Consider the following 56849-nt stretch of genomic DNA (forward strand, 5'->3'; position numbering starts at 1 on the left):
ATCTTCTCGACGGCCGCATGCGCGGCGGGACGGCCGATCGCGCCCGCGAGCCGGATCGACAGCGCTTCGGCGGCGACGAGGCCCCGCAGCGCGTCGATGTTGGCGCGCATGCGGGCCGTGTCCACCGTGAGGTCGGCAAAGGCATCGTTCAGCGCCCGCAGCGCGCCGTGGGCGGACAGGAACAGCGTGGGCCACTCGGCCAGTTCCGCCTGCCAGTTGCCGAGGCCGCGCTCGTGCTGCTGGCCCATGGCGGCGAGGAGCGTCGCGGCATGCTGCGGCGTGCGCGTGGCGGCGGCCAGCGCGATCATCGACGACACCGGGTTGCGCTTGTGCGGCATCGCCGACGAGCCGCCGCGCCCGCCGCCCGACGGTTCCGCCAGTTCTCCCACTTCGCCCTGCGCCATCAGCGCGAGGTCCGCCGCGATCTTGCCGAGGCTGCCGGTCAGCAGCGCGACCTCCAGGCCGAGCCGTACCCATTCGTCGCGCTGTGTGTGCCATGTCGCGGCCGGCGTCTTCAGGTCCAGCGCCTGCGCCATGCGGTGCGCGACGGCGGGACCGCGTTCGCCCATCACGGCCAGCGTGCCGACGGCGCCGCCCAGCTGCAGCTGCAGGGCGTCGCCCGCCGCCGCGCGCAGGCGCGCGCGGGCGCGCACGAGCGGCGCGAGCCCGCCCGCGCCCGTGAAGCCGAAGCCCGTCACCTGCGCGGGCTGCAGCAGCGTGCGCGCCAGCACGGGCGTCGCCAGGTGCGATTCGCCCAGCGCCAGCAGGCGGCGGCACAGCGCGGCGAGATCGGCGTCGAGCAGGCGCAGCGCGGTGCGCGTGACGAGCACCATGGCGCTGTCCTGCACGTCCTGGCTCGTGCTGCCCCAGTGGACGAGGGTCGACGCGTCCCTGTCCGTCCCGGCCACGAGGCGCGTCAGTTCCTTCACGAGCGGCACGGCCAGGGTGCCGGAGCGGCGGCCGGCCGTGACGAGGGCCGGGATGTCGAAGCGGTCCGCGCGGCACGCGGCGGCGATGGCTTGCGCGGCGGGGCGGGGCAGCAGGCCTTCGTCGGCCTGCGCGGCGGCCAGCGCCGCTTCGAAGTCGAGCATCGCCTGGATGAGGGCCGCGTCGTCGAACGCGGCGATCATATCCGGGGTGCTCAGCAGGGTGTCGAAGAGTGAAACGGCCATCGGTCTCCTCATGTTGGCCAGGTAAGTCGATACGTCGTCCCCGCGAAGGCGGGGACCCAATTGTGCTCGCTGCACGGCGGCGCATGCAAACCTGGGGCCCGGCAGTGCCGGGAACGACGGTTTCAGGGCGGCGGATTCGTCAAGCGTAGTCGAAGAACACCGTCTCTTTGTCGGTCTGCATCCAGATATCCCACCGATACGTGCCGTCGCCGTCCTTGCGCGCGATGAGCGTGCCGCGCCGTTCGGCCGGCACCTGCGCCAGGATAGCCGATTCCGCCAGCGTCGCGTCGTCTTCGAGGAACACGGCCGTGAACTGGTGCTTCGTGAGTCCGCGCGCGAACACGGTCACGTACGCGACCGGTTCGCCGGCCGGGCGCTCCGGCACCGACAGGCGCAGGCTGAATTCGCCCGCCGTGCCCGTCGGCGTGCGGCGGAAGCCCGGGATCTCCTGCGTGCTTTCCACGGCCGCGGCTTCCGGCAGCCACGCTTCGATCTGCGCGTCGTCGATCGGATTGCCGTCGCCGTCGTACAGGACGCCGTGCAGCACGATGGTCGGCGCGCTCGTCTCCAGGCGCCCGGCGGCGCAGAAGTCCACCGCCCACTGCCAGCCTTCGTGCGAGAACGGGCCGATGGTCTGCGAGGTCGTGATTTTGTAAGCGCTGTTGCTCATTGTGGTTCCTTTCAGAGTTCAAACGGCGTGGCGCCGCGGCCGCGCAGGACGATGTCGAATTCGTAGCCCAGCATCTCGTCGCCCACCGTGTGGTCGAGCGAGAAGCGCGACACCAGGCGCTGGCGCGCCGCGTCGTCGGGGATGCTGTTGAAGATCGGGTCGTACGGGAACAGCGGGTCGTTCGGGAAGTACATCTGCGTCACGAGGCGCTGGGCGTACACGTTGCCGAACAGCGAGAAGTGGATGTGCGCGGGGCGCCACGCCTTGTCGTGGTTCTTCCACGGGTACGGACCGGGTTTGATCGAGACGAACCGGTAGCGGCCGTCGTCGTCCGTCATCATCTTGCCGAAGCCGACGAAGTTCGGGTCGAGCGGCGCGTCGTGGTTGTCGCGCTGGTGCCAGTAGCGGCCCGCCGAATTGGCCTGCCACACCTCGATCAGCGAATTGCGCACCGGTTTGCCGTCCTCGTCGACGACGCGTCCCGTCACGACGATCTTTTCGCCCAGCGGGGCTTTCCCACCGCGGCGCGTCAGGTCGGCGTCGTGCGGCAGCAGGATGCGCGGGGCAGGGGCGATGTTGCGGCTGGTGGCGACCGGCGCATCGATGCGCAGCGCCGGCTGCCGCGGGCCGCGCTTGACGGTCGATTTATACGCGGGATGGATGAGCTCCGGCCACACGCCGGGTTGCACGTCGTCGAATTTCACGTTGTCTCCTGATGTCGGAAGGTTGTGCGAGCCGATCCATCGTAAAAAAACGACCGTCGCCCGACAAGACGGCCACGTCGTCCGGCTTCCGCTATTCGCACGCTTTGTGCGATAATCGCACAAATCCTTGAATTTCTATACGATGGACCAGCAACCCGCCAAACGCGACATGGTCGCGGGCCTCGACAAGGGCCTGCAAGTGATCGAGGCGTTCGACCAGGAGCGCTCGCGCCTGACGATCGCCGAGGTGGCCGAACGCACGGGCCTCACGCGCGCGGCCGCGCGGCGCTATCTGCTCACGCTGACCGCGCTGGGCTATATGCGGCACGAGAACAAGCAGTTCACGCTGACGCCCAAGATCCTGCGCCTCGGCCAGTCCTACCTGCATTCGGCGCGGCTGCCGCGCATCGCGCAACCGCTGCTGTACCGGCTCGCGTACGCGCTGGGCGAGGCGGCGTCCGTCGGGGTGCTGGACCACGATGATCTCGTGTGCGTGGCGGCTGTCAGCGCGGGCCAGCTGATTTCGGCGACCTTGCAGCCGGGCACGCGCGTGCCGGCGTACTGCACGGCGAACGGGCGCATGCTGCTCGCGAGCCTGCCCGAGGATCAGGCCGGGCGCTTCCTCGCGCGCGCGACGCCGGAGCCCATCACGTCGCACACGATCGTCGACCGCGCGCGGCTGGTCGAGGAGATCGCGCGGGCGCGCGAGCGGGGCTATGCGGTCGTCGACCAGGAACTGGAACTGGGCCTGCGCACGATCGCGGTGCCCGTCAGGAACTTCCGCGGCGACGTCGTGGCCGCAATGAACATCAGCGTGCACGCGGGCCGCATGAGCGTGGCGCAGATGGTCGAGCGCTGCCTGCCGACCCTCATCCAGTACCAGGTCGAGCTCAACGCCTTGCTCTAGCCGGCGCGCCGTTCGCGGTATGCCTTCGGCGTCATCCCCGCGTGCCGCTTGAAGGCGCGGCTGAAGTACGCGGGGTCCTGGAACCCCAGTTCGTAGGCGATGCTGGCCACGCTCGACGGCGCATAGGTCAGCTTGCGGCAGGCTTCCAGCATCAGGCGGTCCTGCACGATGTCGAACGCGGATTTGCCCGCCAGCTTCAGGCACAGGCGGTTCAGGCGGACGGGCGTCACGCGCAGCAGGTCGGCGTAGTGCGCGACTGGGGCGCCATCCTTGTAGTGCTGCTCGACGGCCGCGCGGAATGCCGCGAACAGGCGGAACTCGCCGTGCCCGGACATGCTCGCCGCACTCTGTTCCGCATGCGTGCGCGCCAGCAGCAACAGCACGCTGCGCGCCAGCCACTCCAGCATCAGCGCATTGCCATGCTGCGGCCAAGCCGCTTCCTCGACCATGTTGCGCAGCAGCGCCTCGATGCGCGCGCGCGGCTGGCGCGCCAGCGCGAGCGACAAGGGTTCCACGAACAGCGGCGCGAACAATTCGCCGTGGTGGTCCGGCGTGGCGAACAGCACGTTCTGGTCCACGGTCAGCACATAGCCCTGCGCCCCTTCCGCGAAGTCGAAGCCATGCACGACGGACGGGTGCACCGTGATCGCGACGGGTCCTTTACGTTCCCACACCGCTTCGTCGATCGCGGCGCGCACGCTCCCCTTCAGTAGAAAAAGTACCTGGAACAGGCCGGGGTGCGTATGGCGCTCGATGTGCCAGTCGTGCAGGCGGCTGCGCGTCTCGATCAGTTCGACGTGTACGGCTTCCGCGGGCGTCTGCTCGCCGTACAGGGCGAAGCGGGGAAATGTCGCCATGTCAAAAAAGTACAAGGAATCGATAACTTCATCCATTCTAAACGCGGCTGCGCGCCACTAGCATGGACGTCGACAAGAATTTTTTACAAGGAGACGAATATGCGTACCCAGGTCGCCATCATCGGCGCCGGCCCGGCCGGACTGTTGCTCTCTCACCTGCTGCACCTGCAGGGCATCGAATCGGTCGTGCTCGAAACCCGTACCCGCGACGAGATCGAATCGACGATCCGCGCCGGCGTGCTGGAGCAGGGCACGATGGACATCCTCAACGAGACGGGCGTCGGCGCCCGCATGCGCGCGGAGGGCGCGCTGCACCACGGCTTCGAACTCGCGTTCGACGGCCGCCGCCACCGCATCGACCTGACCGAATTGACGGGCAAGGCGATCACCGTCTACGCCCAGCACGAAGTCATCAAGGACCTCGTCGCCGCCCGCCTTGAGGCCGGCGCGCAGATGCTCTTCGGCGTGCGCGACGTGGCGCCGCACGGCGTCGACACGGACCGGCCGTACGTCACGTTCACGCGCGACGGGACGGAAGAACGCATCGAGGCCGATTTCATCGCCGGCTGCGACGGCTTCCACGGCGTGACGCGTCCCGCGCTGCCGCAGGACGGCCGCAACGATTACCAGCGCGTGTATCCGTTCGGCTGGTTCGGCATCCTCGTCGAGGCGCCGCCGTCGGCCCCGGAACTGATCTATGCGCGCCACGAGCGGGGCTTCGCCCTCGTCAGCACGCGCTCGCCGACGGTCCAGCGCATGTACTTCCAGTGCGACCCGAAGGACAACGTCGACAACTGGTCGGACGACCGCATCTGGGCCGAGCTGCATGCGCGCCTGGAAAACCGCGACGGCTGGCAGGTCACGGAAGGGAAGATCTTCCAGAAGAACATCGTCGCGATGCGCAGCTTCGTCTCGACGCCGATGCAGTCGGGCCGGTTGTTCCTGGCCGGCGACGCCGCCCACATCGTGCCGCCGACGGGCGCCAAGGGCATGAACCTCGCCGTGTCCGACGTGCGCCTGCTGGCGGCCGGCCTGGACGCGTTCTACCGCCGGGGCAGCACCGGACTGCTCGACCGGTACACGGACGACGCGCTGAAACGCATCTGGCGCGCCGAATACTTCTCGTGGTGGATGACCAGCATGCTGCACACGTTCGCGGACGCGTCGCCGTTCCAGCGCGAGGTGCAGCGCGCGGAGCTCGAGAACGTCGTGAACTCGCGCGCGCTGGCGACGGCGCTGGCGGAGAACTACGTAGGCGCGTTCTGACGACTAAGGCACCAGCTTCGACGCCCGCACCCACCGGGTGAAATGCTCGATCCGGATGCCGGCGCCGGTGCCCGTCGTGCGCATGCCGAAGCCGTAGTCGCCGGCGCCGTGGATAATCGGGGTGGAATGGCGCATCTCGTCGCCCTGTCGTTGGCGTCAGGCGCGTCTTGCGTGCGCGCGCAGCAGGGCGGTGAAATCGGCGAAGTTGAGTTGCGGGTCGAGCGAATGCGCCATGCGGATCTCGCGGCCCCCGACCGTGCGCGTGGTGAAGGGCGTCGCGGCGGGATCGAACGCCGTCGCGGTAACGAGGGGACTGTCGCCGAACGTCAGCGTTCCGCCGAGGCGCACGAACGGCGGCAGGTGGCGGTACTGGTCGACGAGCCAGCGCGCGAGCGGCGACACCGGCGCGACCTCGGCATTCAGGATCGCGACCGATACCTGGAAGCGCCGGTATTCCTCGGCGGGGATCTGCAGGACCGGAATCCGTGTTTCCTCGAGCACGAAGCGGGCCGCGGCGACGTCGGTCGCCAGGTTGTATTCGGCGCCGTCGTCCCCGGCAGCCGTCCCGCCGATCCACACGAGGCGCATCCGTCCCGCGATCGCCGGCTGCAGGCGCAGCGCGGCCGCCACGTTCGTCAGCGGACCGCCGCACGCGAGGACGAGCGGCAGCGGATCGTCGCGCAGGGCCGCGTCGACGATCGCCTGCGCGGCGCCGTCCGCCACGACCGGCGGACGCAGGCCGGGCCCGGCCAGCCGCAGCAGCGCGCGTGCGCGCCGCGCCCCGTCCTGCGCCGTGCGCTCCGGATCGAGACCGGCCATGCGCGCCAGCCTGGGGTCCAGCGCGGACGCCGTCACGAGCACGGTGCGCGTCGCCGGTGCCAGCAACTGGTGCGCCAGCGCGACGAGGCCGTCCGGATCGCCGGCGAAGTCGTTGTCGACGATGACGCGGGCCAGAGGACGCTGGACGATGCCCGGCCGGCCCAGGGCCCGCGCGAGCGGGAGGGCCGCGAGGCAGCCCAGCAGGTGGCGCCGCTTCACTGGCGCACCTTCAGCGTGACGGGCCCGATCAGGCCGGACGGCCGCAGCGGCGCGTCGGCCTTGTACGTGGGCGCGGTCGTGAACGTGACCTTCGTGGCGCCCGGTTGCGCGTCGCCGATCAGGCGGTTCACCCACAGGTTGGCGACGCGGACCTCGACCGTGTTGGCGCCGGCCGCGACGAGGTTGCCCACGTCGACTTCGTACGGCGGCTTCCACGCAATGCCCGCGGGCTTGCCGTTGACGAGGACTTGCGCGACGTCGCCGACCTGCCCCAGGTCGAGCTTGAGCGGCGCGCCCGGCGTCACCCCAGCCGGCAGCGTGAAGGTGTGCGTATAGACCGACGTCCCCGAGAAGTACCTGACTTGCGGATCGGCGCTGGCGGCGAGCGACCCGGTCGTGCCGTGCGTGACCGCGGCCGGCGCCGCGAGGCCGTCGAAGCGGATCGCCCAGTCCCCGGCCAGCGTGGCGGCCTCGGACCACGACGGGGTCTTGACGGTGACGGCCGGCGCGGCGGCTGGCCGGCGGAACACGACGAACACGGAATCGTTCGCGCCCAGCGCCAGCGGCACGACGGTCGCGCCCCGGTCCGTACGGTAGCTCGCGGGTTCCGTACGGCCCGTGTCCGCATGCCAGAATTCGGCCGCCTTGCCGCGCACGTTGAAGCGGGCTTCCGTGTTCACGGTCTTGCCGGAACGGTTGGTGACGAAGTACACGTCGCCGTCGGCCAGCTTGCGGTGGACGAACAGCAGCGGCGTATCGGTGCCCCGGACGCTGAAGTCCGGCTTCCGGCCGGCCTGCGCCAGCGCGGCTTCCACGTCGCGGCCGGCAACGACGCGGCCCTTGCCGACGCGGGTGACGGGCGCGCCGCTCCACATCTGCCTGACGAGCGACGCGAACGCGGCCGGATCGTCGGCCAGGCCGGGCGTGACGACGGGCGCGGTGCCGACGATCGTCGCGCCCTGCGCCGCCAGCGCGTGCAGCCGGCGCAGCGTGGCGACGGTCATGCGCGCGCTCGACCCGCCCAGGTACAGCACGCGGTAGCGCGCGCCGCTGGCCGACACGAGGTCGCCGTCCTTCACCGACAGCCGCTGCACCAGGGCGTCCGCGTTGACGAAGTCGTAGGCGTAGCGGCGCGGTGCGTCCGCCGGCTGGCCGTGCTTGTACAGTGCGACGAGCGGTGCTTCCTCGCCGTAGAAATAGGCGACGTCCGCGTAGAAACGGCCCTGCTGCAGCATCCAGCTGCTGCGCGCCATGTAGTCGACCCATGGCCGCGCCATGCCGGCCCACGTTTCGTTGCGGTTGAAATACTGGCCGAAGATGGCCAGCGACACGCCGGGCTTCCGGTCGTCGCCCAGCGGCTGGTGCACCGACGTGTGGATGACCGGGAGATTCACGCCGCTGGCGAATTCCATGTCGATCATCGGGCGCAGGTCGCTCGGCGCGAACGCCCACGGCGCCATCGCGCTCGTCATGGATTCCGCGGCGACGAGGTTCTGGCCGTAGATGTGCGACACGGACGCGGCGCCGCGCATGTCGGCGACCGCGGTCGGGTTGGGGCCGAACTCGGGGCGGTACGTCCACATCGCGGCCATCGGGACGTTCGCGTGGCTGCGCATCGCCATGTCGTCGCCCAGCGTGACGCGCGCGCTTTCCAGCGCTTCGCCGTACACCTTCAGGCCGTGTTCGCGCGCGACGGCCGCCACGGTGCCATAGTGTTCGCCGGCCATCAGGTCGGCGAGGGTGCGGCGCCAGTCGTACAGGAAGGCGTCGGTGCGGGCGCGGGTGCCGATGACGACGCCCGTCAGCGCCGGCAGCCACGGGCGCGCGTCGTAGCCGCGCAGGCGCTGGAACTGTTCCAGCAGGCGCGGCGTCCAGTTCGACGATCCGACTTCGATCGAGTCCGTCACGATGGCGCGCACGCCTTGCGCGCCGACGAGGTCCTTGCCGGCCGCCTGCTCGTACTTTGCCAGATAGGTGTCCAGGTAGCGTCGCACCGCGTCGCCGTCGTACTTGTCGACCTCGAGGCCCGTCGCTTCCTTCGTGGCCGGGTGGTTTTCGGTCCCCGTGAGCGACCACGCGAGGCGCACGATCTTCCAGGTCCCGGGCGGCGGCGTCCAGTCCAGCGTGCCGTCGGCGCGCACCTTGCCGGTGAGGTCGACGATGGCGGCCGGATCGACGCCGGCCTCGCGCGGGTCGAGACCCGCGTCCAGCGCGAAATAGTCGTCGGCCGTCGCGAAGCCGGCCTTGGTCTCGAACTGGTTGACCTTCGGCTCGCCCGACAGGACCAGTTGCGCGAGGCGCAGTCCCTTCGCCTGGCCGATCGCGCCGAACGGCCCCGTGTCGGCGCCCGCCACGGGCATGAACTGGGGATTCGGCACGGGCGGCTTTGCGCTGACCACGACGCGGAAGCGGGCCGCCGTCACGGGCGCGAACCCGGCGCTGGCGGGCACCCCGGCCAGCGCCAGGTCCGCGACCTTGCGCCAGCTCGTCCCGTCGGCGCTCGCTTCCAGCGCGGCCTGGTACGCCGAGCCCTCGAACATCGATCCCGCGCCCGGCGCGAAGATCGTGGCGGAGCGGATGGTCTGGGGTGTCGGATAGTCCAACGTGACGACGACCGGGCGGTCGGCCGTGGGCGCCGCGAGTTCGGCCGCCGCCTCTTCGGTCGCCGCCGCCAGCTTGCGCGCGTCGAGGGCCAGGTCGCCGGCGCGGATGGCAGGGAGCGGGAGTGCGGCCGCGTCGACCGGATACGCATAGACGGCGATGTCGCCGCCCGTGCGCGCGAGCGCCTCGGGGCTCGGCCGCTGGCCCATGATGTCGGGCTGGACGAACAGGTCCTGGAACGGTCCCGTCGTGCGCGGCGCGGCGGGCAGGGGCAATGCCGGCGGCTTGCCGCCGTCGACGGTCATCTCGCTCCATACCAGCTTCTTCATGCCGTCCTCCGGCCGTACCCACGGGCCGCCCGTCTCGCTCCAGCCGGGCGACGCGGCGATGCCGAACTCCAGGCCATGGCGTTCCGCCTCCTGCGCGGCGAAGCGGAACGCGTCCGCCCATTCGGGACTCATGTACGGCAGGCGCTTCGGCACCAGTTGGGGCGTCATCATCTCGGCGTCGAAGTTCTGCAGGCCGCCGAGGCCCGACTTCGCCATCCAGTCGATGTCCTTGGCGATGCCGTCCTTGGCGATGTTCCCGTTCAGCCAGTGCCACCACACGCGGGGGCGGGCGCTTTGCGGGGGATTGTCGAAGCCGGATGCGACCGGGTCGGCGGCCGCCCATGCGGGTGCGGACAGGCAGGCGAGGGCGGCGGCGATGGCGATCAGGCGCAGGGGTTGAATGTGTGCGGACATGGCGTGGTTCGTCGTGGGTCTTCCATCAATGGGAACGCGGGGCGCCCCCCCCCCCGGCCCGCCCCCCCCGGGGCAAAACGGCGCGAAAACCAAAGAACCCCGCCCCCCCCCCCCCCCGCGGGTCATCATGCGGTCAGAAACGGTAGTCCAGCGTCACGCCGACGCGGCGGAACGAATTCTCGCCGAGGCTGTAGGCGAAGCCGGAGCCCGCGCCCTTGCCGGGCAGCGGGTAGATGATGGCGTTCGGCACGCGCTTGTCGCCCAGGTTGCGGTCGTACACCTCGATGCCCCATTTGTCGTCAGGGGAACGCAGCGCGACGCGCAGCGACGCGGTGGAATGGCCGCCGTACGCGCATTCGGCGTCGAGCGAATTGCAGAGCCGCACGCGGCTCTTGTAGACGATGTCGCCGCCCAGCTTGAGTTCATAGTCGCCCGGCAGCGTCCAGCTGTAGTCGCCGTTCAGCGTCGCCTTGTTGCGCGGCGAGTACAGCAGGCGCTGGCCGCCGACGTTGGTGTTGTCGAACGTGAAACCGCCCGGGTACGCGGTGTCGAGGATCATCGCGACCGAGAGACCCAGCTGCAGTTCCGGCAGCGGACGCGCGCGGATGTCGGCCTCGACACCCTTGCTCGTCACGCTCGGCACGTTCAGCGGGATGCAGGAGAGAGCGCCGACGGCCGTCAGGGTGCAGTTCTGCTCCTGGAAATCCTTGATCTTCGTGTGGAACGCGGCCACGTCCACGTCCAGGCGGCGGTTCAGGAACGACATCTTCGAGCCCACTTCGACGCTGGTCGGCAGTTCGGGCCTGACGATGTTGCCGGCGAAGCTGCCGGGCGCCGTCGCGACGTTGATCGGGGTGTCGTTGTCGACCTGCGGGCCCTTGTAGCCGCGGCTCAGGGTCGCATACAGGTTGGCGGTCTTCGACAGCGCGTGCTGCAGGCCGATCTTGCCGGACACGTTCGATTGCTGCGCGCTGCCGCTGGCCGCCTTGACCGTGGCCGGCAACGTGAAGCCGTCGAACGCCACGACGCTGGACTGGGACTCGTCCGCCTTGACGGTGTCGCGGGTGAAGCGCAGGCCGGCGATGATGCCGGTGGCGTCGGTCACGTGGTAGGTCGCCTGGCCGAACAGGGCCTTCGTGGTCAGGCGCGCGTGCTGGACCGCGTCGGTCGCGATCGAGCGCGGCACGGGCGGCGACGGCAGGAAGGTGCTCGGCAGGATCGCCGTCGTGGAATCCTTGAAGTTGTTCGAATCGGCGTAGAACAGGCCGCCGACATATTCGAGCTGCCGCTTGCCCGGCGACGCGATGCGCAACTCCTGCGAGAACTGGCGGGCATCCTGGTGCGGGGTGAAGTTGTAGACCTTGTCGTAAGTGTTCGACATGCCGATGTTCACGCTGTCCGGGCCCTGCTTGCGCGTGCGGTAGGCGGTGATCGACGTCAGCGTGTCGCCGCTGCCCAGGGTCCAGTCGACCTGGCCGGACAGGCCGCGTACCCGGGTGTGCTGGATTTCCGCGCCGTCCGGGCAGACCTGGTTGTTGGTCTTCGAGACCGTCACGCCGCACGATGCGAATTCCGCGGCCGGGTGGTGGTCGCCCGCCGTGTTGGTGGCGTAGGCCACCGACGGCGCGAAGAACACGGCGTTCTCGTTGCGCTGGTTCGACGCGTCCGCGATCAGGTTGACCGCCACGTCGCGGTTCGGCTTGAGCAGGTAGCGCAGGCGCGCGCCGCCGTTGGTCGTGACGCTGTCCTTGTCCGTGAGGACGTTGTGGTAGACGCCCTTGTTACGCTCGCCGACCGCGGAGATGCGCAGCGCCGAGATGTCGTTCAGCGGGACGTTGCCGGTGGCGCGCAGGGCTTCGCCATGCTTGCCCTTGAACTCGAACTGCACGCTGCCGCCATGGTCGCCGATGATCGGCTCCTGGGTCGACATGTTGAGGACGCCGGCCGACGCGTTCTTGCCGAACAGCGTGCCCTGCGGGCCGCGCAGCACTTCGACGCGTGCCAGGTCGAACATCAGGCCGCTGGCGGTGGCGCCCTGCGGTACGCCGTCGACGACGACGCCCACCGAGCTCTCGGCCGATTGCGTGAACACGGCGGTGCCGATGCCGCGGATCGACGCGCTGCCGCCCGCGCCGCCGGTCGACTGGTCGCCGAATTCGAGCGATGCGGCCGTCTTGGCGAGGTCGCCGATGTCCTTGACGCCGGCGCGCTCCAGCTGCGCGGCGTTGACGACCGTAATGGCAACGGGGACTTCCTTGATGCTCTGGCTGCGCTTTTGCGCGGTGACGACGACGGTCTCGATGCCTTTCTCGATCTTCGCCGCGGCTACCGGGCTGGCGCCGCTGTCGCCGGTCTGGGCGTGGGCCGGGTTCCAGATCGCGGCCAGGCTCATGGACAGGATGGTCAGCGAACCGATCGCCGACGGAGTACGGGGTGCGTGCATGTTGTCTCCTAGTGTGGCCAGTCGATGCCGGCCATGTTGTATTCAGGCGAATCGAGTATAGGTACGGTCCTCGGCCATTCCAAAGCCGTATTCCGTGATACCTGCTATCGACGTTGGCGGGTGATGATCAAATGGCTGATCGATCGGATTCGCTGATACGTCCTATCGAAACTCTGGTCTTCGGGATGCCCGCGCGCGCTGCTATCGTTTTCATACAAAAAAAGCGAGGAGACATCCCATGCACACTTCCCCCGAGGCGGGCCGCGGCCGCGCCGCGCTCATGCTGTGCCATTTCGCTGGCATGGTCGACCTGGTCGCGCTGCCCGTGTGGGTCGGCACGCTCGCCCAGCATCACGGTTTCGATCTTGAACACGCGGGCATGATCGTCACGGCGTTCCTGCTGGGCGCGGTCGGCGCGAGCCTCGTGGCGGCGCCGCTGTATATAAGGTTGCCGCGCGCCGCCTGCGCATTCGGCGGCTACGCCATCGCGGCGCTGGCCTTTCTCGCCGCGTCGCGGGTGGCCGGTTTCGGCGCGCTCGCCGCGCTGCACCTCGTCGCCGGCATCGCGACGGGCACCGCCTTGTCGGTCACGCACGGCACCATCGGCCGCAGCGCCAATCCGCACCGGCTGTTCGCCATGGCCGGGACGGCGCTGGGCATCGGTGCGGTGATCTTCTATGCCGCCGTGCCACCCGCCGTCGCCGCGCATGGCGGGCCGGCACTGTTCCTCGTGTTCGCCGGCCTGATGGGCGCGGCGGCGCTGGCGTGTGCTTTCGGTTTTCCGAATGTTGCGACCGGCGGTCGTGCGCCGTTGGCGGCGCCGCTGCCCCGCGCGGCCTGGTGCGCGATCCTCGGCGTGGGCTGCCTGGCGCTGAACCAGGCGCTCACGTTCAGCATGCTGGACCGCATCGGCGTACTGCGCGGCTTCGGGCAGGACAAGGTGAACGGCGTGCTCGTCGTGTGCGGCCTCGTCAACCTGCTGCCGGCCGCCGTCGCCGGCATGCTGCAGAAGCGCCTCAATCCCGTGCGGGTGGCCATCGTCGCCGCGCCGCTGCAGGCCGCGCTGGCGCTCGTCGTCACGCTGTCCGCCGACTTCCTGCCGTATGCGCTGGCCGGCGCCATCTACCCCGCCGTGCTGATCTTCACCCACACCTTCCTGTTCGGGCTGATCGCCCGGCTGGACCCGAGCGGCCGCGCGCTCGCATCGACGCCCGCGATGATGATGACCGGTTCCGCGATCGGCCCCGCGCTGGCCGGCTCGGTCGCGATGCGTGCCGGTTTCGGCGGACAGGCGCTGCTCGCGGTGCTGGTCGGTACCGCCGCCACACTGTGCTTCGCCCTCGTCGCGCGCCGCGCCCACCCATCACTGAAGGAGGCAACTTGAACCCAACCGCCCAACTGAACCTGGCCCGCGCGAACGCGATCCTCGAAGCCGCCGTCGCGGCCGCGCGTGCCGACGGCCTGCCGCCGGTGGCCGTCGCCGTGCTCGACGCATCCGGCCACCTGGTCGCCGCGCAACGTGAAGACGGTGCCACACCGCTGCGCGTCGACATCGCCATCGGCAAGGCCTACGCGGCCGCCGGCATGGGCGTCGCCAGCCGCGTGCTGCACCAGCGCGCGCAGGACAACCCCGTGTTCTTCAACGCGCTCGCATCGTCCAGCCAGGGCCGCTTTATTCCGCAGGCCGGCGCCGTCGCGATCCGCGCCGCGGACGGCACCTTGCTGGGTGCAGTCGGCGCGAGCGGCGGGACCGGTGCGCAGGACGAGGCGATCTGCGCGACGGGCGTGAACGCGGCGGGACTGGTGGCCGCATGAGGGAAACGCATACCCCAGGCTGCGCGTGCGGGATCGACGTGCACGCCCACGCAATTCCGCACGACCTGCCGCGCTACGTGGGCAACCGCCTGCCGCCCGACTGGCCGTCGATGGCGCCGGCGCATGCGTGCCACCGCCACGTCGTCATCCAGGGCAGCGTGTACCGCACCGTGTCCGAGCGCGCGTGGAGCGCCAGCCGCCGCATCGAGGATATGGAGACGATGGGGCTCGCCGTGCAGGCCATCTCGCCGATGCCGGAACTGCTGTCGTACTGGATGGAGCCGCACGCCGCGGCCCAGCTGCTGCGCTACATGAACGAACAGATCGCGAACATGGCCGCGCTGTCCGGCGGACGCCTCGTCGGCATGGGCGCCGTGCCGCTGCAAGACCTCGACCTCGCGCTGGCGGAACTGGACCACGTCGCCGACAAGCTCGGTTTCAAGGCCATCGAAGTGGGCAGCAATATCAACGGCAAGGCGATCGGCAGCCCGGAATTCGAGCCGTTCTTCGCCGCGTGCGCGGAGAAGGGCGTCGCCGTGTTCGTGCATGCGTTGAAACCGGCCGGCGCCGACCGCCTCGTCGGCCCGGACAAGCTGCTGCCCGCGCTCGCGTATCCGACCGACGTGGGCCTGGCCGCCGCTTCCGTGCTGACCTCGAACCTGATCGGCCGGCATCCGGATTTGAAAATCGTGTTCAGCCACGGCGGCGGCACGCTCGCGTCGCTGCTGCCGCGCCTCGAACAGGCACGCCAGGTGTTTCCCGCGCTACGCGACACGATGCCGGAGAGCCCGTCGGACCAGGCGCGCCGGTTGTTCTACGACACGCTCGTGTTCGATGCGCCCACGCTGCGCCACCTGCTCGACCGCTTCGGCGCCTCGCAACTGATGATCGGCACGGATTACCCGTTCGCTTTCCACGACGCGCGCCCCTTCGACAGCATCGCCGCGGCCGTGGTCGATGCGGACGTGCGCGCCCAACTCGTCACCCATAACGCGGCCCGTTTCCTCGGGCTTTAACAAGGAGTCAACATGCCCGCATCCCCCGCCGGCCAGCTGCGCAGCATCGCCATCGGCGTCACCGACCTCGATGCCGCCGAGCGCTTTTACAACGATACGTGGCATTTGCAGACCGTTGCGAAGACCGCGGATGCCGTCTACCTTCGCGGTGCCGGCCCGTTCCACCACATCCTCGCGCTGCACCGCGGCGACAAGCCCGATGTCCGCAACGTGACGTTCAGCGTGGCGGCGCGCGCCGATCTCGATGCCATCGCGGCGCGCACGCCGGCGGCGGGCGGCAGCGTGCTGTCCGGACCTGCCGACGTCGACGAGCCGGGCGGCGGCACGGCCGTCATGATCGCGGACCCGCAGGGGCGCATCCTGCGCTTCGTGCACGGCGACGAGCGCCAGGCGGCGAACACGCACGCCGACGCTCCGAGCCGCATCACGCACGTCGTGTTCAACAGCGCGGACGTGGCCGCGGCCCAGCGCTTTTACGAAGAGGCGCTCGGGTTCCGGCTGTCCGACCGCACGAAGATCATGGCCTTCATGCGCTGCAACAGCGACCACCACAGCATCGCGCTCGCGGACAGCAATGCGGACACGCTGAACCACATCGCTTTCGTCATGCCGGACCTGGACGCCGTCATGCGCGGCGCCGGCCGCATGCGCGACGCCGGCTGGCCCATCGAATGGGGCGTCGGCCGCCATGGCCCGGGCAACAACGTCTTTGCCTACTTCGTCGGCCCGGACGATTTCGTCATCGAATACACGGCCGACGTGCTGCAGGTCGACGACTCGTACAAAGTCGGCGGGCCGTCCGACTGGCAATGGCCGCCGGGCCGCTTCGACCAGTGGGGCGTGTCGCAGCCGCCGTCGGACCGCATCAAGCAGGCGCAGAGAACCATCCGTTTCATCGAACAATAAGGAGCAGCAGTGAAATTCGTCACCTACCGCAGCGGTACCGAGACCCGCCTGGCCGTCGTCGACGGCGACCAGATCGTCGATATCAACCGCGCCGTGCCGGAGGTCCCGGCCGACGTACGCGCCGCGCTCGCGGACGGCGTGGACCTCGTCGCCGCCGGCCTCCGCGCGCTCGATTCGACCGCCGAGCGCCAGCCGCTGGCCGACGCCGCGCTGGCGCCCGTCGTGCCGGAACCCGGCAAGACGGTCTGCCTCGGCCTGAACTACTACGACCACGCCGCCGAGAGCGGCCGCGAGAAGCCCGTGTACCCGTGGTTCTTCCTGCGCGGGACGACATCGCTGCTGGCGCATGGCGAAGCGTCGCCGCGCCCGCGCGTGTCGGAAAAATTCGACTACGAGGCCGAGCTGGCCGTCGTCATCGGCAAGCGCGCCCGCCATGTCAGACGCGAGGATGCGCTGGATTATGTGTTCGGCTATGCGTGCTTCAACGACATCTCCGTGCGCGATTATCAAAAGCGCACGCCGCAGTGGACCATCGGGAAGAACTTCGACCGCACGGGCGCGCTGGGTCCCGTGCTCGTCTCCGCCGACGAACTGCCGGCCGGCGGCGTGGGCCTGTCGATCCAGTCGCGCCTGAACGGCCAGGTCATGCAGGATGCGAACACGAAGGACATGATCTGGGACGTGGCCGAGACCATCGCGCTGCTGACCGAGTGCCTCACGCTGGAGCCGGGCGACGTGATCGCGATGGGCACGCCGGCCGGCGTCGGCCAGTCGCGCACGCCGCCAGTGTGGATGAAGGCGGGCGACACGATCGAGGTCGAGATCGAGGGCGTGGGCCTGCTCGTCAACACGATCGAGGACGAGCAGCCATGAACGGCGAGTATGACGTCGTCGTCGTCGGTTTCGGCCCGTCCGGCGCCGTCGCGGCCGCGTTGCTGGGCCAGGCCGGCGTGCGCACGCTCGTCGTGGACCGCAGCATTGACGTCTATCCGAAGCCGCGCGCCATCGCCCTCGACCACGAGATCATGCGCGTGTTCCAGAATCTCGGCCTCGCGGATGCCGTGTCGCCGCACTGCGAGCCGTTCACGCCGTCCGAGTACTACGGCGTCGACGGGCGCCTGATCAAGCGTCTCGCCACCGTGGAACCGCCGTACCCGCTGGGGCACACGCCGTCGATGGTGTTCACGCAGCCGCCCGTGGAAGCGGCGCTGCGCCGCCACGTGCAGGCGCTGCCCGCCGTCGACGTCGTGCTGGGCCGGCGCTTCACCGGCGTCGAGCAGGATGCGATTGGTGCCACCGTGCACTTCGACGAGGGCTCGGTGCGCGCCCGCTACGTGATCGGCTGCGACGGCGCCTCGAGCTCCGTGCGCGACGCCATCGGCATCAGGCTGGAAGATCTCGAGTTCGACGAACCGTGGCTGGTCGTCGACGTGCAGGTCAACGAGAGGGGCCTCGCCAAGCTGCCGTCGACCAGCGTGCAGTATTGCGAACCGGCGCGGCCGTGCACGTACGTGATCGGACCGGGCAACCACCGCCGCTGGGAAATCTCGCTGCTGCCGGGCGAGGATCCCGCATACATGGCGACGGAGGAGGGCGCGTGGAGCGTGCTGCAACGGTGGATCGGCCCGGACGACGCGACCCTGTGGCGCCAGGCCAGCTACCGCTTCCATGCGCTGGTGGCGCGCGAGTGGCGCGCGGGCCGCGTGTTCATCGCGGGCGACGCCGCGCACCAGCAGCCGCCATTCCTGGGACAGGGCATGTGCCAGGGGATTCGCGACGTCGTCAACCTCGCGTGGAAACTGCGCGCGGTGCTGGGCGGCGACGCGCCGGACAGCCTGCTCGACACCTACACGGTGGAGCGCCGCGAACACGTGCGCCGGCTCACCACGCGCATCAAGGAGATCGGCGCCGTCATCTGCGAACGCGATCCCGTCCGTGCGCAGGCTCGCGACGCGGCCCTGATCGACGCGGCCGGCGGCACCATACGCACCGTGCCGCGCCAGGACATCATCCCGCCGCTGATGGAAGGTCTGCTGGCGTCCGGCGGATACATCGGCTCGGGCACGGGCACGCTGTTCCCGCAGCCGCGCGTGAACGGACCCGCCGGGCCGGCGCTGCTTGACGAGCTGGCGGGCACCGGCTGGCGCATCGTGACCGACTTGCGCACCGCGCAGCTGCCGCCTGGCCTGCTCGCGCTGGCGGAGCGCGTCGGCATGTTGATCAGCATTCCGTCCGACACCGCCGGCTTTTCGAGCGGGCCGCACCGCATGCAGGCGGATGAACTGGACGGCGTGTTGGCGCGCTGGTTCGCGCGCCACGGCTGCCATGCGGCCGTCGTCCGGCCGGACCACTACGTGTACGGTGTCGCGAGCGACGGTGCGGGACTGTACGACCTCGTCGCCGGACTCACGAATACCTTGCAATAAACCATAACAAAGGAGACAACATGAATCACGATGCACGCCGCCGTACTCTGCTTGGACTGGGCACGGCACTCGCCGGCGCCGCGCTGCTACCTTCGGTCGCAAGCGCAGCCACCGCGCGGGGAACGTTCCCCAAAGGCTTCCTGTGGGGCGCCGCCATCGCGGGCCACCAGGCGGAAGGCGACAACATCGCGAGCGACGCATGGCTGCTGGAAAACATCCAGCCGACGGAGTTCAAGGAGCCGTCGGGTTCCGCCGTGGATCACTACCGCCTGTACGACCAGGACATCGCGACCTTGGCAAGCCTTGGCCTGAACACGTTCCGCTTCTCGATCGAGTGGGCGCGCGTGGAGCCCGTCGAGGGGATGTTCTCGCTGGCCGCGCTGGAGCATTACCGCGACGTGCTGCAATCTTGCCGCAGGCACAAGGTGAAGGCAATGGTCAGCTTCAACCACTTCGTCACGCCCGCATGGTTCGCGGCGCGCGGCGGCTGGGAGGCGGACGGTTCGGCGCAGCTGTACGCCCGCTATTGCGACAAGGTCGCGCGCCACCTGGGTGACCTGATCGACATTGCGACCACGTTCAACGAGCCGAACCTGCCGCGCCTGTTGTTCGGCATTCCCGGACCGCTGTCCGGCATGGCCGACAACCCGCGCATGAAGGAAATGCTGGCGAAGGCCGGCCAGCTGGCGGGCACGGGTAAATGGTCGTCGTGGATCTTCGGCGATTTCGCGAAGATCGAAGCCGGGCTGTTGAAGGGCCATGCGGCGGGTTACCAGGCCATCAAGGCCGTGTGCCCGCAACTGCCCGTCGGCTTCTCGATCGCCATCGCTGACGACCAGGCAGTCGACGGCGGCGAGGCGATGCGCGACCGCAAGCGCGCCATCGCCTACGAGCCGTGGTTCAGGGCGATCGCGGAGCACGGCGATTTCATCGGCGTGCAGACCTATACGCGCGAATTGATCGGGCCCGACGGCGTGCGGCCGCCGCCGAAGGATGCGACGTTCACGTCGGCGCACATGGAGTACTACCCGCAGGCGCTGGAGGCGACGATCCGCTACACGGCGCAGCAAGTGAAGGTGCCCATCTATGTGACCGAAAACGGCATGTCGACGGACGACGACACGCAGCGCATCGCCTACATCCGCACGGCCGTGGGTGGGGTCGCGAACTGTCTCAAGGACGGCATTCCCGTCAAGAGCTACATCCACTGGTCGCTGCTCGACAACTTCGAGTGGATCTTCGGCTACGGCCCGCACTATGGCCTGATCGGCGTCGACCGCGCGACGATGAAGCGCACGGTGAAACCGAGCGCGCGCGTGCTCGGAAAGATCGCGCAGGCGAACGGCGTTTCGGCATGAAAGGGCGATAGCAGGTATCGCCAAAATGGGCTTTGGCCGGATGGGGTCCGGCCGCTACGCTAAGCCTATCGAATGAACTACAGGGAGACAAAACGTGGGCGGTATCATTTTTGAAAACGTAAGGATCTTCGACGGCAGCCAGATGCGCCCGGGGACCGGCGCGGTGCGCGTGGAGGGCAACCGCATCGCCGAAGTGGCGGACGGTACGCGCGGCATCGCGCCGCTGGCCGGCGACCGCGTCATCGACGGCAAGCAGGGCACCTTGATGCCAGGCCTCGTCGAAGCGCATGCGCATCTGTCGTGGCCCAGCTCCGTCGAGCGCTTCGTGCCCGGCATGGCATTGCCGCCGGAAGACCTCGTGCTGACGACGGCCCGCAACGCGCGCATCCTGCTCGACCACGGCTTCACGAGCGCCTATTCGGCCGGGGCGCTCTCCAAGTCCGTCGAGACGGTGCTGAACACCTTCATCACGAGCGGCGGCATGCCGGGGCCCCGGCTCGTCGCGTCGTCGATCGAGCGCGAGCCGCCGACCATCGAGGAACTCGACCCGGGCAAGGTCGCGGAGCACGGCCGCGGGCCCGACGCCGTGCGCGCCTTCGTGAAGGACTGCGCCTCCATCGGCGCCAAGTCCGTCAAGTTCCTGCTGTCCGGAGAGGATGCGCTGAAGCCGGGCGCATCGCAACAGCTGATGTACACGCAGGAAGAGGCCGATGCGGCCGGCGAGCAGGCGCGCGAATCCGGCGTGTGGCTCGCCTGTCACGCGCAAGCGTCCGACGCCGTCAAGATGGGCCTGCGCGCCGGTTTCCGCGTGCTGTACCACTGCACGTACGCCGACGAGGACGCGCTGGACATGCTCGAAGCGCGCCGCGACGACGTCTTCATCGCGCCGGCCATCGGCATCATCCAGGCGACCCTGGACGCCGCGCCGCCGCCGCACTTCGACATGAGCCACATGAAGAAAAGCGCGGCCGAGGTGCTGGACCTGCAGAGAAAGCTCGTGCCGGAACTGCGCCGGCGCGGCCTGCGCGTGCTGCCGGGCGGCGACTACGGCTTCCCGTTCAACCCGAACGGCCGCAACGCGCGCGACCTGGAATTGTTCGTGAACCTGCTGGGCTATACGCCGGAAGAGGCGCTGTCCGCCGCGACCCTGCTGGGCGGCGAGTTGATGGGCATGGGCGACGAGCTGGGACAGGTGAAACCCGGCTTCCTCGCCGACCTGCTGCTAGTCGACGGCGATCCGACGCAGAACGTGACGATCCTGCAGGACCGCAAGCGCCTGCGCGCCATCATGAAGGATGGGCGCTTCCACAAGGATCCGGCGCTGGCCGCGCTGTAAGGAGGTCGAATGACGTTGAGCGACAAGCATCGGGAGATCCTGCGTGCGGTCCGCGCGGCCGGCCCCGTGATCGATCCGCCGGCCGCGAAGGCCCTGTATGCGCCCCTGCTGGCGGACATGCCGCGCGGCGCGGAACCGCTGCGCGACATCGTCTACGGCGTCGACGAGCGCCACCGGCTGGACGTGTACCCGGCCGTCGGCGCAACGGGGCCGGCGCCCGTCGTCGTGTTCCTGCACGGTGGAGGCTTCATTCGTGGCGACAAGGCGGACCGGGAAGCCGTCGGCCACTATTTTTCCCGGCACGGCGTCGCGGCCGTGTTGCCGAATTACCGGCTCGGCCCGCGCCACCGGTGGCCGACCGGGGCCGAGGACGTGTCGTCGGTACTGGCCTGGGCGCGGGCCAACGTCGCGCAGTACGGCGGCGATCCCGATCACATCGTGCTCGCGGGTGAATCGGCCGGCGCGGCGCACGTGGCGGCGGCCACCCTCATCAAACGCTTCCACCCGGCCGAAGGCCTGAAGATCGCGGGCGCGTTCCTCGCGTCGGGCGTGTACAACGCCGAGCTGGAATTCCTGGCACGGTCGCAGCTGGGCATCGCGACGCCGGATCCGCGCAACGACGCCTACTTCGGCACGGATTTCGCGGCGTACCGCGCGATGTCGACCGTGGAGCTGGTCGATGCGGCACCGTTCCCGCTCGCGATCACGTATGCGGAACTGGACCCGATCCAGATGCAGGCGCAGGCGGGCGAGTTGTTCGCGCGGCTCGTCACGCGCCACGGTTTCCAGCCGCGAATCGGGGTCGTCGCGAACCACAATCACCTCAGCCAGGTCTATGCGATCAACAGCGGCGACGACGCGCTGGCCGCGCCCTTGCTGGCCTTTGTGCGTGACAGGCGCATGAAAACTCCATAAAGTAAAGGATCAAACGGCCGCACGAGCCATACGATAACAAGGAGACAACCGATGCGTTTCAACCGCCTGGACCTGAACCTGCTGCTGGCGCTCGACGCGCTGCTGGAGGAACAGAACATCACCCGCGCGGCGGCGCGCGTGAACGTCAGCCAGTCCGCGATGAGCGGCATGCTGGCGCGCCTGCGCGAATTCTTCGAAGACGATTTATTGGCCGCCGTCGGCCGCAACATGGAGCTGACGGTGCTGGGGCGCCAGCTCGTCGGGCCGGTGCGCGACCTGATCCTGCACGTGCACGCGACGGTCGGCATTCGCGTGTCTTTCGATCCGGCGCGCGAGACGCGCTGCATGAAGATCATGGTGTCCGATTATGCGACCGAGGTCTTCCTGAACCAAGTGGTGGCGCGCGTGCTGCGCGACGCGCCCAACATGACGTTGGAACTGGTGCCGCTCGCGGACGACGCGGCGGAAAAGCTGCGCCGCGGCGAAAACGACTTCCTCATCATCCCGCGCAACTTTCTCGACCCCGAGCATCCGCAGCGTACGCTGTTCGAAGACCATTACTGCGCCGTGATCTGGGAAGGAAACACGCATGTCGGCGACGTCCTCGACGCCGCCACGTACGAGCGCCTCTCGCATATCGCGCCGATGCTGGGCCGTCCCCGCTCGCCGACGATGGAGGAGTTGCTGCTGCAGGCGCAGGGCGTCAAGCGCCGCATCCGCGTGATCACCAGCGATTTCTACAGCATGGCGACGGCGCTCGTCGGCACGGATCTCGTCGCGACGATGCACACGCGCCTCGCGCTCGCGTGCGCGCGCCGGCTGCCGATCCGCGTGCTGCCGCTGCCGTACGAGCTGCCGCCGCTGGCGGAATGCCTGCAATGGCACCGCTTCCAGGAAAACGACCCGTGCCACATCTGGCTGCGCGGCGTGATGCTGGAGATCGCGCGCGGCCTGTCGACCAATGCCGAGCTGCCGATGGCGCCGTTCAGCTTCAACGCCATCGAGACGGCGCGCGGAGTGGCATAATCGTCGTCACCCCAACCTCCACCGAAAGGAAGCATATGGTCGTCGAAAGCGCCGAAATCCTGGTCAAGGCCGGCATGGAAGAACAATTCGAGGCAGGCGTGCGCGCCGCCGCGCCGCTGTTCCAGCGGGCCCGCGGCTGTACAAGCATGCGCCTGCAGCGGGGCGTGGAGAATCCGCGCGCCTACCGCCTGCTCGTGGACTGGAACACGGTCGAGGACCACATGGTCCACTTCCGCGAGAGCGACGATTTCCAGGAATGGCGCCACCTCGTCGGCCACTGCTTCGACGGGGCGCCCGTCGTCACGCACTACGCGGCGGCCGTCGACGGCTTCTGACAGCCGTCAGGGCAGCAGCATCGCGAGTTCTTGCGCGCCGTGGCGCAGCACCGGCAGGAACTCTTCCACCATGCGCTCCGGCGTCACGCGCGCCGCGTGCGCACCCACGTTCAGCGCCGCCAGCACGCGGCCCGACGCGCCGCGCACCGGCACGGCGATCGAGCGCAATCCCATTTCCAGTTCTTCGTTGTTGACGGCATAGCCGTCGCGGCGCACCTGCGCGAGGATGTCGCGCAGCTTGCCGGCATCCGTCACCGTGCGTTCCGTCATCGGCATCAACGTCGTGCGCGCGAGATAGGCGTCCAGCTCGTCCTGCGGCAGGTGCGCCAGGAGTACCCGGCCCAGCGAGCTGCAATACGCCGGCAGGCGGCTGCCGGCGGCGAGCGAGACCGACATCACGCGCGACGTCGCCGCGCGCGCCACGTACAGCACCTGGTCTTCTTCCAGCACGGCGAGCGAGCTCGATTCGCCGAGCGCCTTGCTGACGCCGTTCAGGCACGGCTGCGCGGCGGCCGTCAGCGGCGTCGACGACAGATACGAATACCCCAGGGTCAGCACTTTCGGGCGCAGGCTGAAATTGTTCAGTTCCGCATCCACGTAGCCGAGCTGGCGCAGCGTGTGCAGGCAGCGGCGCACGGCCGCGCGCGGGATGCCCGTCTGCTGGCTGATCTGGGCGATGGTCTGCGGCTTGCGCGAGTCGGCGAACGCGCGCAGCACGGCGAGGCCGCGCGCGAGCGACGTCATGAAGTCGGGATCGGCGAGGGCGTCGATCTCTTCCGCGATGGTGAGCGGGGCGGCTGGGGTGGATGGTGTGAATGGTGTGGATGACATGCCGGGATTTTAATCGATGAAAGGAAGCGCTTGACTGGCGGCGCGGCCGAGGCGTACACTTTTTGTGCGGTAGACGAGCATGTGTTCGATAATCGCACATCAGAGACAAGGTGACAACCCATGATCGACAAAACCTGTGACTCGCTGGAGCGGGCCGTGGCCGACATCCACGACGGCGCCACCGTCATGATCGGCGGCTTCGGCAACGCCGGCATGCCGTCCGCGCTCATCGACGCGCTGATCGCCCACGGCGCCCGCGAGCTGACCATCGTGAACAACAACGCCGGCAACGGCGACACGGGCCTGGCCGCCCTCATCAAGGAAAAGCGCGTGAAGAAGATCGTGTGCTCGTTCCCGCGCCAAGCCGATTCCTGGCATTTCGACGCGCTGTACCGCGCCGGCGAGATCGAGCTGGAACTGACGCCGCAGGGCAACCTGGCCGAGCGCATCCGCGCCGCCGGCGCCGGCATCGGCGGCTTCTTCACGCCCACCGGCTACGGCACCCTGTTGGCCGAGGGCAAGGAAACCCGCGTCATCGACGGCAGGCACTATGTGTTCGAGATGCCGATCCACGCCGATTTCGCGCTGATCAAGGCCCTGCGCGGCGACCGCTGGGGCAATCTCGTGTACCGCAAGACCGCCCGCAACTTCGGTCCGATCATGGCGATGGCCGCGAAGACCACCATTGCGCAGGTCGCCGAGATCGTGCCGCTCGGCGAACTCGATCCGGAAGCGATCGTCACCCCCGGCATCTTCGTCCAGCGCGTCGTCAAGGAGGCCGCATGAACACCCGATACACCCGCGACCAGATGGCCGCGCGCGTCGCGCAAGACATCCCGGAAGGCGCCTACGTCAACCTGGGCATCGGCCTGCCCACGAAGGTCGCCAACTACCTGCCGGCGGAGAAGGAGATCTTCCTGCACAGCGAGAACGGCCTGCTCGGCATGGGGCCGGCGCCCGCTCCGGGCGAGGAAGACGAGGACCTGATCAACGCCGGCAAGCAGCCGGTGACCTTGCTGACGGGCGGCGCCTATTTCCACCACGCGGACTCGTTCGCGATGATGCGCGGCGGCCACCTGGACATCTGCGTGCTGGGCGCCTTCCAGGTGTCGCACACGGGCGACCTGGCCAACTGGCACACGGGCGCGCCGGACGCGATTCCCGCCGTCGGCGGCGCCATGGACCTCGCGATCGGTGCGAAGCAGGTGTTCGTCATGATGGAACACCAGACGAAGACGGGCGAAAGCAAGATCGTCGAGCGCTGCACGTATCCGCTGACGGGCATCGGCTGCGTCAGCCGCATCTACACCGATCTCGCCGTGCTGGACGTCACGCCCGAGGGCCTGCGCGTGCGCGAGATGGCGCCGGGCCTGACCCTGGCCGACCTGCAGGCCGTCACCGCCGCGCCGCTGCTGGCGCCCAACGCATAACAGGAGAATGACCATGACCGATGCATTTATCGTCGACGCCATCCGCACCCCCATCGGCCGCTACGGCGGCGCATTGAAGGACGTGCGCGCGGACGACCTGGGCGCCATCCCCATCCGCGAACTCATGCGCCGCAATCCGGACGTCGACTGGTCCGCCGTCGACGACGTGATCTACGGCTGCGCCAACCAGGCCGGCGAGGACAATCGCAACGTGGCGCGCATGGCCGCGCTGCTGGCCGGCTTGCCGCAAGAGGTTCCAGGCTCCACCGTGAACCGCCTGTGCGGTTCGGGCCTGGATGCCGTCGGCAGTGCCGCGCGCGCCATCAAGAGCGGCGAGGCGCGCCTGATGATCGCGGGCGGCGTCGAGTCGATGACGCGCGCGCCGTTCGTGATGGGCAAGGCGGAATCCGCGTTCTCCCGCAGCGCGAACATCTACGACACGACGATCGGCTGGCGCTTCCCGAACCCGCTGATGCACAAGCTGTACGGCACGGATGCGATGCCGGAGACGGCGGAAAACGTGGCCGACGACTACAGGATTTCGCGCGCGGACCAGGACGCGTTCGCGCTCGCCAGCCAGGCGAAGGCGGCGCGTGCGCAACAGGACGGGACGTTCGAGCAGGAGATCGTGCCCGTGCCGATCCCTCAAAAGAAGGGTGATCCGGTGCGATTCGCGCGGGACGAGCATCCGCGCGAGACGAGCCTGGAAACGCTGGCGAAGCTGAAACCGGTCGTGCGCCCGGATGGCACGGTCACTGCCGGTAACGCATCCGGTGTGAACGACGGCGCGTGCGCGCTGCTGCTGGCGAATGCGCAAGCGGCCGCGCAGTACGGCTTGACACCGCGCGCCCGCATCGTGGGCATGGCGACGGCCGGCGTGGCGCCCCGCGTGATGGGCATCGGCCCCGCGCCCGCCGTGCGGAAGCTGCTGGCGCAGACGGGCATGACGCTGGACCAGTTCGACGTGATCGAGCTGAACGAAGCGTTCGCGGCGCAGGGCCTCGCCGTGCTGCGCCTGCTCGGCCTGCGCGACGACGACCCGCGCGTGAATCCGAACGGCGGCGCGATCGCCCTCGGCCATCCGCTCGGGATGAGTGGCGCGCGGCTCGTCACCGCGGCCACGTACCAGCTGGAGCGGACCGGCGGCCGCTTTGCCCTGTGCACGATGTGCATCGGCGTGGGGCAGGGCATCGCGCTCGCGATCGAGCGTGTGCAGGCATCGCCCCGGTAGGGTGGGCACCCCGTGCCCACGCGTGGGCGGAGGCCGCCCACCCTACCCACGACGTGCCTCGGCGCGGGCAGGGGATCGCGCTCGCGATCAGGCGCGTTCAAGATCAGTCGCGGAACAGCAAAGGCGCGAAGCGGGCCAGGTACGACCGCCAGTTGGCGTACGTGTGCCCGCCTTCCGTTTCGAGTTCCTGGTAGCGCATGCCGTGCGCGGCGAACATCCTGAGCATCGCCTTCGAATTGTCGCGGGCGATGTCGGTCTTGCCGTAGCCGACCCACATCAGGCGTTCCGTCTTCGCGGCCTTGTCCATGTCCTTGCCGTGCAGGCGCTCGACGTCGGGCCGCACTTCGGGGAACCACCCGGAGCTGAAGATGCCTACCCACGGGAACTTGTCGACGTAGGCCAGTGCGATGTTGCCGGTCTGGACCCCGCCCATCGACAGGCCCGCGATTGCCCGGTCGCGGGCGCGCGGCGACGCCGCGTAATGCGATTCCACGTACGGGATGATGGTTTCCACCAGGTCGCGCGTGAACGGGTCGTTGTGCGCGTCCGCGCTCATCGCGGTCATCGCGCCGGCGATGCTGCCGTCGGCCGACGGCACGTGCCCGGCCGGCATCACGACGATCATCGGCTTTGCCTTGCCCGCGGCGATGAGGTTGTCCAGGATGAAGCCGGCGCGTCCGACCGTGCTCCAGTTCTCGTCCGAGTCGCCGCCGCCGTGCAGCAGGTACAGCACGGGATACGGGCCCTTGGCGGGCGCGTACCCGGGCGGCGTGTACACGTGCATCCGGCGCGGCACCGGGAACACCGGGCTGCGGTAATGCACGACGGCGACGGCGCCGTGCGGCACCGGCTGCGCGTCCTCGACGGCGATCCCGGGCACGTGCAGCAGGCTTTGCACGCGCGTCTGGCTGCGCGTCGCTTCCGTGTTGCGCGGGTCGACGACGTCGACGCCGCCCACGCGGAACGTGTAGCGATAGGTGCCCGGCGCGATGCCCGGCACGGCCAGCGACCAGACGCCGTCCGCCCCCTTCGCCAGCGGCATCGCTTTTCCGTACTCGAGCATTTCGCCCGTCAGCTGCACGGCGTCCGCGTCGGGCGCATACACGCTGAACACGGCCCGGCCGTCCGCTAACCGCGGCGAGACGAGCGTGTCGTTCGGCGAGGCCGCGTGCGCCAGGGTGACCGGCAGCAGCGCCGCGGCGAGGAGGGTGCGTATGGGTTGTCGAAGCATGAGGGTCTCCGTGAGTTTCAGAAGTGCTTGTTGAGCGAGAGCGACACGATGCGTCCCACCGGGTTGGTCAAGGTCGGGTCGAAACCGCCGCCGCCGTTGCTGCTTTGCGCGATGTTCACGAACGGCGGCCGGCGGTCGAACAGGTTGTTGACGTTCAGCGCCAGCGTCGTGTCCTTCAGGACGCCGGCATCGAACCGGTAGGCGACCTGCGCGTCGACGGTGGTGCTGCTGGACACCTCCTGCAGCGGCGCCGCGAGGTTGTTGTCGTAGGCGTTCTGGTAGTTCAGGTAGACGTTGGCGCTCCACGCATCCAGGTTCCACGTCGACGATAATCGGGTCTTGAAGCGCAGCGGATTGTAGATCCGGTTCAGCTGGTCGACGAGCGGGGCGCCGGATGTCACCGCCACCTGGTACTTCGTGAAATAGGTGCCGCTCGCGCCGAAGCCGAAATCGCCGAGGTCCCCGGCCGGCACGCGCGTGCTGGCCGTGAAGTCGAAGCCGCGCGCGAGCGACTTGCCCAGGTTGTTGGCGCTGCCGTCGACGTACAGCGTCCAGTGTTCGGGCAGCACGCCGAAGGCCGGGTATTGCGCCTTCATCTGCGCCACCATGGCGGCCGACGGATTGCGCACGATGATCCCGGTGCCGGCGAACTGCGCTTCCCGGTTCAGCAACGTCAGGTCGGACAAATAGCTCGTCACCTGGTTCTCGTACTTGATGTCGAAGTACGTCAGCCCGAGCTTCGTATTGTGGCCGAACGCCGGTTCCCAGTCGACGCCGAGCGATTTCGTGGTCGCCGTTTCCGGCTGCAGGTTCGGATTCGACGCCGACCGCGCGACGCCCACGCGCAACGCGCCGCCGTTGGCCGGGTCGGAATAGTTTTGCACGAACAGCGCGCCGCGGCCGTTGTTGACGGGCGTGTTCACCTCGGCCAGCAGCGGCGCGCGGAACGACGTGCCGTAGCTGCCGTGCACGACGACGCCTTTCACGGGCGCCCAGTTGAAGCCGACCTTCGGGTTGTTCGTGCTGCCGACGTCGCTGTAGCGGTCGGTGCGGCCGGCGATGTCCAGGTCGAGCCGGTAGATGCCGGGCATGGCGTTGGCGGCGCCGACCAGCGGTACCGCCAGCTCCGCGTACAGCGATTTGATGTTGCGTCCAAGTCCCATGCTGCTGGCGATGGGCGCGTCGGTCGTGCCGAACGTCGAGCCGACGTCGGTGCGCAGGCGCTGGTATTCGAAGCCCGCCGCGGCGCGCACGTCGCCGCCGGGGATGGCGAACAGGGGACCGTCGGCCTTGACCTGCGCATTCTGGAAGATCGTCTGGCCGGGCGCGATGAACAGGCCGTTCGCGATTTGCGCGAGGGTGGCCGGGTTGTTCGGGCCGCCGAACACGTTCAGCGCCGTCGCCGGATTCGTGTCCGCTAGCGCGGCCGCGACGGCGCCGCTGTTCAGGCCATGCACGGTCGCGGACTGGTCGTTGTTCTTGCCCCACGTGTAGAGGGCACCGGCCTTCCAGCCGGCGGCCAGCGTCTTGTCGATGCCGATCGTGGCTTCGAACGAGCGCGAATAGCCGGTCGCGGTGTCCGGCGCCAGCTGGCCGGCGAACGACAGCGCCACGTCTTCCGACGTGCCGGCCGGCGCGCCCGCGGGCCGCACATAGAACGGGTTGGTGCTCGGGACGGTGACGGTCGACGACGGCGAACCGGGCTGCATGCGGTACGTGCGGCGCGTGGCGAAGCCGTCCGCGTACAGCGCGTAGCCGTTGCCGAGGTCCTGGTTGAACGTGAAGGTGGCGCTGTTGCGCTCCTGGCGCGGCAGGATGTCGGCGTACTGCAGGTTGTCGCACTTGTTGACGGTGCCGGCGGCCAGGTCGCCCGCGTTCGCCGGCGCGACGCCGCCGGACGGAATCGCGTAGGACGTGCCGCCGATGAGGATGTTCCCCGGTGCGCATTGCGTGGAGCGGAAGTCGCCGCCGCCGCGGGCGCGCAGGTCGCCCCGGAAGAAATCGCGATCGCGGCCGTTCAGCGCCGTATGGACATCGTTCTGCACGGTGGCGACGACCTGGCCGCCGCGCCACCGGTGTCCGAGCAGTGCGCCGGCCTGGTGCTCGCGGTAGCCGTCCGCCGTGCCATAGCGCACGAAGCCTTCCGCGCCTTCGACGTTGCGGCGCAGGATCAGGTTGACGACGCCGGCCACCGCGTCCGAACCGTAGATGGCCGAGGCGCCGTCCGCGACGATCTCGACGCGCTGCAGCGCCAGCATCGGAATGATCGACGGATCGATGCCGGAACCCGTGGTCCCCTGCGGCACGACGCGGTGGCCGTTGACGAGCGACAGCGTGGCATACGGACCGATGCCGCGCAGGTTGACCGACGAGCCGTACGTGATGTTGCCGGCGCCGCCCGCCTGGCCGCGCGACGATTCGGACACGCCGAGGTTGAACACCTGCGGCACTTCCTGCAGCAGGCCGGCGGTGCTGACGGCGCCCGACGCCTCGATGTCGCCGCGCGTGAGCGATACCACCGTCGAGCCGACCGGCGCCACGCCGCGGATGCGGCTGCCGGTCACGACGACCTGCTCCGGCTGCTCGCCGTTGTCCGGCGCCGCGGACGCCGTTTGCGCCTGCGCGCCCGCAGCCATGGCGGCGCAGGCGCAGAAGACCGCGAACGCGACGCCGGACCGGCGGGGAAAGGTGTGCGTGGACTTGATCGTGCGTACCGCGTTGGCCATCCTGTGTCTCCGATTAAAGTTATGAAATATACTAATTTCATTCTATAACTAAAAATCGGGGGTTGTAAAGTTGGTTACGGCGCGGTCCGCGGACGGGTGCGCCGGTGCTCGAAGTGATGGAAGTGCCGGTCCTTACACGTCGTCGGAGGCGGTGGGCAGTGCCAGGGGCGCGCGGCTTTGTTCGTTGTTGCCGTTGACGAGTTTGGCCAGCAGGTGCATGAACACGTCCTGTTCGCGCGCGCTCAGGGGCGCCAGCATCCGGTCGCGCAGGCGCTGGGCGCCCGGCTCCAGCGCGGCCAGCAGGCGCGCGCCGGCGGGCGTGATCGTCAGGGCGCGCTGGCGCCGGTTGTGCGGAATCACCTTGCGTTCCAGCAGCCCCTTTTCTTCGAGCCTGGCGCAGACGGTGGCACCGGTCGAGGTGTCGATGGCGGCGAGGCCCGCCAGCGAGACCTGGTCGATGCCGGGATGATCGGCCAGCCGGCTCAGGATCGCATACTGGACCGGCGTCAGTTCGCCGCCCATTTCGTCATGGAAGAGGGACACCGAAATCTGCTGGGCGCGGCGCAGCAAATGGCCGGGGTGCTGGTACAGGTCGAGCGACGATCCGTGATCGTCGGGCACGCGTTTGCTTGGCATGTTGAGGGCCGCTTCTGGTGCGGCGCACCATCGAAATAATCCGGATCACCAGTTTACTTCGGCATCGATGCGCGCGATACTTTTTAAAACATTCAGTGTACTGAATATCAAACGACAAGGAGACGAGATGTTCCCCAGGAATGCGTGGTACGTGGCGTGCACGCCCGACGAGATCGACGGCAAGCCTCTCGGTCGCCAGATCTGCGGCGAAAAGATGGTGTTTTACCGGGGCGAGGGCGGCAAGGTCGCCGCGGTCGAGGATTTCTGCCCGCACCGGGGCGCGCCGCTGTCGCTGGGCTTCCTGCGCGATGGCCACCTGGTATGCGGCTACCACGGCCTGCAGATGGGCTGCGACGGCAAGGCGGTGAGCATGCCGGGCCAACGCGTGCGCGGGTTTCCCTGCATCCGCAGCTATGCGGTCGAGGAGCGCTACGGCTTCATCTGGGTCTGGCCGGGCGACAGGGCGCTGGCCGATCCGGCCGCGATCCACCATCTCGAGTGGGCGGACAATCCGGAATGGGCCTACGGCGGCGGGCTGTATCACATCGGCTGCGATTACCGCCTGATGATCGATAACCTGATGGACCTGACGCACGAGACCTACGTGCACGCGTCCAGCATCGGCCAGAAGGAAATCGACGAGGCGCCCGTCACGACGAAGGTCGACGGCGAACAGGTGGTGACGAGCCGCTTCATGGAGAACATCATGCCGCCCCCGTTCTGGCAGGCCGCGCTGCGCGGCAACGGCCTCGCGGACGACGTGCCGGTCGACCGCTGGCAGATCTGCCGCTTCAATGCGCCGAGCCACGTGATGATCGAGGTGGGCGTCGCCCATGCCGGCAAGGGCGGCTATCACGCCGACCCGGCGCACAAGGCGTCGTCCATCGTGGTCGACTTCATCACGCCGGAAACGGAGACGTCGCACTGGTATTTCTGGGGCATGGCGCGTAATTTCAGGCCGGGGGACGAGGCGCTGACCGAGACCATTCGCGCAGGACAGGGCAAGATCTTCAGCGAAGACCGCGCCATGCTCGAACTCCAGCAGCAGAATATCCTGCGCCATCCGGAGCGCAAGCTCCTGATGCTCAACATCGACGCCGGCGGCGTGCAGTCGCGCCGCATCATCGACGCCTGGCTGGCACGGGAGGCGGTAGCATGAGTGACCTCCAGGTACGCGTCGCAAGAAAAAACCGGGAAGCCGCGGCCATCTACAGCTACGAACTCGTGCCGATCGATGGTGCCGCGCTGCCAGGGTTCACGGCCGGTGCGCACATCGACGTCCATCTGCCGAACGGCCTCGTGCGCCAGTACTCGCTGTGCAACGCGCCCGGCGAGACGCATCGCTACCTCATCGCCGTGCTGCGCGATGCGGATTCGCGCGGCGGCTCGCAGTCCCTGCATGACGACGTCGACGAAGGCACGCTGCTGACGATCAGCGCGCCGAAGAACCATTTTCCGCTGGTCGAGGCAGAGCGCACGCTGCTGCTGGCGGGCGGCATCGGCGTCACGCCGATCCTGGCGATGGCCGAAACGCTGGCGGGCGAGCGGGCGCCGTTCGAACTGCACTATTGCGTGCGCGCGCCGGAACGCGCCGCCTTCCTGGAGCGCATGCGCAGCGCCGGATTCGCCGGGCAGGTCCATGTTCACTACGACGCCGACCAGGCGCTCGACCTGGCCACGCTGCTGGCAGCGCCGGAACCCGGCACGCATCTTTACGTTTGCGGCCCGCAGGGCTTCATCGACCACGTGTTGGGTAGCGCACGTGCCCTCGGCTGGCCCGCGGCGCAGCTGCACGTCGAGTATTTCGGCGCGGCCGCCGTCGACACGGACGGCGACCGGACGTTCGACGTGCGGCTCGCATCGAGCGGCCGGGTCGTGACGATCCCCGCGGGCCGGACGGTGCTGAAGGTGCTGGCCGAGCAGGGCGTGGACATCCCGTATTCATGCGAGGAGGGTGTGTGCGGCACCTGCCTGACGCGGGTGCTGGACGGCGTGCCGGACCACCGCGACCTGTACCTGACCGACGGGGAGCGCGCGGCCAACGACCAGTTCACGCCTTGCTGTTCGCGCGCCCGGACCCCGCTGCTCGTGCTGGACCTCTAGCGTCCACCCGGCCACGGCGTTTATTGTGCGATGCATTTTTACTTTATAATGATTTTCTTTTGCAACGTTCATGCCGATGGCCACTCGCCAAAACGCCAAACTCGTCACCGCCGTCCAGGAAGCCGCGGGACAGCCGCTCGACCAGAGCCTCCTTCTGAGCCTGGTCGGCTATAACTGCCGCCGCGCCTATCTGACCATCGTTCCGCATTTCGAGGAACGGATGAAGAAGTTCAACCTGCGCGCGGTCGATTTTTCCGTCCTGAGCCTGCTGCACGCGAATCCGAACATCACCCAGAAGCGCCTGTCGAAGGCCGTGAACGTGTCGCCGCCGAACCTGGCGATCCTGCTGGACAAGCTGGAAGAGCGCGGCCTGCTGGTCCGCCAGCGCAATCCGCTGGACAAGCGTTCACAGACCCTGGTACTGACACCGGAAGGCACGCGGCTGTGCGCCAAGGCCGAGAAGACGGTGTCGGAACTGGAGCTGGAAGCGACCGCCATGCTGACCGACGCCGAGCGCGCCGAGCTGGTCAAGCTGCTGCAAAAGATCTTCCTGCACGACGAGGACGACGCGCAGGCCTGAGCCCGCGCGTTTTTTGCGCGTTCAGCGCGCGGCGAGTGCCTGCGCCAGGCCGCCCCACACCGGCATGAACAGGCGCGCGTCCATCGTGCCCACGTCGCGCACGATCGGCGCAAAGCCCATGTGCGCCAGCACGTCCCGCTCGAGATCGACCCCGGGCGCGATTTCCGTCAGTTCCAGTCCGTCCGCCGTCAACTGGAACACGGCCCGTTCCGTCACGAACAGCACATCCTGGCCGCGCTGCGCGGCGTCATGGCCGTTGAACGTGATCTGCTCGACCTGCTCGATGAACTTGCGCGAGCGGCCTTCCTGCACGATGCGCAGGCGGCCGTCTTCCACCGCCACGTCCAGCCCGCCCGCCGTGAAGGCCCCGCAGAAGACCAGCTTGCGCGTCGAGCGCGTGATGTTGATGAAACCCCCGCAACCCACCGGCCGGCCGTTGAACATGCTGACGTTGACGTTGCCGTGGACATCGGTCTGGGCGAGGCCGAGGAAGCTGGCATCGAGGCCGCCGCCGTCGTAGAAATCGAACTGCGCCGACTGGTCGATGATGGATTCGGCATTGTAGGCGAGGGCGAAATCGCCGCCCTGGGCGGGAATGCCGCCGTTGACCCCGCTCTCGATGCTGAGGGTGAGCAGGTCCGACACGCCTTCCTCCGCCGCGATGGACGGAATGCCGGCCGGGATGCCGATGCCGAGATTCGTGATCGCGCCGGGCGTCAGTTCCAGCGCAGCGCGGCGCGCGATCACCTTGCGTTCGTCGAGCGGCATCGGCACCAGCGAGCGCACGGGCACGCGCACGTCGCCGCACAGCGCCGGACTGAACACGGTGCTGATCGACTGCATGTGTGATTCCGGCTTGGCCGTCACGACGTAATCGATCAGGTAGCCCGGCACTTTCACCCGCTTCGGATGCAGGCTGCCTTCCTGCACCACCTGTTCCACCTGCGCGATCACGATGCCGCCGCAGGCCCGGGCCGCCTGGGCGATCTGCAGCTGCTCCAGGTGCACGCCTTCCTTGTCCAGCGTGAGGTTGCCCTTTTCGTCCGCGACGGTGCCGCGGATGATCGCCACGTCGATCCGCGGGCAGGGGTAGTGCAGCCATTCCTCGCCGGCGAATTCGGTCAGGCGCACCAGGTCCTCGGCCGCACTGGGATTCAGCTTGCCGCCCTGCTGGCGCGGGTCGACGAAGGTGCCGAGCCCCACCTTGGTCAGCAGGCCCGGCGTGCGCGCCGCCATGTGCCGCGTCAGGTGCGACAGCGAGCCTTGCGGGAAGTTATAGGCCTCCACTTCGTTCGCAAAGATCATCCCCATCAATTCCTTGCCGGTCTGGCCGAAGTGGCCCGCCACCGTGCGCCGGATCATGCCCTTGTGGGCGAAATGCACCATGCCGCCGGTGCCGCCGTTGCCGATCGCGCCGCAGGCCCAGGTGGTGAGGTTGCGCGGATGGCCCTCGGCCAGGAAGCGCCGCTCGAGCGCGATCAGGACTTCTTCGGCCAGTCCCATCATGGCCAGTCCGCCCAGGAAGATGGTGGATTCGTCGCGAACCAGGGCGGCGGCGCCGTCGGCGCTGATGACTTGCATGGCTGTCTCCATATAGAGTTTCGATGTAATGGTTATCGATCATAAACAATTTGCTTGCAGGCTGCAATAAATTCGTTATAGGATATAACCATTACGACTCAACAGATTCATTTGGAAAGCCAGGACAATGAGCCAGAAACCGGATACCCCATTGCTAAGCATCGAAACGGTCGGCGCCGTGGCAAAGATCACGCTGTGCCGTTCGGCCAAGCGCAACGCACTCAGCGACGACCTGGTGCGCGAGCTGCGGCTGTGCTTCGAATCCCTCCCGGACACCGTCCGCGCCGCCGTGCTGCTGGGCGACGGCCCGGCGTTCTGCGCGGGGCTGGACCTGTCCGAGGTCCGTGAAAACAATACGACGCAGGCCGTGTTCCACTCCCGCATGTGGCATGCGGCGTTCGAGGCCATCGGCTTCGGCCGCGTGCCCGTGGTCGCGCTGCTGCACGGCGCCGTCGTGGGCGGCGGCCTGGAACTGGCCAGCGCGTGCCACGTGCGGGTCGCGGAATCCTCCGCGTTCTACGCGCTGCCGGAAGGTTCACGCGGGCTGTTCGTCGGTGGCGGCGGCTCGGTGCGCATCGCGCGCCTGATCGGCGTGGCGCGCATGACGGACCTGATGCTCACCGGCCGCGTGCTGGACGCCGCCGAGGGTCATGCCGCCGGCATCAGCCACTACCTCGTCGAGCCGGGCGAGGGCCTGGCCAAGGCGATGGCGCTGGCCGAGAAAATCGCCGGCAATTCGCCGATGACCAATTACGGCGTGATGCACGTGCTGCCGCGCATTGCCGACCAGTCGATCCAGGATGGCCTGATGACGGAAGCGCTGATGGCGTCGGTCGCGGCCAGCGACCCGGAAACGCGCCAGCGCCTGGCCGCCTTCCTCGATGCCAAGACCAACAAGGTCCGCCAGACCGGCTGATCCGACAACCCATCCACAAGGAGACATCATGGCGAACCAGGCTCGCTACCGCCCGGTGCATTTCGCCCGGGCCGCGGTGGAAGTGCGGGAAACGCCGGACGCGGTCTATGTCCGTGCGCGCGCACCGCTGCAGGCGTATGCGGCACGCACCACCGATCGTCTGCTGCACTGGGCGGAGACGGCGCCCGACCGCAGCTACATGGCGCGCAAGGAGGCCGGCGCCTGGCGCCACCTGAGCTACCGCGCAGCTTGCGACAGTGCCCGCGCGCTCGGCGAAGCCCTGCTGCAGCGGGGGCTGTCGGCCGAGCGCCCGGTGCTGGTCCTGTCCGGGAACGACCTGGAACACGCGCAGCTGGCACTCGCCTGCCAGTACGCCGGCGTGCCCTATGCGCCCGTGTCGCCGGCCTACTCGCTGCAGTCGCAGGACTTCGGCAAGCTGCGCCACGTGGTCGAGTTGCTGCGCCCCGGGCTCGTCTTCGCCTGCGACGGCAACGCCTACGCGGCGGCGATCCTGGCCGCGGTGCCGGCGGAGACGGAGCTGGTGCTCGTCCAGGGCGCCGTCCCCGGCCGCGCCGCGACGCCGTTCGCCAGCCTGCGCGCGACGCCGCCCACCGCGGCGGTGGACGCGGCCCGCGCGGCGACCGGACCCGACACGATCGTGAAATTCCTGTTCACGTCCGGCTCCACGCGGATGCCGAAGGCGGTCATCACCACGCAGCGCATGCTGTGCGCCAACCAGCAGATGCTGCTGCAGTGCTGGCCGTTCCTGGCCGAGGAGCCGCCCGTGCTGCTCGACTGGCTGCCCTGGAACCACACGTTCGGCGGCAGCAAGGACGTCAACCTGGTCCTGTTCAATGGCGGCACGCTGTACATCGACGACGGCAAGCCGACCCCGCAGCACATCGGCATCACGCTCGAGAACCTGCGCGACGTGGCGCCGACCATGTACTTCAACGTGCCCAAGGGCTGGGAAGAGGTCGCGCACGCACTGGCGCGCGACCCGGACCTGCGCAAGCGCTTCTACAGCCGCCTGAAACTGCAGTTCTATGCCGGCGCCGCGCTGTCGCAGCCGGTGTGGGACCAGCTGCACGCGAGCGCGGAACAGGAATGCGGCGAACGTATCGTCATGACGACGGGCCTGGGCATGACCGAGACGGCGCCGTGCGCGATGTTCGTGCTCGACAACGAGGCGCATGCGGGCGAGCTGGGCACGCCGTGTCCCGGCATGGAGGTCAAGCTGGTGCGGGAAGGGGACAAGCTGGAAGTGCGCTACCGCGGCCCGAACGTCACGCCCGGCTACTGGCGTGCGCCGGAGGAGAGCGCCGCCGCGTTCGACGAGGAAGGCTTCCTGCGTTCGGGCGATGCGGTCAAGTGGCGCGACCCGGCGCGGCCGGACCTGGGCCTGCTGTTCGACGGCCGCGTGGCCGAGGACTTCAAGCTGGCCACCGGCACCTGGGTCAGCGTGGGGCCCCTCCGGGAGCGTGCCATCCGGGCCGGTGCACCTTATTTGCAGGATGCCGTCGTCACGGGGCACGACCGCAACGAGCTGGGCCTGATGATCATCCCGCGCCTGCCGCTGTGCCGCGAACTCGCGGGCCTGCCGGAATCCGCACCGGTCGCCGACGTGCTGGCCGCGCCGCCCGTGCTGGCCTTCTTCCATCACCTGGTGCAGACGCTGCACGACGGCGGCAGCGGCAGCGCCACGCGCGTGCGGCGCGCCTGCCTCCTGCACGACGTGCCGAACATCGACCGCGGCGAAATCACGGACAAGGGATCGATCAACCAGCGCGCGGTGCTGACCCATCGCGCCGCGCTGGTGGAGGCCCTGTACGCCGGCACCGCGCCGTCCTTCATCCAACCCAACGATAGCGGGAAACCGACATGAGCCTTTACTCCGCCTACGACGATATCTGGATCCTCGACGGCGTGCGCACGCCCTTCGTGGATTATTGCACCGGCTTTTCGGCCGTCTCGCCGACCGATCTCGGCATCAAGGTGGCGCGCGCCGTGCTGGAACGCGCCGGCGTGAACCCGGCACAGGTCGGCTCCGTCCTGTCCGGGAACATGGCGCCCGGCGACTGCTTCCAATACATGATCGCGCGCCACATCGGCCTGTACGCCGGCGTGCCGCAGCAGGTCACGGCGCTGAACGTGCAGCGCATTTGCGGCACCGGTTTCGAGCTGTTCCGCCAGGCTGCGGACCAGATCAAGCTGGGCTACGCGGACACCGCGCTGGTCGTCGGCACCGAAAACATGACGCGTAACCCGATCGCGGCCTTCGGCCACCGCACCGGCTTCAGGCTGGGCGCGCCCGTCGAGTTCCAGGATTACATGTGGGAGGCCCTGATCGATCCGGCGCCCGGCATCACGATGCCGCAGACGGCGGAAAACCTCGCGGTGCGCTACGACGTCAAGCGCGAGGAAGTGGACGCCTACGCCTCGCGCAGTTTTTCTCGCGCGGTCGCCGCCCAGGCGCGCGGCTTTCACGGGGGCGAGATCGTCCCGGTCGTCAACGAGGCCTTCGACCTGGAAGGCTATGCGCGGCGCACCCTCCGCCTGACCGGCAAACAGAAGGAACTGACCATCGACACGCACGTCCGGCCATCGCCGGTCGAGGTGCTGGCGGGCCTGCGCCCGCTCTACCCGGGCGGCGTGCAGACCGCCGGTAACAGCGCGGCGCTGGTCGACGGCGCCGGTGCCGCCATCGTCGCCAGCGGGGAGGTCATGCGCGGCCGCAGCCGCCCGCCGCTGGCGCGCCTGCTGGCCTGCGGCGTCGCCGGCGTGCCGCCGGAGATCATGGGCATCGGCCCCGCGCCGGCGATCCGCCTGCTGCTGGAGCGGAGCGGCCTGCGCCTGGACCAGGTCGGGCTGTTCGAGATCAACGAGGCGCAGGGCGCGCAAGTGCTCGCGGTCGCGCGCGAGCTCGGGCTCGACGAGGAGCGCCTGAACGTGAACGGCGGCGCGATCGCGCTCGGGCACCCGCTCGCCGCCACCGGCATGCGCCTGACCATCACGCTCGCGCGCGCCCTGCGCGAGACCGGCCGCCGCTACGGCGTGGCGTCGGCCTGCATCGGCGGCGGGCAGGGCATCGCGCTGCTGCTCGAGAATCCGGATTCGGACAACTGAAGGAGAGACTATGCAACTGGCAGGACAGGCCGCCCTCGTGACGGGCGGCGCATCGGGCCTCGGCGCCCAGACCGTGCGCGAACTGGCGGCGCAGGGCGCCCGGGTGGCGATCCTCGACGTGAATATCGAGGCCGCGCGGGCGCTGGCGCGGGAGGTCGGCGGACTCGCGCTGCACTGCGACATCTGCGACAGCGCCAGCGTGGAAGCGGCCCTACGGGCGGCGGCCGACGCGCATGGCGGCGCGCGCATCCTGGTCAACTGCGCGGGCGTCGGCGGCGCGCGCCGCCTCGTCGGGCGCGACGGTAGCCCGATGCCGCTGGAGGACTTCAGCCGCATCGTCCAGGTCAACCTGATCGGCACGTTCAACGTCGTGCGCCTCGCCGCGGCCGCGATGGTCGGGACGGAACCGCTGGAAGACGGCGAGCGCGGGGTCATCATCCTGACCTCGTCGGTGGCCGCGTACGACGGCCAGGTGGGCCAGGAAGCCTACGCGGCGTCGAAAGGCGGCCTGACGTCGCTGACCCTGCCGCTGGCGCGCGACCTGGCGCAGTTCGGCGTGCGCGTCGTGACCATCGCCCCGGGCCTGTTCATGACGCCCTTGCTGTACAAGCTGCCGGAAGAGGTGCAGCAGTCGCTGGCCGCATCCATTCCCTTCCCGAAGCGGCTGGGCAAGGCGGAGGAATATGCGCGCCTCGCCGCCCACGTCGTCACGAATCTGTCGCTCAACGGCGAGGTGATCCGCCTCGACGGGGCGCTGCGTCTGCCGCCACGCTGAGCGCGGCACGGCGAAAACATTCGATCAGGTGCTCGACCGGGGCGGACAGCACCCGGTCGGCGCGCCGCACGATCACCAGCTCGCGCGCCAGCGGCATGCGGGCCGGCAGCGCCGCCAGGCCGGCCTGGAGCGCTTCCTCCCGGTGCAGCCGCGGCACCAGCGTCACGCCGAGGCCCGCGCCCACCAGCGCCAGCGCGGTGCGGATCTGCTCGACGACGAAGCGCGGACGCAAGGTCACGCCGGCCTGCAGCGCCGCGTGTTCCACGTCCCGCTGCAGCCGGCCCGTGCCGCCCAGGATCAGCGGGACGTCCGCCAGATCGCCCCAGCCGGCCGATTTGCGCGCCGCCAGCGCGCTGTCGGACCGGCACACCACCACGAACGGATCGTGCAGCAGCGATTCCGTCACCAGATCCCCTGGCTCGGTGGGCCGTGCGGCCACGCCGAAATCCACCACCCGGTCCTGCACCCAGGCCGCCGCCTTCGCGCTGGGGATGTCGTGCAGGCTGACCTGGAAGTCCGGATAGTCGCGGTAGAACAGTGTCAGCGCCTGCGCCGCCAGGCCGGACGCCACCGACGGCACGACCGCCAGCGAGGTGCTGCCGCGGTGCGTATTGGCGGCGTCGCCGATGCCGCGCATCGCATGCTCGAAATTGCGTACGAGGTCTTCCGCCACCACGGCGAGGCGTTCGCCCTGGACGGTCAGGCGCAGCGAGCGGCTGCTGCGGTCGAACAGGGACAGGCCCAGCTGCTGTTCGATCTTCGCCACAGTCGCCGACAGCGACGGCTGCGAGATCCCGAGCCGCCGGGCGGCCGCGGAAAAGCTCGCGCAACGGCTCGCCATCGCGAACACCTCCAGCTGGCGGATCGTCAGGTTCGTGCAGGCGCCGGTTTCCGCTTTACTATCGATCATATTTATGAATAAATGGGATAGATAAACAATACATAGAGTACACCTTAAGCCGCGTCGGAGGAACCTGGAAAAACATGCTTGCCTTTCGATGAGATTACTTATAAAGTATAAGCATTAAAAATCAAAAGCAGCAGGAGACAGCAATGCCACCAACGATGCGCCGCGCACTGCAGGGAATAGTCTGCGCGCTGGTATTGACGGCCGGGACGGCCGGCGCCGCCGGGTTCGGCGCGCCGCTGCCGCCCGCCGTCCACGAGGTCGAGCGCAGCTCGTTCTACATCCCGATGTCGGACGGCACCCGCCTGGCCGCCGACGTGTACCGGCCGAAGACGCCGGGGCGCTACCCGGTCATCCTGCACGCCAGCGCGGCGCGCAGCCGCCCGTCCGAGACGGACGACCGTTCGGGCGCGGGCGGGTTTTCCACGCAGATGATCAACCTGGCCCGCTACGGCTACGTGTTCGTGGTCGTCGAGCGGCGCGGCCTGGGCGCCTCGTTCGGCACGCGGCGCGGCTACCACGACCGCACCGAGGCGCGCGACGCCTACGACCTGACCGCCTGGGCCGCCACCCAACCCTGGTCGCAGGGCGCGGTCGGCGTGTTCGGCTGCTCCAACACGGGCGACGCCGCGATGCACTTCCTGACCACGAAGACCCACCCGGCCCTGAAGGCGGTGTTTGCGGGCTGCTTCAACTGGGACAAATACAGCGGCGGGCGGCGCGGCGGCGTGCTGGCCAACTGGGGGACCGGTCCGCAGTCCAGCGTCGAGCAGGACCTGCGCACCGCGATCCCGGTCGACGGCGACGCCACGCGCACCCTGCTGCACGAGGCGGTGCGGGATCATGCGCGCAACACGCCGCTGCTGGACCTGTGGTCGGGCATGCCGAACCGCGACGACGTCTCGCCACTGACCGGCACGCCGTTCTGGGAAGAGGGCAGTATCGCCACGTACGGCGACGCGGTGCGCAAATCCGGCGTGCCGGTCTATATCCAGGGCGGCTGGCGGGACGACTTCCGCGCCCAGGCGTTCATCGCGCTGGCCAACCTGACGCAGCCGGCGAAACTGATCGTCGGCGACTGGGGCCATTGCCACAGCAAGGACTTTTCGATGGCCGCCGAGGCGTTGCGCTGGTTCGACCACTGGCTCAAGGGCGCCGACAACGGCATCATGCAGGAGCCGCGCATCCATTACGAAACGGTGAACGCGGGGTGGCGCACGGCCGACGCGTGGCCCGTGCCCGCCAGCCATCCGGTGAAAGCGTTCCTCGGAGCGGGCAGCCTGGGCATGCGCGAACCTGAACCGGGCAAGCAGTCGTTCAAGGTCGACTACCAGCCCGTCTGCGCGCGCGGCACGGGCCTCGGTCCGACCTGTCCGCAGGACGACAAGGGCCTGACGTTCACGAGCGCGCCGCTGGCCGCCGACATGGAACTGACGGGCCACCCGGTCGCCGACCTGTGGCTGTCGTCCAGTGTGGAGGACGGTCCCGTGTTCGCCTACCTCGAGGACATCGCGCCCGACGGCGCCATCGCCATGGTCAGCGAAGGCCGGCTGCAGGCGCGCCACCGCAAGCTGGCGCCGGCGCCGTTCGCGCTGCCCGGCATCCCCTGGCACAGCTTCGCCAAGGCCGACCAGGAGAACCTGATGCCGGGACAGGCGGCCCGCTTCGTGTTCGACCTGCTGCCCGTGTCCTGGGTCTTCAAGGCCGGGCACCGCTACCGCCTGACCGTGACCGGCGCCGACCCGCGCGAAAAACTGCGCAAGACGTATGCGCCGGCGCCGACGTGGACCGTGTGGTTCGACCGCGCGCATCCGTCGCAGCTGGTGCTGCCCTTGGTGTCGTCGCCTTCGGGGGCGTCGTCATGAACGACCTTTCCCTGCTGATGGTCGGCGACCTGGTGCTGGACGAACCCGATCCGGACCGCTTCTTCGACAATGCGCGCGCCGTGCTGCGCGGCGCCGACCTCGTGGTCGGGCACGTGGAGACGCCGTACACGCTGCGCGGCAAGGAACAATCCGGCGACGTGCCGGCGGAAGCGGGCGATCCGGCCAAACTCGCGAGCCTCGCGCGGGCGGGCTTCCACGCGGCCAGCCTCGCCGGCAACCATATCTACGACCAGGGCGAAGAGGGCGTGGCCGACACCATCGCCGGCCTGTACGCGCACGAGATCGCGCCGTTCGGGGCCGGCGTGGATCTCGCGGGCGCACGGCTGCCCGCCATACTCGAGCGGGGCGGGCTGCGCTTCGGCTTCCTGGCCTATAACTGCGTCGGACCGCGCCTGTCGTGGGCCGGCCCGGACAAGGGCGGCTGCGCGTACGTCCAGGTGATCTCGCACTACGAACCGGAAGGCGCCAATCCGGGCGGTCCGCCGCAGGCATTCACGTTCCCGGTCCCGGCGACGCTGGACGCCATGCAGGCCGACATCGTGGCGCTGCGCCGGCAGGTCGACATCGTGGTGGTCTCGCTGCACAAGGGGCTCGTGCACACGCCGGCGCAGCTGGCGATGTACGAACGCCCGGTGGCGCGCGCCGCGATCGAGGCGGGTGCCGACATCGTCGTGGGCCACCATCCGCACATTGCGCGCGGCATCGAATTCTACAAGGGTAGGCCGATCTTCCATGGCCTCGGCAATTTCGTCACCGTGACGCGCGCACTGAACGTGGAAGGCAACGACCACCCGGCGCGCCTCGCGTGGGCCGAGCGGCGCCGCAAGCTGTTCGGTTTCGTGCCCGATCCGGGCATGCCGTGCTATCCGTTCCATCCGGAGTCGCGCAACACCATGATCGCGGATTGCCGCATCGGGCCGGACGGCCAGGTGAGCGCGGGCTTCCGGCCGTGCTGGATCGGCGACGACGGCGCGCCCCGTGTACTCGGCAACGAGGCGCAAGGGCAGGCGGTGGCCGCCTACCTGGCCGATATCGGCCGCGCGGCCGGCATGGACACGGTGTTCCGCTGGGAGGGCGAACGCGTCGTCGTCGCCCCGGGCGGCAAGGATCCGATGGGAGAGATGGCATGAGCGCGCCCGACATCCTGAAAAGCGCATGCGCCCAGCCGTTCGCCGCGGCGCATGCGGCAAAGGGGCAGGGGAGACGCGTCGTCGCGTACCTCGGCACCTCCGTCCCGGTGGAATTGATCCGCGCCGGCGGCGCGTTCGCGTTCCAGCTGGCCGGCGATCCGTCGCTGCCGGCGCCGTTGTCCGACCTGTACCTGGACGACGAATACGACGGCGAGATCCGTTCGCTGTTCGACCGGATCGGCGGGGGCGGCTGCAACGTGGCCGACCTGGTCGTGATCCCGCGCGCGTCGAACGGCCTGCTGTACCTGTATTACAGCCTGCTCGAACTGCGCCGGCTGGAGCCGCAACGGCGCTTTCCCGAGCTGCTGCTGTACGACGTGCTGAACACGCCGAACTGGGCGACGGCGCGCTACGTGCTGGACCGCACCCGCGCGCTGCATGCGCGGCTGGGCGGTTCGGTCGACGACGTGCGCGCCGCGATCGCCCTCGGCAACGAACAGCGGCGCGCGCTGCACGCGCTGAACGCGCGCCGGCGCGCCGGTCGACTGCGCGGCAGCACGTGGTGGACTGCGTTGCGCGCAGCGCGCGTGATGGAACCGCAGGCCTGGCTCGATGCGGTGCGCGCGCTCGGCGACGAGGCGGCACCGGCGCGGCGCCTGCTGCTGAAGGGCCATGGCCAGGACACGCCGGCCCTGTACGCGCTGGCGGAGTCGCTCGGCGCGAACATCGTGGCCGACGACCACCTCGGCGGCGAGCGCACCGTGCAATGGCTCGTCGACGAGACGGCGGAACCGCTGGCCGCGCTGGCCGGACACTATCAGTCGCGCGTGCCCACCATCCGCTCGTATCCCCAGGCGGCGGAGGATGCCGCGTGGCTGGCGCTGCTGGCCGAGAGCGGGACGCAGGGCGTGCTGTTCTACCACGAGGAATTCGACGACACGTTCGGCTGGGACACGCCGTGCCAGGTCGACCGTCTCGCCGCGCTCGGCCTGCCGCACGCGCTGCTGGCGCGCCAGTCCTACCACGCGCCGGACCGGGACGCGCAGCGCGCCGTCCTGGCCGGCCTGATCGAAAGCATACGCCCATGAGCCGTCCCGTCCCCACCCGCCTCGCGTCGACGCTGGCGGCCAACGCACACCAGAAGGAAGAATTTCAGGCGTTCCGCCGCCGCGTGCTCGAAGACGGCGAACCGTACGTCATCTCGGACGCGGTGGCGCCGGCCGAGATCCTGCATGCGATGGACATCCACGTGACGCCCGTCGTCTGGTACTCGGCCATCATCGCGGCCAAGCAGCTGTCGCCGTATTACTTCGAGCAGATGGATGCGCGCGGTTTCCACGACCGCCTGCCGCGCTATACGAGCCTGCCGCTGATGAGCACCCTGGACGGCGATCCGGAGCGGGCGCCGTACGGCGGCCTGCCGAAGCCGATGATGATCCTGTCCCGCTTTCGCGACGACTACGGCCAGCGCATCGGCGAACTGTGGTCGCGTGCCTACGGCGGCGTGCCCGTGTTCGGCCTGGACGCCAGCTCCAGCACGGCGCTGGGCCCGCGCTGGTGGGAGCGCGGCCTGCGCGACTGGGAAACCCTGTACGAGCCGCACCGCCTCGACTTCCAGGTCGAGCAGCTGGAAGGACTGATCCGGGCGGCCGAGACGCTGTCCGGCCGCAGCTTCGAACCGCTCGAGTTCATGCGCCAGATGCACCGCATTAACGAGGCGGGCGAGATCGTGGCCGACATCCGCGACATGCTGGCCCGTGCGCGTCCGCTGCCGGTGCCGCTGACGGAGCAGCTGGCCAACGTGATGGCGCCGACGTGGGACCGGGGCAGCGCCTGGTCCGTGTCCCACCTGAAGGCGTTCCGCGACGAACTGCGCACGCTGATCGCGCAGGGCGCGGCGGCGTGCCCGGACGAGCGCCTGCGCCTGCTCTGGGTCGGCAACGGCCTGTGGTTCAACACGGGCTTCTACCGCGCGTTCGAGGAAAAGTACGGCGCCGTGTTCGTGTGGACGATGTACTCGAACTTCCTGTCGGACGGCTATCGCCGCTATTTCCGCGACGACCCGGCGCACGCGCTGCGCGCGCTGGCCTCGCGCCACATCAGCATGAACGAGCAGCTGCACGTGCCGCCGTGGATGGGCGACTGGATCGTCGAACAGGCGCGCGCCTACGGGGCCGACGGCGCCGTGATGCTGGTGCCGAAGCACGACCGCATGGGCTCCCTCGGCTCGCGCCTGACGAAAGTCGCGCTCGAACGGGCCGGCATCCCGGTCGTGGAGCTGCACGCCAACATGGTCGACGCCCGGATGTGGGACGACGCGGCCATGCGGAAGAAGGTTGAAGATTTCATAGAGCAGCGCCTGTTGCGCGGTTCGACAACAACGGAGACAGCATGAGCGAAGACACGACGCTCCCCCGCCCGCTCGAGGGCATCACGATCCTGGACCTGACGACCGCGCTGGCGGGGCCGTACGCGACCCTGATCCTGGCCGGCCTCGGCGCCCGCGTGATCAAGGTGGAGAACCCGCGCAATCCGGATTCGGCGCGCACCAACTCGCCGTATCTGGGACGCGAAGGCCTGAAGGTCACGCGCGAGCACGACGACGACCTGTCGCTGGCGATGCTCGAGCGCGGCCGCAACAAGGAAGCGGTGACCCTCAACATGAAGCACCCCGAGGGCCGCGCGCTGTTCCTCGACCTGGTGAAACATGCGGATGCCGTGGTCGAGAACTACAGCGCCGGCGTGGCCGACCGCCTCGGCATCGGCTACCGGGCGTGCGCGGAAGTCAATCCGCGCATCGTGTTCACGTCGATCAGCGGCTTCGGCGCGAACGTGCAGCCGCGCCAGAACAAGGCCATGGACAACATCGTGCAGGCGATGAGCGGCATGATGCTGGCGTCGGGGAATCCGGGCGATCCGCCGGTCCGTACGGGCATCCCGTTCGGCGACCTGTCCGCGCCGTTGTTCGCGGCGATCGGCACGCTGGCCGCGCTGATGCAGGCGCGCGCCACGGGCCGGGGCCAGCACGTCGACGTGTCGCTGCTGGGTGCCCTGTCGTCGCTGGTTGCTGCCGAGCCGTTCGAGATCATGGCGAAACTCGGGCATCCGACCCGCGCCGGCAATTTCATGGCACGCCTCGCGCCGTTCGGCGTGTTCCCCACGTCCGACGGCTACATCGCGATCTGCGCGCCGAAGGACGATTTCGTGTCCGGCCTGTTCAGGGCGATGGACCGGCCCGACCTGATGCGGGATGCGCGCTTCGCCACCCGCGACGCACGCGTGCGCAACCACGTCGAGCTGCACGACATGGTGAGCGCGTTCACCCGCACCATGACGACCGACGCGGCGGCCGAACGGCTGACCGACTTCGACGTGCCGAACGGCCCCGTGCGCGAGCCGGCCGAGGCCTTGCGCGATCCTACGCTGCTGGCGCGCGGCGAGACGGCGAAGCTGCAGCATCCGGTCTATGGCGCGGTGGAGGACATCGTCGTCGGCGGCCTGCCGATCCGCATGTCGGGCGCGTTCACGGGATTCGACAAGCCGGCCGTGACGCTCGGCGCCAGCAATGGCGACGTGTACGGGCAGATGCTGGGCCTGGACCCGGAACGCATCGCCGCCCTGGCGCGCGATGGCGTGATCTGATGAATAAAAACGGAGGAGACACACCATGATGGCCGACGATACCGTACCCAGGCTCGCCCCGCAGGCGCGCTGGGTCGTGTTCTACCTTGCCGTCGTCTTCGCGATGATGACGATGCAGATGTCCAGCCTGGGCTTCGCGCCCCTGCTGCCCGCGATCCAGAAGGACTTCGCGATGAGTTTCAGCCAGGTCGGCACGTTTACCGGCGTGTACGGCCTGGTGGCCCTGGTCGTCAGCATCCCGGCCGGCATGCTGGCCAAGCACTACGGCGAAAAGCGCGTGATGTGCGCCGGTCTCGCCATCCTCGCCCTGGGTTTGCTCGGTCTGTCGCTGGCCGAAAACTTCGGCGAGGCGATCACCGCGCGCGCCGTGTGGATCTTCGGCTACCGCCTCGCTTTCGTCTGCGTGATGACGGCGATCGCGCTGACCGCGCCGGCGCATCTGAAGGGCAGGGCGATGGGCGTGCTGGGCGCCATGTCCTCGCTCGCGACGGTGCTCGGCGCGCCGTTCTGCGCGGAGATCGCCGTGAGCCTCGGCTGGCGCCACGCGATCATGGCGTTCGGCGGCATGGCGCTGCTCGGCCTCCTGGTGTTCGCGGGCTTTTACCGCCAGCGTCCCGAGGTGGTGCAGGCGGGGCGCGCCGCCCAGGGTGACCGCCAGGGCGCATTCTCGGCCTTCCGCATCCCCATCGTCTGGACGATTCCGCTGCTCGGCCTGTCGAACATGGGCGGTTTCGCCGCGACGTTCTTCCTGCCGGCCGCGCTGAAGGCGCAGTTCGGGATGGATGCGGCCGGATCGGCCCAGGTGATCAGCATCGCCTACATCTGCGCGATCGTCGTGAACCCGCTGTGCGGCTGGCTGTCCGACCGTTTGAACCGCTGGCTCGTCCTGGCCGGCATGATGGCGCTGAGCATCCCGGCCTCGCTCGCGATGATGTCGGATAACGTGCTGGTGTTCGAAGTCGCGGCGGCCACGCTGATCGCCTGCGGCCTCGCCACGACCAACCAGCTGTACCCGACAGTGGCGGAACTGATGCGGGGCCGCGACGTCGGCCCGCTGATGGGCATCACGGCGCTCGGCGGCGGCATCTTCGGCTACCTGGGCCCGCAGGCACTGGGCTGGCTGCGCGACTGGTCGGGCGGTTTCACGGCCGGCTGGTGGACGCTGGCCGGCGTGGCCGCCTTTTCCACCTGCCTGATGCTGTTCCTGAAAAACTACGCCGACCGCAACAATGCCCGCCTTGCGGCGCACGCGGCACGGGAGGTCACCGTATGAAGCGCATTCTCCTGGCAACCTGCGTGGCGCTGGCCTGCGCCGCCCACGCCGCCACGCCGCACACGAGTACCGAGGGCAAGCTGAAGGACGGCACGCCGTACCGCATCGACATGCCGCAGCACTGGAACGGCGCGGTGCTGATCGGCCTCGATTACGCGAGCCGGCCGCCCGGACCCGACGCCGACGCTCTGCTGGCGGAGGGCTATGCACTGGCCGGCACCACGCGCCAGGTCAGCGGCTGGGCCATCCACCGCGCCGCCGCCAACGCGGTCGAGACGCTCGACCTGGTCGAGGCCAGATATGGCAAGGCGGCGCTGCCGATCGAGTTCGGCCAGTCGCAGGGCGGCCACACGGCGGCCGTCTCGGTGCAGGCGTATCCGCAGCGCTGGCGCGGCGCGCTCGTCCAATGCGGCGGCCTGTCGGGGGCGATCGGCCAGTGGCAGGGCAAGCTCGATGGGCTGTTCGTCGCGAAGGCGCTGCTGGCGCCGGATTCCAGCCTGCCGGTGACCGGCATCCCCGACGACTGGCAGACGACCGCGCTGCCGGCATGGACCGCGATGCTCGCGGAAGCCGAGAAGACGCCCGCCGGCCGGGCGCGCATCGCCCTGGCGGCGCGCGTGGCGCAACTGCCGGAGTGGTCGATTCCCGCCAACGCGGAACCCGTGCCGGACGATCCGCAGGCACGGGCGCGCGGCCTCGCCGACAGCCTCGTGCGCGGCCTGGTGCGCCAGGCGCTCGGCAGCCGCAACCAGATCGAGAAGCTCGCCGGGGGGAACATCAGCGCCAACGCGGGCGTCGACTACGGCGCGCTGCTGGCGGCGGCCGACGGCGATGGCCTCGTGCGCGGGCTGTATCGCGACGCCGGCCTGTCGCTGGACGCCGACCTCGCCACGCTCGCGAAGACGCCGCGGCTGACGGCCGATCCGAAGGCGCTCGCGTATTTCGCGACGGGGACGTTCGACGGCGACATCGCCGTGCCGGTGCTGACCATGACCGGGATCGGCGACGCCATTTCGCCGACGGCGGCGCAGCAGGCCTACCAGGACGCGGTCGACCGGGCGGGAAAGGGCGAGCTTCTGCGGCAGACGTACACGCACAGCGCGGGCCATTGCGGCTTCACGCCGGCGGAGACAGTGGCGGGCGTGCATGCGCTGGTCACGCGCATCAAGAGCGGGCGCTGGCCGGATACGTCGGCGCCCGGCATGGCGGCGCTGGCGCGCGCGACCGGCCTAGGCGAGGCGCGCTTCATTCCGTACGCGCCACCGGCTTTCCTGCGTCCCTATACGGCCTGCACGCTGCAGGCTACCCTGAAGTCCGCAGGCCTGCAGCCGTTCGCGCTGCCGGGCCAGACCCTGCCGCATTGCGTGGCGCCCTGAGCGCCACCTCCTCGACGGCGCCGTCGGCTGTGCGCTGACGGCGCCGTCCTTTCATTCCCGATTTCCCGCGACACCCGGCGCACGCACGCGTACGCATACACATTCGCCGCGCAGAAATTTTGCGCCCCGGTGTTTACTTTTCCGACAAAATGGTTTTATAGTAGAACGAATATAAAACATAACTAAACGGAGACACCATGACTCGCTCGTACCGCAAGACCCGTCAGTTCCGCATGACCGCCGTCGCGTTCGCGACCTTCTGCCTGGCAGCAGGCATCCCGGAGGCCGCGCTCGCGCAAGCGACGCCGGCCGCCGCCGCACCCGAAAAGGTGCAGCAGATCGTCGTCACGGGCACCAGCATCCGCGGCGTCGGCGCCGTCGGTTCGCCGTCGCTGTCGATGAACCGCGAAGCCATCTCCGCCAGCGGCGCCAAGGACAGCAGCGAGATCGCCCGCCTGCTGCCCCAGGTGATCAACCTGGGCGCGGACGAGAGCCGCCTGGGCGGCGCGCAGGACGCGGCGGCCAACACCACGCGCACGTCCGGCATCAACCTGCGCGGCATCGGCAACGAGGCCACGCTGCTGCTGGTGAACGGGCGCCGCGTTGCGTCGAGCGGCGTGATCAAGTCGCTCGCGGATCCGAACCAGATCCCGGCGGCCGCGATCCAGCGCATGGAAGTGGTGCTGGACGGCGCGTCGGCGATCTACGGCTCGGACGCCGTGGCCGGTGTCGTGAACATCATCACGCGCAGCAACGTGGACGCGATCGAGACCATGCTGCGCTACGGCAGGGCGGATGGCATGAACCAGAAGATCTTCAGCCAGACGCTGGGCAAGACGTGGGACGCCGGCAGCGTGTTCGTCGCCTACGAGCACAACGATCGCAGCAGCCTGGCCGCGAACGCGCGGCCATTCTTCTCGAACGATCTGCGTCCGTACGGCGGCACCGACCAGCGCTCCACCCAGGCCGTGCCGGGCAACGTGCTGATCGGCCGGAACATTTATGCGATCCCGGCCGGCCAGAACGGCATCGGCCTGACGCCGTCGCAGCTGGTCCAGGGCAGCGGCAACCGCTACGATGCGGGCACGGTGGGCGATTTCCTGCCGAACCAGAAGCGCGACACGCTGTATGCCAACGCCTATCACAAGGTCAACGACCGGCTGGAAGTGTTCTACGAGGGCCTGTACTCGCAGCGCGACTACCGCCAGCGCACCGCGCCGCTGGGCGCCAATCTGAACGTGCCGGCCACCAGTCCGTACTATGTGCGCCCGGCGGGCGCGCCGGCCGGCACGGGCGAAACGGTGGCCTACCGCTTCCTGTTCGACGACCAGGACCTGAACATCGGCGGGCGCGAGAACAACAGCCAGAACGCGATCGGGCTGACCTACGACTTCGACAATGGCTGGGAGATCAACAGTTCCTACTCGTACGGGAAGAACGACGCCTGGGTCCACCGCAATGGCCTGATCAACACCGGCAACGTCGGCCGCGCCATCGCCGCCGGCACCATCAATCCGTTCAGCGCCCTGGCCGGCGCCAACCCGGGCTTCGCCGATTTCGCCGCGCACCGCGACCAGACCGCGACCAACAAGGACAGCACGTTGATGTTCAAGGTCGACGGCCCGATCGCCCGCCTGAGTGCCGGCAATGCCCGTCTCGCGGTGGGCAGCGAACTGCGCCACGTCAGCTTCGACCAGGGCCTGTGGCAGAACGTGACGACGCCGACGACGGCGCCGCGCCATTCGGAACTCCGGAACAGCCGCAGCGTGAAGTCGCTGTATTCCGAGCTGTACGTGCCGCTCGTCGGCGGTCCTACCGCCACGCCGTGGGTGAAGCGGCTCGAACTGTCGGTGGCCGGCCGCTACGAGCGCTATTCCGATTTCGGCAGCACCACCAATCCGAAGGTCGGCGTGACCTGGGCGGTGAACGACAAGGTCAGCTTCAATACCACCTACGGCACGTCGTTCCGCGCGCCGTCGCTGGTCGATAATCTCGGCTCCTATACGAACCTGTCGCTCACCAACATCTTCGTCCAGGACATCAGCGATCCGACCGCCCCGGGCGGCGTGCGCCACGGTATCTACGTCAATGGCGGCAATCCCGGCCTGAAGCCCGAGAAGGCGCGCACCTGGTCGTTCGGCGCCGACATCAAGCCGGTACGCGGCATGACCATCTCGGCCAGCTACTACAAGATCGACTACACGGACCGCATCGACACGATCCAGGCCAACAGCGCGCTGGCCAACGAGGCCTTGTACGCGAACTACATCATCCGCAATCCGTCCGCGACCCTCGTCAATTCCTATTTCGGCAGCCCGAACCTGCAAAGCCCGCCGGAGAATCCGGCCAATATCGGCGTCATCATCGACGGCCGGCGCAGCAATCTCGGCTCGCTCCGGCAGCACGGCATCGATCTCGACAGCCGCTACGTCATGAAGACCGGCTCGGGCGACTGGATGGTCGGCCTGAACGTGGCCAAGATCCTGAAACTGGAGCGCTCCAGCGTGCCCGGCCTGCCGTTCACGGACGTGCTCGACACGTTCGGCAATCCGGTCAGCCTGCGCATGCGCGCGTCGGCTGGCTGGAAATCCGGCGCCGTGTCCGCGAACATGTTCGCCAACTACATCGGCAGCTACACCAATACGGCGCTCGTGCCGAACACCGAGGTGCCGAGCATGACCACGTTCGACGCCACGTTGACCTATGCGGTCGACAAGGGCGTGGGCTACGGCTTCGGCGGCACCGTGCTGGCGTTGAGCGCTCAGAACCTGTTCGACCGCGCGCCGCCGGTGGTGCTGAACGGTACCAGCTCCTGGGACTCGCAGAACGCGTCGGCGATCGGACGGTTCGTGTCGATCTCGCTGACGAAGAGCTGGTGATTGGCCCGAAGGGCGTCCGGCCAGATGGGCTCGGGGAGCCCATCCTACGTGTCGTCAGGTCTTCGCGGCGTCCTTCCCGTCCAGCCAGTCGAAGATTTGGGGCCAGAGGCGCGCATGCGCGCTGCGCCCCACGAGCACGCCCACGTGCTGCAGGTTGACGCCCACGTCGCCCTCGTAGTGCAGCAGTTGCTTGCGGGGGCTGGCCGTTGCTTCGTGGAACGGCACCAGCGCATCGGGTGGAATCAGCTTGCTGCGCGGGTCGACGACGGACAGGAGCGGCGCCGTCAGGTCGCGCGGGCCGATCGTGCGGTTGCCGAGCGCGAGCTTGCCCTGCATGAAGGCATCGTGCCGGTACAGCGACTCGACGATCTCCGTGAACAGCCGGCCCGGCAGCGGGAACTCGTCGTGCGTCCAGCGTTCCACGCGCATGTGCGTGACGAGCGCCTGCGGGTCCGTCATCGACAGCATGCGGTCCGTCCAGCGCTCCCACTGGAATGCCTGCGGCTCGGCCATCGCGCTCATCATGTTGAGGAAGACGCCGGGCACCTGGCGGAACGTGTCCGCGATGGGGCGCGCGTGCGGCGTCGCGTCGATCAGGCGCGCGAAGCAGCTCGAGGCGGGCGTGAAGTGCAGCGGCGATTCGAGCAGGATCGTCGCGCGCACGGCCTCGGGGTGCAGGCAGCTGTGGATGGCGGCAAGGATGCCGCCCAGCGAGTGCCCCGCGACGACGACCTGGTCGGGCCCGCCGTCGGCCGCGATGGCCCGGCGGCAGGCGGCCAGCAGGTGGTCGCCGTAGTCGTCGAGGCCGAAGTGGTCGTGCGTGTCGGGCAGCGCCACCCATTCGGCCAGGTAGACGCGGTAGCCGCGCTCCAGGAAGCGCCGCACGACGCTGATGTCGGGCGCCAGGTCCCAGATGTAAGGGCGCTTGATGGGGGCCGGCACGATCAGCACGGCCGGGCCGCCGTTCGGGGCGATGTCGGCCGGGGCGCCGTAGCGGCGCACGTTCAGGCCGGGTTCCGTGTGCAGGACCGTCGACGGCGTCTGCTGCGGGCCGTAGCCCACCCGCTCCAGCATCTCGCCGCGCGCCTTGCGGCTGCGGTCCATGTTCTTGAGGGCCTGCGCACCGAGCGCGCCCATCGCGGTGTTCCAGTTGCTTGCCTGCATGGCGATTCGTCCGAGGTCAGAGTGGAAGACACCGCACTCTACGCCACCAATCCGCAGGCTCCAATCGCGTCAGACCGGAAAGTCACGCGCGTTTGCGGAGCGCTAAACTGGAAACGTGCACGATGCTAGTGGGCTATTGTGCACGATTAAAACAGAGGGCGGCGCACGGGCGCGCCGCCCGACGCTCCTACTCGACCCAGCTGTGGCCGTCGCGCGCGAGCAGTGCGAACGACTCCGCCGGACCCCACGAGCCGGCCGCGTACGGATGCGGCTTCTCGTCCAGGGTCTGCCAGCCTTCGATGATCGGATCGGCCCATTCCCACGCCGCTTCCAGCTCGTCGCGGCGCATGAAGTGGGTGAGGCGGCCGCGCACGACGTCGATCAGCAGGCGCTCGTACGCTTCCGCGCGGCGCTGCTGGAAGGCCGACTGCAGGTCGAGGTTCAGCGCGACCTGCTGCATCTCCATGCCGCTGCCGGGCTGCTTGGCCATGAGCTGCAGCTTGATCGCTTCTTCCGGCTGCAGTTCGATGACGAGGCGGTTGGCGATGGCGCCGGCGGTCTGCGGGAACAGGGGGAACGGCGGGTTCGCGAACTCGACGACGATCTTCGACGAGCGGCGCGCCATGCGCTTGCCGGTGCGCAGGTAGAACGGCACCTTGGACCAGCGCCACGTGTCGATGAAGGCGCGCAGGGCGACGAAGGTCTCCGTCTTGCTGTCCTGCGGGACGTTCTTTTCTTCGTGGTAGCCCGGCACTTCCTGGTTGCCGGAGACGCCGCGGATGTACTGGCCGCGGATGGTGTCGCGCGCGATGTCCGCCAGCGACAGGCGGCGCAGCGAGCGCAGCACCTTCAGCTTTTCGTCGCGCACGGCATCCGGCGACAGCGAGGTCGGCGGTTCCATCGCGACGATGCACAGCAGTTGCAGCAGGTGGTTCTGCACCATGTCGCGCATCGCGCCGGCGCCATCGTAGAAGCCGGCGCGGCTGCCGACGCCCACTTCCTCGGCCACGGTGATCTGCACGCTGGAAATGTTCGGCGCGCGCCACAGCGGTTCCAGGATCGAGTTACCGAAGCGCAGCACCATCAGGTTCTGCACGGTTTCCTTGCCCAGGTAGTGGTCGATGCGGTAGATCTGCGATTCTTCGAAGTGGCGGCCGACGTCTTCGTTGATGGCGATGGCCGAGGCCAGGTCCGTGCCCAGCGGCTTTTCCAGCACGACGCGGGCATTGGCGTCGACGAGGTTGCTGGCGGCGAGCTTGTCGCAGATGGTCGTGAACAGCGACGGCGCCGTCGACAGGTAGAACACGCGTTGGGCGCCGGCGCGCGAGGCTTGCGCGAGGGCCGAGAAGTCGGGCGCGGCCTGCACGTCCAGACGGACGTACTCGAGCAGTTTGAGGAAGCCGTCCCACGTCTTCTCGTTGAAGTTGCTGGCCGCGATGAACGAGCGCGAGTTCGCCTCGATATGGGCGAGGTAGGCTTCGCGGGTGAAGTCCTGGCGGCCGGTGGACAGGATGCGCGTCGTCGACGGCAGATTGCCGTGCAGGAAGGCCATGTACAGGGCCGGCAGCAGCTTGCGCATGGCAAGGTCGCCCATGCCGCCGAAGATGATCATGTCGAGGGGGAGGCCGTTGTCTGCTTCTGTCGAGTGGGTCTGCATGTTGTTCTGGATCTTGGAAGTTGAGGTGGTTGCCGGCGGCGCGTGCGGCGTCATCCCGGCGGGGACGCGGCCGGGCCGGGCAGGGCGGTACGGTTGCGCAGCGCGGCTCCCGCGGTCGGGGCGGCCTGCGTGCGCCTTGTGGGCGCCGGGCGCGCCGGCTTGTGGCCGGGCGGCGGCGCCGACGGGGATGGCGTCAACGGGGGCGCGCCAAAGGCCGTCCGCGCGCGTCGGGCGC

Annotated in this window: 48 protein-coding genes (1 of these 48 only partly in view); 31 read left to right on the forward strand and 17 right to left on the reverse strand. The window is 68.9% G+C overall.

The features are described from left to right. From ACEN98_RS16415 to pcaH, 3 genes are all read right to left on the reverse strand, one after another. Positions 1 to 1172, reverse strand: the 5' portion of a protein-coding gene (locus ACEN98_RS16415; RefSeq protein WP_413385862.1) for a lyase family protein. 190 nt of this gene lie to the left of the window's left edge; 1172 of the gene's 1362 nt are visible here — the first part of the coding sequence; its start codon is at positions 1170 to 1172; its stop codon lies off the left edge, out of view. Between the two features lie 139 nt (positions 1173 to 1311). Beyond that, positions 1312 to 1842 (reverse strand): protocatechuate 3,4-dioxygenase, encoded by a 531-nt coding sequence (locus ACEN98_RS16420; protein WP_413385863.1) that lies wholly within the window; start codon positions 1840 to 1842, stop codon positions 1312 to 1314. Between the two features lie 11 nt (positions 1843 to 1853). Then, complete coding sequence (gene pcaH / locus ACEN98_RS16425) at positions 1854 to 2546, reverse strand: protocatechuate 3,4-dioxygenase subunit beta (RefSeq protein WP_413385864.1); 693 nt, start codon at positions 2544 to 2546, stop codon at positions 1854 to 1856. A 142-nt stretch (positions 2547 to 2688) separates the two neighbouring features. Here pcaH and ACEN98_RS16430 point away from each other — a divergent pair, with 142 nt between their 5' ends. Continuing rightward, complete coding sequence (locus ACEN98_RS16430) at positions 2689 to 3453, forward strand: IclR family transcriptional regulator C-terminal domain-containing protein (protein WP_413385865.1); 765 nt, start codon at positions 2689 to 2691, stop codon at positions 3451 to 3453. Here ACEN98_RS16430 and ACEN98_RS16435 read toward each other — a convergent pair. Continuing rightward, the gene (locus ACEN98_RS16435; protein WP_413385866.1) at positions 3450 to 4310 is read right to left on the reverse strand and encodes a helix-turn-helix domain-containing protein; all 861 of its coding nucleotides are present in this window, start codon (positions 4308 to 4310) and stop codon (positions 3450 to 3452) included. The genes ACEN98_RS16430 and ACEN98_RS16435 overlap by 4 nt on opposite strands. Before the next feature lie 99 nt (positions 4311 to 4409). Between ACEN98_RS16435 and ACEN98_RS16440 the strand changes: the two genes are divergently transcribed. After that, the gene (locus ACEN98_RS16440; RefSeq protein WP_413385867.1) at positions 4410 to 5576 is read left to right on the forward strand and encodes a 4-hydroxybenzoate 3-monooxygenase; all 1167 of its coding nucleotides are present in this window, start codon (positions 4410 to 4412) and stop codon (positions 5574 to 5576) included. A gap of 3 nt (positions 5577 to 5579) precedes the next feature. Here the strand turns inward: ACEN98_RS16440 and ACEN98_RS16445 are convergent, their stop codons facing one another. The 4 genes from ACEN98_RS16445 to ACEN98_RS16460 form a co-directional block, all read right to left on the reverse strand. Continuing rightward, positions 5580 to 5711, reverse strand: a complete 132-nt coding sequence (locus ACEN98_RS16445) for a hypothetical protein (RefSeq protein ID WP_413385868.1) — start codon at positions 5709 to 5711, stop codon at positions 5580 to 5582. A 21-nt stretch (positions 5712 to 5732) separates the two neighbouring features. After that, positions 5733 to 6614 carry a nucleoside hydrolase gene (locus tag ACEN98_RS16450; RefSeq protein ID WP_413385869.1) on the reverse strand — a complete coding sequence of 294 codons (882 nt, stop codon included), beginning with the start codon at positions 6612 to 6614 and terminating at the stop codon, positions 5733 to 5735. Next, complete coding sequence (locus ACEN98_RS16455) at positions 6611 to 9958, reverse strand: glycosyl hydrolase (RefSeq protein WP_413385870.1); 3348 nt, start codon at positions 9956 to 9958, stop codon at positions 6611 to 6613. The genes ACEN98_RS16450 and ACEN98_RS16455 overlap by 4 nt, the downstream gene beginning before the upstream one ends. Before the next feature lie 133 nt (positions 9959 to 10091). Further along, complete coding sequence (locus tag ACEN98_RS16460) at positions 10092 to 12401, reverse strand: TonB-dependent receptor (RefSeq protein WP_413385871.1); 2310 nt, start codon at positions 12399 to 12401, stop codon at positions 10092 to 10094. A gap of 238 nt (positions 12402 to 12639) precedes the next feature. On the opposite strand from ACEN98_RS16460, the gene ACEN98_RS16465 reads away from it, so the two are divergent. The 11 genes from ACEN98_RS16465 to ACEN98_RS16515 all read left to right on the forward strand — a co-directional run bounded on the left by ACEN98_RS16465 (position 12640) and on the right by ACEN98_RS16515 (position 23534). Further along, positions 12640 to 13785 (forward strand): MFS transporter, encoded by a 1146-nt coding sequence (locus tag ACEN98_RS16465; protein ID WP_413385872.1) that lies wholly within the window; start codon positions 12640 to 12642, stop codon positions 13783 to 13785. Continuing rightward, positions 13782 to 14216, forward strand: a complete 435-nt coding sequence (locus tag ACEN98_RS16470; protein WP_413385873.1) for a GlcG/HbpS family heme-binding protein — start codon at positions 13782 to 13784, stop codon at positions 14214 to 14216. Before ACEN98_RS16465 ends, ACEN98_RS16470 begins: the two co-directional genes overlap by 4 nt. Then, positions 14213 to 15232 (forward strand): amidohydrolase family protein, encoded by a 1020-nt coding sequence (locus tag ACEN98_RS16475; RefSeq protein WP_413385874.1) that lies wholly within the window; start codon positions 14213 to 14215, stop codon positions 15230 to 15232. Before ACEN98_RS16470 ends, ACEN98_RS16475 begins: the two co-directional genes overlap by 4 nt. A 12-nt stretch (positions 15233 to 15244) precedes the next feature. Beyond that, entirely contained in the window at positions 15245 to 16138 is an 894-nt protein-coding gene (locus tag ACEN98_RS16480) for a VOC family protein (RefSeq protein WP_413385875.1), read from the forward strand. A 9-nt stretch (positions 16139 to 16147) separates the two neighbouring features. Beyond that, positions 16148 to 17011, forward strand: coding sequence for a fumarylacetoacetate hydrolase family protein (locus tag ACEN98_RS16485; protein WP_413385876.1), 864 nt, complete (start codon positions 16148 to 16150; stop codon positions 17009 to 17011). Continuing rightward, positions 17008 to 18564 carry a bifunctional 3-(3-hydroxy-phenyl)propionate/3-hydroxycinnamic acid hydroxylase gene (locus ACEN98_RS16490; RefSeq protein ID WP_413385877.1) on the forward strand — a complete coding sequence of 519 codons (1557 nt, stop codon included), beginning with the start codon at positions 17008 to 17010 and terminating at the stop codon, positions 18562 to 18564. The genes ACEN98_RS16485 and ACEN98_RS16490 overlap by 4 nt, the downstream gene beginning before the upstream one ends. 20 nt (positions 18565 to 18584) lie before the next feature. Continuing rightward, entirely contained in the window at positions 18585 to 19922 is a 1338-nt protein-coding gene (locus tag ACEN98_RS16495) for a glycoside hydrolase family 1 protein (RefSeq protein ID WP_413385878.1), read from the forward strand. 94 nt (positions 19923 to 20016) lie between these two features. Continuing rightward, on the forward strand, positions 20017 to 21258 hold the full coding sequence (locus tag ACEN98_RS16500) for an amidohydrolase family protein (RefSeq protein WP_413385879.1): 1242 nt from the start codon (positions 20017 to 20019) through the stop codon (positions 21256 to 21258). A 9-nt stretch (positions 21259 to 21267) separates the two neighbouring features. Further along, positions 21268 to 22173 carry an alpha/beta hydrolase gene (locus ACEN98_RS16505; RefSeq protein WP_413385880.1) on the forward strand — a complete coding sequence of 302 codons (906 nt, stop codon included), beginning with the start codon at positions 21268 to 21270 and terminating at the stop codon, positions 22171 to 22173. Positions 22174 to 22224: 51 nt separating this feature from the next. After that, the gene (locus ACEN98_RS16510) at positions 22225 to 23199 is read left to right on the forward strand and encodes a LysR family transcriptional regulator (RefSeq protein ID WP_413385881.1); all 975 of its coding nucleotides are present in this window, start codon (positions 22225 to 22227) and stop codon (positions 23197 to 23199) included. Between the two features lie 35 nt (positions 23200 to 23234). Further along, positions 23235 to 23534 (forward strand): antibiotic biosynthesis monooxygenase family protein, encoded by a 300-nt coding sequence (locus ACEN98_RS16515; RefSeq protein WP_413385882.1) that lies wholly within the window; start codon positions 23235 to 23237, stop codon positions 23532 to 23534. Between the two features lie 6 nt (positions 23535 to 23540). Here ACEN98_RS16515 and ACEN98_RS16520 read toward each other — a convergent pair whose 3' ends face one another. Continuing rightward, positions 23541 to 24365 carry an IclR family transcriptional regulator C-terminal domain-containing protein gene (locus ACEN98_RS16520; RefSeq protein ID WP_413385883.1) on the reverse strand — a complete coding sequence of 275 codons (825 nt, stop codon included), beginning with the start codon at positions 24363 to 24365 and terminating at the stop codon, positions 23541 to 23543. A 120-nt stretch (positions 24366 to 24485) separates the two neighbouring features. Between ACEN98_RS16520 and ACEN98_RS16525 the strand changes: the two genes are divergently transcribed. The 3 genes from ACEN98_RS16525 to pcaF are packed head-to-tail and all read left to right on the forward strand — an operon-like array spanning position 24486 to position 27026. Further along, a complete protein-coding gene (locus ACEN98_RS16525) occupies positions 24486 to 25151 on the forward strand; it encodes a 3-oxoacid CoA-transferase subunit A (RefSeq protein WP_413385884.1) in 666 nt (221 codons plus the stop codon). Next, positions 25148 to 25795, forward strand: a complete 648-nt coding sequence (locus ACEN98_RS16530) for a CoA transferase subunit B (RefSeq protein WP_413385885.1) — start codon at positions 25148 to 25150, stop codon at positions 25793 to 25795. The genes ACEN98_RS16525 and ACEN98_RS16530 overlap by 4 nt, the downstream gene beginning before the upstream one ends. A 13-nt stretch (positions 25796 to 25808) precedes the next feature. Then, positions 25809 to 27026 carry a 3-oxoadipyl-CoA thiolase gene (gene pcaF / locus ACEN98_RS16535; RefSeq protein ID WP_413385886.1) on the forward strand — a complete coding sequence of 406 codons (1218 nt, stop codon included), beginning with the start codon at positions 25809 to 25811 and terminating at the stop codon, positions 27024 to 27026. A 103-nt stretch (positions 27027 to 27129) separates the two neighbouring features. Here pcaF and ACEN98_RS16540 read toward each other — a convergent pair whose 3' ends face one another. The 3 genes from ACEN98_RS16540 to ACEN98_RS16550 all read right to left on the reverse strand — a co-directional run bounded on the left by ACEN98_RS16540 (position 27130) and on the right by ACEN98_RS16550 (position 31619). Next, positions 27130 to 28257, reverse strand: coding sequence for an alpha/beta hydrolase-fold protein (locus ACEN98_RS16540; protein WP_413385887.1), 1128 nt, complete (start codon positions 28255 to 28257; stop codon positions 27130 to 27132). Between the two features lie 17 nt (positions 28258 to 28274). Next, on the reverse strand, positions 28275 to 30983 hold the full coding sequence (locus ACEN98_RS16545) for a TonB-dependent receptor domain-containing protein (protein ID WP_413385888.1): 2709 nt from the start codon (positions 30981 to 30983) through the stop codon (positions 28275 to 28277). Between the two features lie 132 nt (positions 30984 to 31115). Next, entirely contained in the window at positions 31116 to 31619 is a 504-nt protein-coding gene (locus ACEN98_RS16550; protein ID WP_413385889.1) for a MarR family winged helix-turn-helix transcriptional regulator, read from the reverse strand. A 127-nt stretch (positions 31620 to 31746) separates the two neighbouring features. On the opposite strand from ACEN98_RS16550, the gene ACEN98_RS16555 reads away from it, so the two are divergent. The 3 genes from ACEN98_RS16555 (at position 31747) to ACEN98_RS16565 (ending at position 34302) form a co-directional block, all read left to right on the forward strand. Beyond that, positions 31747 to 32778, forward strand: a complete 1032-nt coding sequence (locus ACEN98_RS16555) for a Rieske 2Fe-2S domain-containing protein (RefSeq protein WP_413385890.1) — start codon at positions 31747 to 31749, stop codon at positions 32776 to 32778. Continuing rightward, on the forward strand, positions 32775 to 33722 hold the full coding sequence (locus ACEN98_RS16560) for a PDR/VanB family oxidoreductase (RefSeq protein ID WP_413385891.1): 948 nt from the start codon (positions 32775 to 32777) through the stop codon (positions 33720 to 33722). The genes ACEN98_RS16555 and ACEN98_RS16560 overlap by 4 nt, the downstream gene beginning before the upstream one ends. A gap of 76 nt (positions 33723 to 33798) precedes the next feature. After that, the gene (locus ACEN98_RS16565; protein ID WP_413385892.1) at positions 33799 to 34302 is read left to right on the forward strand and encodes a MarR family winged helix-turn-helix transcriptional regulator; all 504 of its coding nucleotides are present in this window, start codon (positions 33799 to 33801) and stop codon (positions 34300 to 34302) included. Between the two features lie 21 nt (positions 34303 to 34323). On the opposite strand, the gene ACEN98_RS16570 is transcribed toward ACEN98_RS16565, so the two are convergent. Continuing rightward, positions 34324 to 35883, reverse strand: a complete 1560-nt coding sequence (locus ACEN98_RS16570; RefSeq protein ID WP_413385893.1) for an acyl CoA:acetate/3-ketoacid CoA transferase — start codon at positions 35881 to 35883, stop codon at positions 34324 to 34326. 127 nt (positions 35884 to 36010) lie between these two features. Between ACEN98_RS16570 and ACEN98_RS16575 the strand changes: the two genes are divergently transcribed. Genes ACEN98_RS16575 through ACEN98_RS16590 form a run of 4 tightly spaced genes read left to right on the forward strand, consistent with a single transcriptional unit; the run spans position 36011 to position 40700 of the window. Beyond that, positions 36011 to 36799, forward strand: a complete 789-nt coding sequence (locus tag ACEN98_RS16575; protein WP_413385894.1) for a crotonase/enoyl-CoA hydratase family protein — start codon at positions 36011 to 36013, stop codon at positions 36797 to 36799. A 28-nt stretch (positions 36800 to 36827) separates the two neighbouring features. Beyond that, positions 36828 to 38684 (forward strand): feruloyl-CoA synthase, encoded by a 1857-nt coding sequence (locus tag ACEN98_RS16580; RefSeq protein WP_413385895.1) that lies wholly within the window; start codon positions 36828 to 36830, stop codon positions 38682 to 38684. Continuing rightward, positions 38681 to 39925: a thiolase family protein gene (locus ACEN98_RS16585; RefSeq protein WP_413385896.1), complete on the forward strand. Its 1245-nt coding sequence runs from the start codon at positions 38681 to 38683 to the stop codon at positions 39923 to 39925. Before ACEN98_RS16580 ends, ACEN98_RS16585 begins: the two co-directional genes overlap by 4 nt. 10 nt (positions 39926 to 39935) lie before the next feature. Continuing rightward, on the forward strand, positions 39936 to 40700 hold the full coding sequence (locus tag ACEN98_RS16590) for an SDR family NAD(P)-dependent oxidoreductase (RefSeq protein ID WP_413385897.1): 765 nt from the start codon (positions 39936 to 39938) through the stop codon (positions 40698 to 40700). On the opposite strand, the gene ACEN98_RS16595 is transcribed toward ACEN98_RS16590, so the two are convergent. Further along, positions 40648 to 41610, reverse strand: a complete 963-nt coding sequence (locus ACEN98_RS16595) for a LysR family transcriptional regulator (protein ID WP_413385898.1) — start codon at positions 41608 to 41610, stop codon at positions 40648 to 40650. The two genes, ACEN98_RS16590 and ACEN98_RS16595, sit on opposite strands and share 53 nt — an antisense overlap. Before the next feature lie 143 nt (positions 41611 to 41753). Here ACEN98_RS16595 and ACEN98_RS16600 point away from each other — a divergent pair, with 143 nt between their 5' ends. The 8 genes from ACEN98_RS16600 to ACEN98_RS16635 all read left to right on the forward strand — a co-directional run bounded on the left by ACEN98_RS16600 (position 41754) and on the right by ACEN98_RS16635 (position 53793). Continuing rightward, positions 41754 to 43472 carry a CocE/NonD family hydrolase gene (locus ACEN98_RS16600; protein ID WP_413385899.1) on the forward strand — a complete coding sequence of 573 codons (1719 nt, stop codon included), beginning with the start codon at positions 41754 to 41756 and terminating at the stop codon, positions 43470 to 43472. Beyond that, entirely contained in the window at positions 43469 to 44623 is a 1155-nt protein-coding gene (locus ACEN98_RS16605) for a CapA family protein (RefSeq protein WP_413385900.1), read from the forward strand. The genes ACEN98_RS16600 and ACEN98_RS16605 overlap by 4 nt, the downstream gene beginning before the upstream one ends. Then, positions 44620 to 45711, forward strand: coding sequence for a 2-hydroxyacyl-CoA dehydratase (locus ACEN98_RS16610; protein ID WP_413385901.1), 1092 nt, complete (start codon positions 44620 to 44622; stop codon positions 45709 to 45711). Before ACEN98_RS16605 ends, ACEN98_RS16610 begins: the two co-directional genes overlap by 4 nt. Beyond that, complete coding sequence (locus ACEN98_RS16615) at positions 45708 to 47018, forward strand: 2-hydroxyacyl-CoA dehydratase (protein WP_413385902.1); 1311 nt, start codon at positions 45708 to 45710, stop codon at positions 47016 to 47018. The genes ACEN98_RS16610 and ACEN98_RS16615 overlap by 4 nt, the downstream gene beginning before the upstream one ends. Next, on the forward strand, positions 47015 to 48265 hold the full coding sequence (locus ACEN98_RS16620; protein ID WP_413385903.1) for a CaiB/BaiF CoA transferase family protein: 1251 nt from the start codon (positions 47015 to 47017) through the stop codon (positions 48263 to 48265). Before ACEN98_RS16615 ends, ACEN98_RS16620 begins: the two co-directional genes overlap by 4 nt. A 25-nt stretch (positions 48266 to 48290) precedes the next feature. Further along, a complete protein-coding gene (locus ACEN98_RS16625; protein ID WP_413385904.1) occupies positions 48291 to 49538 on the forward strand; it encodes an MFS transporter in 1248 nt (415 codons plus the stop codon). Continuing rightward, positions 49535 to 50914 carry a hypothetical protein gene (locus tag ACEN98_RS16630; protein ID WP_413385905.1) on the forward strand — a complete coding sequence of 460 codons (1380 nt, stop codon included), beginning with the start codon at positions 49535 to 49537 and terminating at the stop codon, positions 50912 to 50914. Before ACEN98_RS16625 ends, ACEN98_RS16630 begins: the two co-directional genes overlap by 4 nt. A 197-nt stretch (positions 50915 to 51111) precedes the next feature. Beyond that, on the forward strand, positions 51112 to 53793 hold the full coding sequence (locus ACEN98_RS16635; protein ID WP_413385906.1) for a TonB-dependent receptor plug domain-containing protein: 2682 nt from the start codon (positions 51112 to 51114) through the stop codon (positions 53791 to 53793). Between the two features lie 54 nt (positions 53794 to 53847). Here the strand turns inward: ACEN98_RS16635 and ACEN98_RS16640 are convergent, their stop codons facing one another. The 3 genes from ACEN98_RS16640 to ACEN98_RS16650 form a co-directional block, all read right to left on the reverse strand. Continuing rightward, a complete protein-coding gene (locus tag ACEN98_RS16640) occupies positions 53848 to 54957 on the reverse strand; it encodes an alpha/beta fold hydrolase (protein WP_413385907.1) in 1110 nt (369 codons plus the stop codon). A gap of 187 nt (positions 54958 to 55144) precedes the next feature. Continuing rightward, positions 55145 to 56614, reverse strand: coding sequence for a glucose-6-phosphate dehydrogenase (gene zwf / locus ACEN98_RS16645; protein WP_413385908.1), 1470 nt, complete (start codon positions 56612 to 56614; stop codon positions 55145 to 55147). A 50-nt stretch (positions 56615 to 56664) separates the two neighbouring features. After that, positions 56665 to 56811 carry a hypothetical protein gene (locus tag ACEN98_RS16650; RefSeq protein ID WP_413385909.1) on the reverse strand — a complete coding sequence of 49 codons (147 nt, stop codon included), beginning with the start codon at positions 56809 to 56811 and terminating at the stop codon, positions 56665 to 56667. Positions 56812 to 56849 lie beyond the last annotated feature (38 nt).

Origin of the sequence: Massilia sp. CT11-137, assembly GCF_047302885.1 — a bacterium.
GTDB classification, from domain to species: domain Bacteria; phylum Pseudomonadota; class Gammaproteobacteria; order Burkholderiales; family Burkholderiaceae_D; genus Telluria; species Telluria orientalis.

Excerpts from the sequence above, each read along its gene's own strand:
- ACEN98_RS16420 (WP_413385863.1), bottom strand. The coding sequence starts at position 1,842 with ATGAGCAACAGCGCTTACAAAATCACGACCTCGCAGACCATCGGCCCG.
- ACEN98_RS16430 (WP_413385865.1), top strand. The coding sequence starts at position 2,689 with ATGGACCAGCAACCCGCCAAACGCGACATGGTCGCGGGCCTCGACAAG.
- ACEN98_RS16435 (WP_413385866.1), bottom strand. The coding sequence starts at position 4,310 with ATGGCGACATTTCCCCGCTTCGCCCTGTACGGCGAGCAGACGCCCGCG.
- ACEN98_RS16440 (WP_413385867.1), top strand. The coding sequence starts at position 4,410 with ATGCGTACCCAGGTCGCCATCATCGGCGCCGGCCCGGCCGGACTGTTG.
- ACEN98_RS16445 (WP_413385868.1), bottom strand. The coding sequence starts at position 5,711 with ATGCGCCATTCCACCCCGATTATCCACGGCGCCGGCGACTACGGCTTC.
- ACEN98_RS16455 (WP_413385870.1), bottom strand. The coding sequence starts at position 9,958 with ATGTCCGCACACATTCAACCCCTGCGCCTGATCGCCATCGCCGCCGCC.
- ACEN98_RS16460 (WP_413385871.1), bottom strand. The coding sequence starts at position 12,401 with ATGCACGCACCCCGTACTCCGTCGGCGATCGGTTCGCTGACCATCCTG.
- ACEN98_RS16465 (WP_413385872.1), top strand. The coding sequence starts at position 12,640 with ATGCACACTTCCCCCGAGGCGGGCCGCGGCCGCGCCGCGCTCATGCTG.
- ACEN98_RS16475 (WP_413385874.1), top strand. The coding sequence starts at position 14,213 with ATGAGGGAAACGCATACCCCAGGCTGCGCGTGCGGGATCGACGTGCAC.
- ACEN98_RS16480 (WP_413385875.1), top strand. The coding sequence starts at position 15,245 with ATGCCCGCATCCCCCGCCGGCCAGCTGCGCAGCATCGCCATCGGCGTC.
- ACEN98_RS16490 (WP_413385877.1), top strand. The coding sequence starts at position 17,008 with ATGAACGGCGAGTATGACGTCGTCGTCGTCGGTTTCGGCCCGTCCGGC.
- ACEN98_RS16495 (WP_413385878.1), top strand. The coding sequence starts at position 18,585 with ATGAATCACGATGCACGCCGCCGTACTCTGCTTGGACTGGGCACGGCA.
- ACEN98_RS16505 (WP_413385880.1), top strand. The coding sequence starts at position 21,268 with ATGACGTTGAGCGACAAGCATCGGGAGATCCTGCGTGCGGTCCGCGCG.
- ACEN98_RS16510 (WP_413385881.1), top strand. The coding sequence starts at position 22,225 with ATGCGTTTCAACCGCCTGGACCTGAACCTGCTGCTGGCGCTCGACGCG.
- ACEN98_RS16515 (WP_413385882.1), top strand. The coding sequence starts at position 23,235 with ATGGTCGTCGAAAGCGCCGAAATCCTGGTCAAGGCCGGCATGGAAGAA.
- ACEN98_RS16520 (WP_413385883.1), bottom strand. The coding sequence starts at position 24,365 with ATGTCATCCACACCATTCACACCATCCACCCCAGCCGCCCCGCTCACC.
- ACEN98_RS16525 (WP_413385884.1), top strand. The coding sequence starts at position 24,486 with ATGATCGACAAAACCTGTGACTCGCTGGAGCGGGCCGTGGCCGACATC.
- ACEN98_RS16530 (WP_413385885.1), top strand. The coding sequence starts at position 25,148 with ATGAACACCCGATACACCCGCGACCAGATGGCCGCGCGCGTCGCGCAA.
- pcaF (WP_413385886.1), top strand. The coding sequence starts at position 25,809 with ATGACCGATGCATTTATCGTCGACGCCATCCGCACCCCCATCGGCCGC.
- ACEN98_RS16540 (WP_413385887.1), bottom strand. The coding sequence starts at position 28,257 with ATGCTTCGACAACCCATACGCACCCTCCTCGCCGCGGCGCTGCTGCCG.
- ACEN98_RS16545 (WP_413385888.1), bottom strand. The coding sequence starts at position 30,983 with ATGGCCAACGCGGTACGCACGATCAAGTCCACGCACACCTTTCCCCGC.
- ACEN98_RS16550 (WP_413385889.1), bottom strand. The coding sequence starts at position 31,619 with ATGCCAAGCAAACGCGTGCCCGACGATCACGGATCGTCGCTCGACCTG.
- ACEN98_RS16555 (WP_413385890.1), top strand. The coding sequence starts at position 31,747 with ATGTTCCCCAGGAATGCGTGGTACGTGGCGTGCACGCCCGACGAGATC.
- ACEN98_RS16560 (WP_413385891.1), top strand. The coding sequence starts at position 32,775 with ATGAGTGACCTCCAGGTACGCGTCGCAAGAAAAAACCGGGAAGCCGCG.
- ACEN98_RS16565 (WP_413385892.1), top strand. The coding sequence starts at position 33,799 with ATGGCCACTCGCCAAAACGCCAAACTCGTCACCGCCGTCCAGGAAGCC.
- ACEN98_RS16570 (WP_413385893.1), bottom strand. The coding sequence starts at position 35,883 with ATGCAAGTCATCAGCGCCGACGGCGCCGCCGCCCTGGTTCGCGACGAA.
- ACEN98_RS16575 (WP_413385894.1), top strand. The coding sequence starts at position 36,011 with ATGAGCCAGAAACCGGATACCCCATTGCTAAGCATCGAAACGGTCGGC.
- ACEN98_RS16580 (WP_413385895.1), top strand. The coding sequence starts at position 36,828 with ATGGCGAACCAGGCTCGCTACCGCCCGGTGCATTTCGCCCGGGCCGCG.
- ACEN98_RS16585 (WP_413385896.1), top strand. The coding sequence starts at position 38,681 with ATGAGCCTTTACTCCGCCTACGACGATATCTGGATCCTCGACGGCGTG.
- ACEN98_RS16590 (WP_413385897.1), top strand. The coding sequence starts at position 39,936 with ATGCAACTGGCAGGACAGGCCGCCCTCGTGACGGGCGGCGCATCGGGC.
- ACEN98_RS16595 (WP_413385898.1), bottom strand. The coding sequence starts at position 41,610 with ATGATCGATAGTAAAGCGGAAACCGGCGCCTGCACGAACCTGACGATC.
- ACEN98_RS16600 (WP_413385899.1), top strand. The coding sequence starts at position 41,754 with ATGCCACCAACGATGCGCCGCGCACTGCAGGGAATAGTCTGCGCGCTG.
- ACEN98_RS16605 (WP_413385900.1), top strand. The coding sequence starts at position 43,469 with ATGAACGACCTTTCCCTGCTGATGGTCGGCGACCTGGTGCTGGACGAA.
- ACEN98_RS16610 (WP_413385901.1), top strand. The coding sequence starts at position 44,620 with ATGAGCGCGCCCGACATCCTGAAAAGCGCATGCGCCCAGCCGTTCGCC.
- ACEN98_RS16615 (WP_413385902.1), top strand. The coding sequence starts at position 45,708 with ATGAGCCGTCCCGTCCCCACCCGCCTCGCGTCGACGCTGGCGGCCAAC.
- ACEN98_RS16620 (WP_413385903.1), top strand. The coding sequence starts at position 47,015 with ATGAGCGAAGACACGACGCTCCCCCGCCCGCTCGAGGGCATCACGATC.
- ACEN98_RS16625 (WP_413385904.1), top strand. The coding sequence starts at position 48,291 with ATGATGGCCGACGATACCGTACCCAGGCTCGCCCCGCAGGCGCGCTGG.
- ACEN98_RS16630 (WP_413385905.1), top strand. The coding sequence starts at position 49,535 with ATGAAGCGCATTCTCCTGGCAACCTGCGTGGCGCTGGCCTGCGCCGCC.
- ACEN98_RS16635 (WP_413385906.1), top strand. The coding sequence starts at position 51,112 with ATGACTCGCTCGTACCGCAAGACCCGTCAGTTCCGCATGACCGCCGTC.
- ACEN98_RS16640 (WP_413385907.1), bottom strand. The coding sequence starts at position 54,957 with ATGCAGGCAAGCAACTGGAACACCGCGATGGGCGCGCTCGGTGCGCAG.
- zwf (WP_413385908.1), bottom strand. The coding sequence starts at position 56,614 with ATGCAGACCCACTCGACAGAAGCAGACAACGGCCTCCCCCTCGACATG.